This window comes from Burkholderia dolosa (assembly GCF_902499135.1).
GTDB lineage: Bacteria > Pseudomonadota > Gammaproteobacteria > Burkholderiales > Burkholderiaceae > Burkholderia > Burkholderia dolosa.
The window spans coordinates 1-56,506 of record NZ_CABVPR010000031.1 but is presented as its reverse complement, the minus strand read 5'-3'; the positions used below and the strand labels follow the sequence as shown (position 1 = coordinate 56,506).

General features: G+C 65.8%; 53 protein-coding genes (1 of these 53 cut by a window edge). 22 read left to right on the top strand and 31 right to left on the bottom strand.

The window, feature by feature from the left end:
• A protein-coding gene (locus BUB20358_RS15750) for an amidase (protein ID WP_006766115.1) crosses the window boundary here: on the bottom strand, window positions 1–1,459 show its 5' portion. The gene continues 26 nt to the left of window position 1, outside the view; 1,459 of the gene's 1,485 nt are visible here — the first part of the coding sequence; it begins with the start codon at window positions 1,457–1,459; its stop codon lies beyond the left edge, outside the window.
• A 380-nt stretch (window positions 1,460–1,839) separates the two neighbouring features.
• Here BUB20358_RS15750 and BUB20358_RS15745 point away from each other — a divergent pair, with 380 nt between their 5' ends.
• The 3 genes from BUB20358_RS15745 (at window position 1,840) to BUB20358_RS15735 (ending at window position 4,912) form a co-directional block, all read left to right on the top strand.
• Complete coding sequence (locus tag BUB20358_RS15745; protein WP_035974282.1) at window positions 1,840–2,274, top strand: universal stress protein; 435 nt, start codon at window positions 1,840–1,842, stop codon at window positions 2,272–2,274.
• Window positions 2,275–2,926: 652 nt separating this feature from the next.
• On the top strand, window positions 2,927–3,175 hold the full coding sequence (locus BUB20358_RS15740; protein ID WP_006766117.1) for a hypothetical protein: 249 nt from the start codon (window positions 2,927–2,929) through the stop codon (window positions 3,173–3,175).
• Between the two features lie 450 nt (window positions 3,176–3,625).
• Window positions 3,626–4,912, top strand: a complete 1,287-nt coding sequence (locus BUB20358_RS15735; RefSeq protein WP_006766118.1) for an NRAMP family divalent metal transporter — start codon at window positions 3,626–3,628, stop codon at window positions 4,910–4,912.
• Window positions 4,913–5,270: 358 nt separating this feature from the next.
• On the opposite strand, the gene BUB20358_RS15730 is transcribed toward BUB20358_RS15735, so the two are convergent.
• The 14 genes from BUB20358_RS15730 to BUB20358_RS15665 all read right to left on the bottom strand — a co-directional run bounded on the left by BUB20358_RS15730 (window position 5,271) and on the right by BUB20358_RS15665 (window position 18,695).
• Window positions 5,271–6,671 (bottom strand): MFS transporter, encoded by a 1,401-nt coding sequence (locus tag BUB20358_RS15730; RefSeq protein WP_006766119.1) that lies wholly within the window; start codon window positions 6,669–6,671, stop codon window positions 5,271–5,273.
• 27 nt (window positions 6,672–6,698) lie between these two features.
• Window positions 6,699–7,940: an NAD(P)/FAD-dependent oxidoreductase gene (locus tag BUB20358_RS15725; protein ID WP_035974284.1), complete on the bottom strand. Its 1,242-nt coding sequence runs from the start codon at window positions 7,938–7,940 to the stop codon at window positions 6,699–6,701.
• On the bottom strand, window positions 7,937–8,899 hold the full coding sequence (locus tag BUB20358_RS15720; protein ID WP_006766120.1) for a VOC family protein: 963 nt from the start codon (window positions 8,897–8,899) through the stop codon (window positions 7,937–7,939). Before BUB20358_RS15720 ends, BUB20358_RS15725 begins: the two co-directional genes overlap by 4 nt.
• Before the next feature lie 13 nt (window positions 8,900–8,912).
• Window positions 8,913–10,403, bottom strand: a complete 1,491-nt coding sequence (locus BUB20358_RS15715) for an aldehyde dehydrogenase (protein WP_035974286.1) — start codon at window positions 10,401–10,403, stop codon at window positions 8,913–8,915.
• Window positions 10,404–10,494: 91 nt separating this feature from the next.
• Window positions 10,495–11,322 (bottom strand): aspartate dehydrogenase, encoded by an 828-nt coding sequence (locus BUB20358_RS15710; protein WP_006766122.1) that lies wholly within the window; start codon window positions 11,320–11,322, stop codon window positions 10,495–10,497.
• Window positions 11,315–12,982, bottom strand: a complete 1,668-nt coding sequence (locus tag BUB20358_RS15705; RefSeq protein WP_035974287.1) for a thiamine pyrophosphate-binding protein — start codon at window positions 12,980–12,982, stop codon at window positions 11,315–11,317. The genes BUB20358_RS15710 and BUB20358_RS15705 overlap by 8 nt, the downstream gene beginning before the upstream one ends.
• Entirely contained in the window at window positions 12,975–13,772 is a 798-nt protein-coding gene (locus BUB20358_RS15700) for an SDR family oxidoreductase (protein WP_035974289.1), read from the bottom strand. The genes BUB20358_RS15705 and BUB20358_RS15700 overlap by 8 nt, the downstream gene beginning before the upstream one ends.
• 79 nt (window positions 13,773–13,851) lie before the next feature.
• Window positions 13,852–14,709: an IclR family transcriptional regulator gene (locus BUB20358_RS15695; protein WP_006766123.1), complete on the bottom strand. Its 858-nt coding sequence runs from the start codon at window positions 14,707–14,709 to the stop codon at window positions 13,852–13,854.
• The gene (locus BUB20358_RS15690) at window positions 14,706–15,596 is read right to left on the bottom strand and encodes an alpha/beta fold hydrolase (RefSeq protein ID WP_006766124.1); all 891 of its coding nucleotides are present in this window, start codon (window positions 15,594–15,596) and stop codon (window positions 14,706–14,708) included. Before BUB20358_RS15690 ends, BUB20358_RS15695 begins: the two co-directional genes overlap by 4 nt.
• 18 nt (window positions 15,597–15,614) lie before the next feature.
• A complete protein-coding gene (locus BUB20358_RS15685; protein ID WP_035975316.1) occupies window positions 15,615–16,142 on the bottom strand; it encodes a cupin domain-containing protein in 528 nt (175 codons plus the stop codon).
• A 27-nt stretch (window positions 16,143–16,169) separates the two neighbouring features.
• Window positions 16,170–16,940 (bottom strand): SDR family oxidoreductase, encoded by a 771-nt coding sequence (locus BUB20358_RS15680; protein WP_035975317.1) that lies wholly within the window; start codon window positions 16,938–16,940, stop codon window positions 16,170–16,172.
• A complete protein-coding gene (locus BUB20358_RS15675) occupies window positions 16,933–18,003 on the bottom strand; it encodes an aromatic ring-hydroxylating dioxygenase subunit alpha (RefSeq protein ID WP_006766127.1) in 1,071 nt (356 codons plus the stop codon). The genes BUB20358_RS15680 and BUB20358_RS15675 overlap by 8 nt, the downstream gene beginning before the upstream one ends.
• Window positions 18,004–18,064: 61 nt before the next feature.
• The gene (locus BUB20358_RS15670; RefSeq protein ID WP_006766128.1) at window positions 18,065–18,376 is read right to left on the bottom strand and encodes a recombinase-like helix-turn-helix domain-containing protein; all 312 of its coding nucleotides are present in this window, start codon (window positions 18,374–18,376) and stop codon (window positions 18,065–18,067) included.
• A gap of 1 nt (window position 18,377) precedes the next feature.
• Window positions 18,378–18,695 carry a non-heme iron oxygenase ferredoxin subunit gene (locus tag BUB20358_RS15665; RefSeq protein ID WP_006766129.1) on the bottom strand — a complete coding sequence of 106 codons (318 nt, stop codon included), beginning with the start codon at window positions 18,693–18,695 and terminating at the stop codon, window positions 18,378–18,380.
• Window positions 18,696–19,139: 444 nt separating this feature from the next.
• Between BUB20358_RS15665 and BUB20358_RS15660 the strand changes: the two genes are divergently transcribed.
• On the top strand, window positions 19,140–20,219 hold the full coding sequence (locus BUB20358_RS15660) for a porin (RefSeq protein WP_035974291.1): 1,080 nt from the start codon (window positions 19,140–19,142) through the stop codon (window positions 20,217–20,219).
• Between the two features lie 135 nt (window positions 20,220–20,354).
• Here the strand turns inward: BUB20358_RS15660 and BUB20358_RS15655 are convergent, their stop codons facing one another.
• The 4 genes from BUB20358_RS15655 to BUB20358_RS15640 all read right to left on the bottom strand — a co-directional run bounded on the left by BUB20358_RS15655 (window position 20,355) and on the right by BUB20358_RS15640 (window position 24,285).
• Window positions 20,355–21,296 (bottom strand): IclR family transcriptional regulator, encoded by a 942-nt coding sequence (locus tag BUB20358_RS15655; RefSeq protein WP_035974292.1) that lies wholly within the window; start codon window positions 21,294–21,296, stop codon window positions 20,355–20,357.
• A gap of 277 nt (window positions 21,297–21,573) precedes the next feature.
• On the bottom strand, window positions 21,574–21,780 hold the full coding sequence (locus BUB20358_RS15650) for a hypothetical protein (RefSeq protein WP_006766132.1): 207 nt from the start codon (window positions 21,778–21,780) through the stop codon (window positions 21,574–21,576).
• Window positions 21,781–22,147: 367 nt separating this feature from the next.
• Window positions 22,148–22,753 (bottom strand): alpha-ketoglutarate-dependent dioxygenase AlkB family protein, encoded by a 606-nt coding sequence (locus tag BUB20358_RS15645; protein WP_035974293.1) that lies wholly within the window; start codon window positions 22,751–22,753, stop codon window positions 22,148–22,150.
• Window positions 22,754–23,136: 383 nt separating this feature from the next.
• On the bottom strand, window positions 23,137–24,285 hold the full coding sequence (locus BUB20358_RS15640) for a metallophosphoesterase (protein ID WP_035975318.1): 1,149 nt from the start codon (window positions 24,283–24,285) through the stop codon (window positions 23,137–23,139).
• 618 nt (window positions 24,286–24,903) lie between these two features.
• Between BUB20358_RS15640 and BUB20358_RS15635 the strand changes: the two genes are divergently transcribed.
• Complete coding sequence (locus tag BUB20358_RS15635; protein ID WP_035974295.1) at window positions 24,904–25,611, top strand: MgtC/SapB family protein; 708 nt, start codon at window positions 24,904–24,906, stop codon at window positions 25,609–25,611.
• A gap of 57 nt (window positions 25,612–25,668) precedes the next feature.
• On the opposite strand, the gene BUB20358_RS15630 is transcribed toward BUB20358_RS15635, so the two are convergent.
• The gene (locus tag BUB20358_RS15630) at window positions 25,669–26,388 is read right to left on the bottom strand and encodes an autoinducer binding domain-containing protein (protein WP_006766136.1); all 720 of its coding nucleotides are present in this window, start codon (window positions 26,386–26,388) and stop codon (window positions 25,669–25,671) included.
• 73 nt (window positions 26,389–26,461) lie between these two features.
• Here BUB20358_RS15630 and BUB20358_RS15625 point away from each other — a divergent pair, with 73 nt between their 5' ends.
• The 3 genes from BUB20358_RS15625 to BUB20358_RS15615 all read left to right on the top strand — a co-directional run bounded on the left by BUB20358_RS15625 (window position 26,462) and on the right by BUB20358_RS15615 (window position 28,548).
• Entirely contained in the window at window positions 26,462–26,905 is a 444-nt protein-coding gene (locus BUB20358_RS15625; protein ID WP_035974297.1) for a DUF4902 domain-containing protein, read from the top strand.
• 208 nt (window positions 26,906–27,113) lie between these two features.
• A complete protein-coding gene (locus tag BUB20358_RS15620) occupies window positions 27,114–27,722 on the top strand; it encodes an acyl-homoserine-lactone synthase (protein ID WP_006766138.1) in 609 nt (202 codons plus the stop codon).
• A 52-nt stretch (window positions 27,723–27,774) separates the two neighbouring features.
• On the top strand, window positions 27,775–28,548 hold the full coding sequence (locus tag BUB20358_RS15615) for a hypothetical protein (RefSeq protein WP_006766139.1): 774 nt from the start codon (window positions 27,775–27,777) through the stop codon (window positions 28,546–28,548).
• Between the two features lie 502 nt (window positions 28,549–29,050).
• Here the strand turns inward: BUB20358_RS15615 and BUB20358_RS15610 are convergent.
• The gene (locus tag BUB20358_RS15610; protein ID WP_035974300.1) at window positions 29,051–30,529 is read right to left on the bottom strand and encodes a sensor domain-containing diguanylate cyclase; all 1,479 of its coding nucleotides are present in this window, start codon (window positions 30,527–30,529) and stop codon (window positions 29,051–29,053) included.
• A 607-nt stretch (window positions 30,530–31,136) separates the two neighbouring features.
• Here BUB20358_RS15610 and BUB20358_RS15605 point away from each other — a divergent pair.
• A complete protein-coding gene (locus BUB20358_RS15605; protein ID WP_105773972.1) occupies window positions 31,137–32,825 on the top strand; it encodes a peptidoglycan D,D-transpeptidase FtsI family protein in 1,689 nt (562 codons plus the stop codon).
• Between the two features lie 32 nt (window positions 32,826–32,857).
• On the opposite strand, the gene BUB20358_RS15600 is transcribed toward BUB20358_RS15605, so the two are convergent.
• A complete protein-coding gene (locus BUB20358_RS15600) occupies window positions 32,858–33,202 on the bottom strand; it encodes a hypothetical protein (protein WP_123806767.1) in 345 nt (114 codons plus the stop codon).
• A 487-nt stretch (window positions 33,203–33,689) separates the two neighbouring features.
• On the opposite strand from BUB20358_RS15600, the gene BUB20358_RS15595 reads away from it, so the two are divergent.
• A complete protein-coding gene (locus BUB20358_RS15595; RefSeq protein ID WP_035974304.1) occupies window positions 33,690–34,229 on the top strand; it encodes an inclusion body family protein in 540 nt (179 codons plus the stop codon).
• Window positions 34,230–34,500: 271 nt separating this feature from the next.
• Here the strand turns inward: BUB20358_RS15595 and BUB20358_RS15590 are convergent, their stop codons facing one another.
• From BUB20358_RS15590 to BUB20358_RS15580, 3 genes are all read right to left on the bottom strand, one after another.
• Window positions 34,501–34,809, bottom strand: coding sequence for a hypothetical protein (locus BUB20358_RS15590; RefSeq protein ID WP_035974306.1), 309 nt, complete (start codon window positions 34,807–34,809; stop codon window positions 34,501–34,503).
• Window positions 34,810–34,953: 144 nt separating this feature from the next.
• The gene (locus tag BUB20358_RS15585) at window positions 34,954–35,424 is read right to left on the bottom strand and encodes a hypothetical protein (RefSeq protein ID WP_035974307.1); all 471 of its coding nucleotides are present in this window, start codon (window positions 35,422–35,424) and stop codon (window positions 34,954–34,956) included.
• 386 nt (window positions 35,425–35,810) lie between these two features.
• A complete protein-coding gene (locus tag BUB20358_RS15580; protein ID WP_035974309.1) occupies window positions 35,811–36,200 on the bottom strand; it encodes a hypothetical protein in 390 nt (129 codons plus the stop codon).
• A gap of 178 nt (window positions 36,201–36,378) precedes the next feature.
• Here BUB20358_RS15580 and BUB20358_RS15575 point away from each other — a divergent pair, with 178 nt between their 5' ends.
• From BUB20358_RS15575 to BUB20358_RS15550, 6 genes are all read left to right on the top strand, one after another.
• Complete coding sequence (locus tag BUB20358_RS15575; protein ID WP_081293681.1) at window positions 36,379–37,023, top strand: DUF4902 domain-containing protein; 645 nt, start codon at window positions 36,379–36,381, stop codon at window positions 37,021–37,023.
• 435 nt (window positions 37,024–37,458) lie between these two features.
• Window positions 37,459–38,208, top strand: a complete 750-nt coding sequence (locus BUB20358_RS15570) for a class I SAM-dependent methyltransferase (protein ID WP_006766142.1) — start codon at window positions 37,459–37,461, stop codon at window positions 38,206–38,208.
• A gap of 7 nt (window positions 38,209–38,215) precedes the next feature.
• Window positions 38,216–39,412 (top strand): peptidogalycan biosysnthesis protein, encoded by a 1,197-nt coding sequence (locus tag BUB20358_RS15565; protein WP_035974313.1) that lies wholly within the window; start codon window positions 38,216–38,218, stop codon window positions 39,410–39,412.
• Window positions 39,413–39,423: 11 nt separating this feature from the next.
• Window positions 39,424–39,771: a hypothetical protein gene (locus BUB20358_RS15560; RefSeq protein WP_035974315.1), complete on the top strand. Its 348-nt coding sequence runs from the start codon at window positions 39,424–39,426 to the stop codon at window positions 39,769–39,771.
• Between the two features lie 73 nt (window positions 39,772–39,844).
• On the top strand, window positions 39,845–40,399 hold the full coding sequence (locus BUB20358_RS15555; RefSeq protein ID WP_006766145.1) for a pyridoxamine 5'-phosphate oxidase family protein: 555 nt from the start codon (window positions 39,845–39,847) through the stop codon (window positions 40,397–40,399).
• A complete protein-coding gene (locus tag BUB20358_RS15550) occupies window positions 40,396–41,094 on the top strand; it encodes an N-acetylmannosamine-6-phosphate 2-epimerase (RefSeq protein ID WP_006766146.1) in 699 nt (232 codons plus the stop codon). The genes BUB20358_RS15555 and BUB20358_RS15550 overlap by 4 nt, the downstream gene beginning before the upstream one ends.
• A gap of 78 nt (window positions 41,095–41,172) precedes the next feature.
• Here the strand turns inward: BUB20358_RS15550 and BUB20358_RS15545 are convergent, their stop codons facing one another.
• Complete coding sequence (locus tag BUB20358_RS15545; protein ID WP_158380435.1) at window positions 41,173–41,427, bottom strand: fucose-binding lectin II; 255 nt, start codon at window positions 41,425–41,427, stop codon at window positions 41,173–41,175.
• Between the two features lie 748 nt (window positions 41,428–42,175).
• On the opposite strand from BUB20358_RS15545, the gene BUB20358_RS15540 reads away from it, so the two are divergent.
• Both BUB20358_RS15540 and BUB20358_RS15535 read left to right on the top strand, forming a co-directional pair.
• Window positions 42,176–43,231 carry a fucose-binding lectin II gene (locus BUB20358_RS15540; RefSeq protein ID WP_146187091.1) on the top strand — a complete coding sequence of 352 codons (1,056 nt, stop codon included), beginning with the start codon at window positions 42,176–42,178 and terminating at the stop codon, window positions 43,229–43,231.
• A 121-nt stretch (window positions 43,232–43,352) separates the two neighbouring features.
• The gene (locus BUB20358_RS15535) at window positions 43,353–43,712 is read left to right on the top strand and encodes a fucose-binding lectin II (RefSeq protein WP_035974318.1); all 360 of its coding nucleotides are present in this window, start codon (window positions 43,353–43,355) and stop codon (window positions 43,710–43,712) included.
• Between the two features lie 4 nt (window positions 43,713–43,716).
• Here the strand turns inward: BUB20358_RS15535 and BUB20358_RS15530 are convergent, their stop codons facing one another.
• On the bottom strand, window positions 43,717–44,370 hold the full coding sequence (locus tag BUB20358_RS15530; RefSeq protein ID WP_035974320.1) for a response regulator: 654 nt from the start codon (window positions 44,368–44,370) through the stop codon (window positions 43,717–43,719).
• Between the two features lie 293 nt (window positions 44,371–44,663).
• Here BUB20358_RS15530 and BUB20358_RS15525 point away from each other — a divergent pair, with 293 nt between their 5' ends.
• The 3 genes from BUB20358_RS15525 to BUB20358_RS15515 all read left to right on the top strand — a co-directional run bounded on the left by BUB20358_RS15525 (window position 44,664) and on the right by BUB20358_RS15515 (window position 50,474).
• Entirely contained in the window at window positions 44,664–47,927 is a 3,264-nt protein-coding gene (locus BUB20358_RS15525; protein ID WP_052688547.1) for an ATP-binding protein, read from the top strand.
• A 300-nt stretch (window positions 47,928–48,227) separates the two neighbouring features.
• Window positions 48,228–49,085 (top strand): 2-oxoglutarate-dependent dioxygenase, encoded by an 858-nt coding sequence (locus BUB20358_RS15520; protein ID WP_006766150.1) that lies wholly within the window; start codon window positions 48,228–48,230, stop codon window positions 49,083–49,085.
• A 39-nt stretch (window positions 49,086–49,124) separates the two neighbouring features.
• Complete coding sequence (locus tag BUB20358_RS15515) at window positions 49,125–50,474, top strand: GlcNAc-transferase family protein (protein ID WP_006766151.1); 1,350 nt, start codon at window positions 49,125–49,127, stop codon at window positions 50,472–50,474.
• 25 nt (window positions 50,475–50,499) lie between these two features.
• On the opposite strand, the gene BUB20358_RS15510 is transcribed toward BUB20358_RS15515, so the two are convergent.
• The gene (locus BUB20358_RS15510) at window positions 50,500–51,006 is read right to left on the bottom strand and encodes a hypothetical protein (RefSeq protein ID WP_123806766.1); all 507 of its coding nucleotides are present in this window, start codon (window positions 51,004–51,006) and stop codon (window positions 50,500–50,502) included.
• A 952-nt stretch (window positions 51,007–51,958) separates the two neighbouring features.
• On the opposite strand from BUB20358_RS15510, the gene BUB20358_RS15505 reads away from it, so the two are divergent.
• Window positions 51,959–52,417, top strand: a complete 459-nt coding sequence (locus BUB20358_RS15505; protein ID WP_045552240.1) for a hypothetical protein — start codon at window positions 51,959–51,961, stop codon at window positions 52,415–52,417.
• A 1,059-nt stretch (window positions 52,418–53,476) separates the two neighbouring features.
• Here the strand turns inward: BUB20358_RS15505 and BUB20358_RS15500 are convergent.
• From BUB20358_RS15500 to BUB20358_RS15490, 3 genes are all read right to left on the bottom strand, one after another.
• Window positions 53,477–54,070 carry an acyl-homoserine-lactone synthase gene (locus BUB20358_RS15500; protein ID WP_006766153.1) on the bottom strand — a complete coding sequence of 198 codons (594 nt, stop codon included), beginning with the start codon at window positions 54,068–54,070 and terminating at the stop codon, window positions 53,477–53,479.
• A 295-nt stretch (window positions 54,071–54,365) separates the two neighbouring features.
• Window positions 54,366–55,094 (bottom strand): helix-turn-helix transcriptional regulator, encoded by a 729-nt coding sequence (locus BUB20358_RS15495; RefSeq protein WP_035974328.1) that lies wholly within the window; start codon window positions 55,092–55,094, stop codon window positions 54,366–54,368.
• 676 nt (window positions 55,095–55,770) lie between these two features.
• The coding region (locus BUB20358_RS15490) for an IS3 family transposase (RefSeq protein WP_174905085.1) at window positions 55,771–56,506 on the bottom strand (736 nt) is incomplete at its 5' end.

The following is a 56,506-nucleotide window of genomic DNA, read 5'->3' as shown; positions in this document are numbered from 1 at the left end:
TGCCGACCCAGTCGGCCGCGCGCTCGTAACCGCGCGCGAGCTGCAGCACGGCGAGATCGGCGCGAGGACGGCCGATCAGCTGCATCCCCATCGGCAGCCCCGCGTCGTTGAAGCCGACCGGCACGCTGATCACCGGGCAGCCGGCGAGCGTCCACGGCACGACCGTTTCCATCCAGCGGTGATACGTGTCCATTGCGCGGCCGGCGATTTCGCTCGGCCAGCGCTGCTCGACGTCGAACGGAAACACCTGCGCGGTCGGCGCGGCGATGAAGTCGTAGCGATCGAAGAAGCGCAGCACGGCCTGATGCCACGCGGTACGCTGCGCAGTCGCGTCGAAGACCTCCGCACCGTGCATCGCGAGCAGCCCTTCGACCTCGTAGATCGCCTCCGGCTTCAGCAGCGCGCGCCGCGCCGGGTCGCGATAGTGCGCGAGCAGGCCGCCGCCGGACAGCAAGTGCCGCAGCGCGAGCCACAGTTGCCAGATGCGCTCGGGCGGAAACGCAGGCAGCGCGGCGTCGACGTCGCAGCCGATCTCGCGCAGCGTCGCGAGCCCCTGTTCGCACAGCGCGAGCACGCCGGGCTCGGTCGCGAGGTAGCCGTTCCAGTCGCCGACCCACGCGATGCGCGTGCCGCGCAGGTCCTTGTCGAGCGGCTGTGTGAACACGGCCGGATCGTCGGCGAGCGACAGCGGATCGTTGCGATCGTAGCCGGCCTGGATCGCGAGCAGCTGTGCGACGTCGCCGACCGTGCGGCCCATCGGCCCTTCGATGCCGAGCTGCTGGATGAATACGTCGACGGCGGGCCAGCGCGGCACGCGTCCCTGCGACGGCCGGAACCCGTAGACGTTGCAGAACGCGGCCGGATTGCGCAGCGAGCCGCCGAAGTCGCTGCCGTCCGCGACCGGCAGCATCCGGGCGGCGAGCGCCGCGGCCGTACCGCCGCTGCTGCCGCCCGCGCTTTTCGTCAGGTCGTACGGATTGCGCGTCGCGCCGTAGACCTCATTGAACGTGTGCGAGCCGAGGCCGAACTCCGGCGTATTGGTCTTGCCGATGAAGATCGCGCCCGCGGCGCGCATCCGCGCGACGCCGACCGAATCGGCCAGCGGCACGTTGTCGCGAAAGATCGGCGAGCCGAAGGTCGTCACGAGCCCTTTCGTCATCGCGAGATCCTTCGGCGCCTGCGGGATCCCGTGCAGCCAGCCGTGATAGTCGCCGCGGGCGAGCGCCGCGTCCTTTTCCGCCGCCTCGGCCAGCAGCGTGTCGCGCTCGCGCAGCGCGACGATCGCGTTCACCGCGCCGTTCACGCACTCGATGTGGTCGAGATAGGCGTGCATCGTTTCGACGCACGACACGGCCTTCGTGCGGATCGCCGACGCAAGCTCGCCTGCCGACAGGCGCACGATCGGATCGACGGGAATGGAGGCGGGAGCGAGAAGCGACGGGGAGGCGCCGTGCGGCATGCGAGGTCTCCTGAAATCGGGATGGGAAGCGGACCGTATCCGGTCGGCGAATCGGCGCGGCGCGGCGTCGCGATGTACGCCGGCCGCCGCTGCGCGACGCTCTACTCTACGCGACGCGCGCGGGACGACTTCCGATATTTTCGGCGCGTATTCATCGAGGATCGGACTGAATCGGCGCGGCGGTCAGTCGATCGTCGTGCCGCGCAGCGGCCGATCGATGAAATCGTTTATGCGCATAAACTTAAATTTCTTATATTTCCAATAAGCGCAATACGATCGCCAGGCATTGACGAAATTTTTACGCGACCGCGCGGACTCTTTAGACCGCTCGCTGCAATGCCGCACTACGCTGGAGACCTGTCGATCCTGGAGCGCCGTCGATGCGCAAGCTGCTGGTTCCGGTCGGTCATTCTGTCCGCTCGCTTCACGCGGTTCGTCATGCTGCCTTTCTGTACCGCGAACGGTGCGCGTCGGCAGTCGTGCTCGTCAACGTACAGCCGCCGCTCGAAGCCACCCGGCTCGAAGCGTTTCATCCGCTGTCGCGACTTCGTTCGATCGAGGAACAGTTTGCGCGCGACGACCTCGCGGGCGCGGAGCGGATTCTGCGGGAAGCCGGCGTCCGGTACAGCATCGTGCGGAAGGTCGGGCCGGTGGCTGCGTCGATCGCAGCCGTCGCCGCCGAAACGGGCTGCGATGAAATCGTGGTCGTGGCGCCGAAGCGCGATCCGCTTCACGCGATGACGTCGATGTTCAGGCGCAGCGTGCTCGACAGCCTGATGCGCATCTCGAACGTGCCGATCACGGCCGTGCGATGATCGTCGCGGCGCGCCGATTCCGGAAGCGCGCGGGCTTCGCACAGACGCCGACTCGCTGCGTCGCGAACGGCACACCGGTGCGCGCCGCGCCGACGCAGATCGTGCCCGAAGTTGCTCAACAGGCCGGCTGCGATCGGCGGTCCAGTCGCGCGATGCGCGCAAACCGCGCAGCAGCGAGCGATTCAGTGCTTACTTGATGGCCTTGCGCCAGAACACGAGATACGTCGCCGCGGACGACGCGACGAGCAGCACCGCCCACAACGGCGCGAGACTGATCAGGACGGAAGTGACGTTCAGCATCTTGGATTCCTCACTGTTTCGATAGCGGCGTTCGACCTCTTGCTGCTTTGCGCGGCGCCGGCGCCGGTGCCTGGCGCCGGCTTCCCGCCGCGTTCCGATCGAACCTGTACCGATGCTATCGCCGCGGATCGCGGCACGACCGTCGTACAGTGCTCGCGCTCTGACCTTCGTCAAACTCATATCGATCTTTCGCCGGTTCGGTAAGCGACCGTTCGCTACCGCATCCGACGCGAACGCCGCACCGAACGCGATCGCGCCGACCTGCCGTCATTTCTTCAGACGTTCACCGGGGAAGCCCCAAGTGCTTCGTCGAACGTGTCCGCGTTACGCTTGCGCGACGAGGAGACGAACCATGAGACGAGCCGTACACATCGCTTTCGTCGCGCTGCTCGCGTATCTGATCGGCGACCGCGCGGTTCTGCATGCGCAAGGCCGCGACGCCAGCCCGCTCGCCTGCGAGCAGCGCGCGGAGCAGGTCAAGGACGACGCGCTCGGCCGCGGCTTCGGCCCCGCAGCGGCCGGCAGCCAGCGCGAAGCGTTCATGTCGGGCTGCCTGATCACGGGGCGCGTCGCGCAGGACGTCGCGACCGCGGCGCGCTGACACGCGGGTGCGAGGTCCGCAAATCGATCGGAAAGCGATTCGGTTTCCGCCGATCTGCGTCGAACGACTGATTACCGCGACGCCAGGGATCGAGCGTGCATTCATCGACATACGCATGGCGTTGCGGTGCCGAGCCGTGCCGTACGGCGCAGTGCGATGCGGCGACCAACCGACAAACGAACGACTCCCGCTCGTAGTCGTCGGTCGTGAAACGCCCGCCTCGCGATAGTGGAGAACTCGCGCCGCGGAATACCGCTACACCGAGCAATGCCGGCCGCCGCACGCCGACGATCACCCGCTTGCCTGCTCCCCGATATCCCGGCGATCGCGAAGGCCCTCTTTCGCAGCACGCCGCGCGCGCAGCACATTGCCCGACTGGCCGCGCGCTCGTACTTCCGTCCGGGCACGCGAATTGCGCATCGCTTGCGTCCCTCCCGGGAGGCCGCAACGATGAACGACAACGAACTTCTCGAGCCGACGGGGCATAAGCCGACTGCAACGACGTGGCTCCGGCGTCTCGGTCCGGGCCTCGTGACCGGCGCCGCGGACGACGACCCGTCCGGAATCGGCACGTATTCACAAGCGGGCGCGCAATTCGGCTTCCAGCTGCTGTGGGTGCTGCTGCTCACGTATCCGCTGATGACGGCCATCCAGCTCGTGAGCGCGCGAATCGGCCGCGTGACCGGCAAGGGCCTCGCGTCGAACATGCGCAAGCACTATCCGCGATGGCTGCTCTATGCGACGGTCGTGCTGCTGCTCGCCGCGAACGTGATCAACATCGCGGCCGACCTGTCCGCGATGGGCGCCGCGGTCAACCTGCTGCTGCCCGGCCCTCAGCAGCTGTACGTCGTCTGCCTGGGCGGCGTATCGGCCGCGCTGCAGATCTTCGTTCCGTACGAACGGTACGCGAATCTGCTCAAATGGACCGCGCTCGTGCTGCTCGCGTATGTCGCAGTGGCGCTGATCCTGCCGATTCCGTGGGCGGAAGTCGGCCGCGCGGTCGTGCGGCCGCATATCTTGCTCACGTCCGCTTACCTGACCACGATCACGGCCGTGCTCGGCACGACCATCAGCCCTTACCTGTTCTTCTGGCAGGCGTCGCAGGAAGTCGAAGAGCTGCGCGCGGAGCCGGCCGACCAGCCGCTGCGACGCGTGCCGCGCCAGGCGCCCGCGCAGCTGCGCCGGATCAGCTTCGATACGTGGGTCGGGATGGGCGTATCGAACGCGATCGGATTCTTCATCGTGCTGACGGCCGCCGCGACGCTTCATCTGCATCACATCGACGTCAAGACGTCGGCCGATGCCGCACGCGCGCTGGAGCCGCTCGCCGGGCACTTCGCGTACGTGCTGTTCGCGCTCGGCATCGTCGGCACCGGGCTGCTCGCATTGCCGGTGCTTGCCGGTTCGGCCGCGTATGCGGCGGCCGGCACGTTCCGCTGGCGCAACAGCCTCGCGCTGCAGCCGAGCGTCGCGCGCGAATTCTATGCGGTGATTGCGTTCGCAATCGTCGGCGGCGTGGCGATCACGTTCATGCATTTCGATCCGATCCGCGCGCTGTACTGGAGCGCGGTGATCAACGGCGTCACCGCAGCGCCGATCATGATCGTGATGATGCTGATGGCGCGGAACCGGCGGATCATGGGCGAATTCACGATCAAAGGCCCGCTCGCGTGGGGCGGGTGGCTCGCGACGCTGGCGATGGTGGCGGCCGCGGCCGGCGTTTTCGTGCCGGGATAAGAACGATACGCGCGTGGATGCAACGCGATCGTCGAAGTACAAGACGTCCGCGCCGTGCCGATCGCCGTCGCTCCGCGCGCATCAGCTAGGCGTCGAGCGCTTCGAGCGCCTTGCGGTTCATTCCGATCCCGACGAAACGAACGATGGCGTCCGCAATCGGCGACATCGAACGCAGAGAGACGTCCGCGCCTCTCCCGACCGCCGCCACTCCATCCACATCGCGTAAGCGTCGACACTTCAAGCACCTTGCCGTTCGTCTCGATCCCGACGAAACGAACGACGGCGTCCGCAATCGGCGGCATCGAAAGCAGAGAAACGTCCACGCCCTTCCCGACCACGGCCGCCCCATCCACGCCGCCTAAGCCTCGAGCGCCTCCAGCACCTTGCCCTTCGTCTCGATCCCGACGAAATGAACGGTGACGGCCGCAATCAGCGGCACCGCACCGAGCAGGTAGAACGCCGGACTCAGATCGCCGCCGACGATCGCGTGCGGCACGACCATCGGCGCGACGAACGACGCGATCTTCAGCCATGCGCTGCCAAGCCCGCAGCCCGACGCGCGAATACTGGTCGGATATTGCTCCGGCGTATACACATATGCGGTGATGAATCCCGAAGCCATCAGCCCGAGCGACAGCGAGCAGAACAGCGCGACCACATACACCGACGACGCGTGATAGATGCCGGCGAGCGCGAGCGACAGCGCGCACAGCACGAACGACCACACGATCACCGGCTTGCGGCCGAGCCGGTCGACGAGCAGTGCGGACGCGAGCGAACCGAGCACGCCCATCACCGAGCCGATCACCGCGAGATTCAGCGCGAGCTGCAGCGGTGCGTGATAGAAGTTCTTGTAGATCGTCGGCAGCCACGTCGACAGTCCGTACTGGATGAACCCGCAGGTCGCCCACAACGTCGCGACCGCGAGCGTGCGCTTCCGGTACGCGGCGCTGAACAGATCGACCATCCTGCGCTTCGGATGCTGACGCACCATCTCGTCGAACGCGGCCGTCTGCGTGACCGGCGGCAGCGCGCCGCGCACCGACGATTCGAACGCGCCGACCGCGTGCGCGGCATCGGCGAGCCGCCCGCGCGACGCGAGCCAGCGCGGCGATTCCGGCACCAGATGCGTGAGCACGAGCGCGAGGATCAGCGGCAGCCCGCCGACGAAATACATGATCTCCCACCCGAAGCGCGGCACGAGCCACGCACCGAGCGCCATCGACACGAGCAGCCCGATCGGAAACACGATCTCGTACAGCAGCACGAAGCGGCCGCGGCCATGCGCACGCGTGATCTCGTTGATGTACGTCGCGGCGACCGGCAGCTCGCCGCCGAGACCGAGCCCCTGCAGGATCCGCAGCAGCACGAACACCTCGAACGTCGGCGCGAAACCGCATGCGAGGCTCGTGATGCCGATCACCGCCGAGCTCCATGCGATCGCCTTCACGCGGCCGTGCTTCTCCGCGAGCGCCGGGAACAGGAACGCGCCGATCAGCTGCCCGATCGCGCCGGACGCGATCAGCATGCCGATCTGCGTCGGCGACAGCCCCCATTTGTGAATCAGCAGCGGCAGCGTCGCGGCGATCGTGATCACGTCGAAGCCGTCGAAGAACGTCGCGGTGCCGATCAGCACGCGCGCACGAATCTGCATCGAATTGGCCGGAAGCCGCTCGAGCCGCGCGATGATCGCGCCGGGCGTGGAGGCGGCAGCTTCGATCGTGGCGCGACCGGCCACGACGTTGTCGAAAGTGCTCATGCGGGGTGTCTCCTGGTCTGCCGCCGGTCAGGCAAGCGCTTGGGTCGTGTCTGCGAGGGCTTCCGTATTCACCGCCCGGCCCTGGTTCATCCACTTGCGCGCGAGCTTCAGCTCACGCGCGTTGTTGACGGCGACGACACCTCTCACGTGTCCGTCGCCCACGAAAAACAGCGTCGCGCGTCGCGCGGCGAGATCGCCGCGCACGACGAGCTGCGCATCGGCCGGCAGATCGCCGAGGATCTGCAGGTTCACGTCGTATTGATCGGACCAGAACCACGGAATCTCCGCATACGGCGCGCGTACGCCAAGCACCGCCTTCGCGGCCGCGATCGCCTGGTTCTGCGCGTTGGCCCACGACTCGAGCCGCACGCGCCGCTTCAGCCAGCCGTTGTGATGATTCGCGACGTCGCCGCACGCGAAGATCGCGGGGTCGCTGGTCGCACCGTATTCGTCGACGACGATGCCGTCGTCGACCGCAAGCCCCGCATCGCTCGCGAGCGACGCGTTCAGCGCGAGGCCGATGCCGGCCACCGCGAAATCGGCGTCGATCGTCGTGCCGTCCGCGAGCGTCGCGCGCACTTTCGACGCATCGGCCGGCTGCGCGTCGAGCGACGCGAGCGCCACGCCGAGCCGCACGTCGACGCCGTTCGTGCGATGCAGATCGAGCAGGAAATCCGACACGATCTGCGGCACCGACCGGCCGCACAGCCGCGGCGCGCCTTCGACGACGATCGCGTCGACGCCGAGCTTGCGCGCGGTCGCCGCGACTTCGAGGCCGATCCAGCCGCCGCCGATCACGAGCACGCGGCGGCTCGCGCGCAGCTTCTCGCCGAGCGCGGCGGCGTCGTCGAGCGTGCGCAGGTAATGCAGGTTCGGCGTGTTCACGAGCGCGTCCGGCAGCCGGCGCGATGCGCCGCCGGTCGCGATCACGAGCCGGTCGTAGACGATCTCGCGGCCGCTCGCGGTCTTCACGACGCGGCGGGCGCGGTCGATCGACGTCGCGCGTTCCGGCTGCCACGCTTCGACGTTCAGCGCGTCGAATTCGTCGACGCGCAGGATGCGCACGGTATCGACGTCGGCGTCGCCGGCGAGCACCGCCTTCGACAGCGGCGGGCGCTCGTACGGCAGATGCGGCTCGTCGGCGATCATCACGAGCCGGCCCGCGTAGCCTTCCGCGCGCAGCGTCTTCAGCACCCAGCCGGCCGCCTGGCCGCCGCCGATCACGACGACCGTGTGCGGCGCGGCGTGTGCGTGCGTGTCGTCGGTCATGATTTGCGCTCCGTCATGAACTTGCCTTCGGGCGCGTCCGCGTTCTTCTGCCGACGCGTGTTGCCGTCGAGGCCGCCGTCGACTGCCCATTCGGCGAACACGGTCGGGCCGGGCTCGAACTCGCGCGGCTGCCAGTCGGGCGTGAGCACGTCCTCGTCCGCGTAGTACTCGATCAGCCCGCCGGCCGGATTGCGGAAGTACCAGAAGTACGCGGACGACACCGGATGACGGCCGGGGCCGAGCTGCGTCTGCCATCCGCAGCGGTCGATGTGCATGCCGCCGCCGAACACTTCGTGGATGTCGCGCACGGTGAACGCGACGTGATTCAGCCCGCGCTTCGCCGTCGGCAGCGCGAGCAGGAACAGGTCGTGGTGGCCGCCGTGCGGCGCGCAGCGCATGAACGCGCCGCGGCCCGGATAGCGGTCCGACGTCTCGAAGCCGAGCAGGTCGTGATAGAAGCGTTCCTGCGCGTCGAGGCAGTTCGTGAAGAACACGACGTGCCCGACTTCGACCGGCTCCGCACGCGCATAGACGGGGCTCGGCCGATCGACGCGCAGCGTCTTGCCCCACACGTTCGACGGCGAGCCGGTCACGTCGAGCGCGCGCTTGCGCGTGACTTCGATGCGGATCGCCATCCCGTTCGGATCGATGCAGCCGATCGCGGTGTCGTTCGCGTAATAGCCGGGCTGACCGGCGAGCCGGTCGCGCAGCACGTCGAGTTCGGGCTGCGTCGCGACGCCCCACGTGACCTCGCGCAGCGTCGGCCCCGCTTCGAACGCCGGCGGCAGCGCCGGATCGTCGGCGTTCACGACGAGCACGGTGCAACCGTTCATCGTTTCGAACCGCGCATGCGTGTCGTCGTGCGCGACTTCGTTCAAGCCCCAGTCGGCGAAGAAGCGCCGGCACGTCGCGAGGTCGTCGACGCCGTACGTGATCTGTTCGATACCCAGGATGGTCATTGCGTGATCCCCTTCAGTTCGCCCACGGCAGCGGCGCGTCGTTCAAGCCCCAGTACAGGCTCTTCTGCTGCATGTATTCGCGGATGCCGAGCCGCCCCTTCTCGCGTCCCATCCCGCTCTCCTTCCAGCCCGAGAACGGCGTCGAGATCGAGAACAGCTTGTACGTGTTGATCCATACCGTGCCGGCTTCGAGCGCGCGCGCGATGCGCCATGCGCGCTTGTAGTCGCGCGTCCAGATGCCGGCGGCGAGCCCGAACACGCTGTCGTTCGCCTGCGCGATCAGCGACGCTTCGTCGTCGAACGGCATCGCGACGAGCACCGGCCCGAAGATCTCTTCCTGACAGATGCGCGCGCTGTTCGGCAAGCCTTCGAGAATCGTCGGCCGATAGAAGAAGCCGTCGTCGAGCCCGTCGCCGGTCGGCCGTTCGCCGCCGCACAGCAGGCGGCCGCCTTCATCGAGCCCGAGCGCGACGTAGCGTTCCACCGACTCGCGGTGCTTCGCGGTGATCAGCGGCCCCATCTGCGTGTCGGGCCGCGCCGGATCGCCGATGCGCAGCTTGCGTGCGCCGTCGACGAGCCGCTTCATGAACGCGTCGTACACCGAGCGCTGCACGAACAGCCGCGAGCCGGCGATGCACGCTTCGCCCGACGAGCCGAAGATCCCGTACAGCACGCCGTTGACCGCGTGATCGAGATCGGCGTCCTCGAACACGATCGTCGGCGACTTGCCGCCGAGCTCGAGCGACACGGGCATCAGCTTGTCCGCCGCGATCCGCGCGATGCCGCGGCCGACTTCGGTGCCGCCGGTAAACGACACCTTCTTCACGAGCGGATGCCGCACGAGCACGTCGCCGATCACCGAGCCCTTGCCGGGCAGCACGCTCAGCACGCCCTTCGGCACGCCGGCCTCTTCGCAGATGCGCGCGAGCGCGAGCGACGCGAGCGGCGTGACTTCGGCCGGCTTCAGCACGACCGCGTTGCCCGCCGCGAGCGCGGGCGCGAGCTTCTGCGCGTCGGACGCGATCGGCGAATTCCACGGCGTGATCGCCGCGACCACGCCGATCGGCTCGTACACGCTCATCGTCAGATAATCGCCGCGCGACGGCGTCAGCTCCTCGTCGAGCGTTTCTGCGCACGCCGCGTAATAGCGGAACGTATTCGCGGCGCTCGCGACCAGCGCGCGCGTCTCGCCGATCGGCTTGCCGTTGTCGCGGCGCTGCAGTTGCGCGAGCGCCTCGTGACGCTGCGCGATCAGATCGGCGATGCGGTACAGCACGAGCGCGCGCTGATGCGGCTTCAGCGCGGCCCAGTCGGCGCGGCGCCACGCGGCGTCGGCCGCGACGATCGCGTCGACCGCGTCTTCGGCGCTCGCGGTCGACACTTCGAGGTTCAGCGTCTGGTCGGCCGGATAGCGGCTCGCATAAGGAGTGCCGCGGCCACGCCGCCACTCGCCGCCGATCAGGATGTCGCCGTTGGGCACGACGCTCGTATCGAATGGAGTCATTTCACCAATTCCACAAAACCGTTGCATGCGCACCGGATTCGGTGCGACGCGGACAAGTCGTTCAATCGTTTCGATCGCATCGATCGGTTCGTCAGATCACGCAGCGCGCCGCGCGGTTGCGCAGCGCGCGAATCGCGCTGAACGCGGTCAATGCGGACGTCTTCGGGTTGTCCGGCAGCGGCTTGCCGCTCATCTCGAGCGACATCTCGCCGAACGCACCGCGCGCGGTGATCCGGTGCACGTTGCGCGCGACCGCCGGATCGGCGATCAGGCGCACGTGCGTCGCGTCGAGCCCGAGGCCCGCGAGCGCGACCGTCGCCGCGACGTTCGCATTCTTCGGATACAGCCGCGCGGCATCGCGCGCGGTGCCTTCGAAGATCACTTTTTCGTCGGTCATCGCGCGCAGGTCGCACAGTTGCTCGGCCGGCGTGCCGAGCCAGCCGAGCGGCGGCTTGCGGCCCACGTACAGCACTTCGTCGAGCCCGCCCTGCTTCGCGGACGCCAGCGCGTCGATCCCGCCGATCGCGCCGGACAGCAGCGTCAGCGTCGCATCGCCTTCGTCGGCGGCGTGCGCGAGCGCGTCGAGCAATGCGAGATCGGACAGCGCGCCGATCGACGCGACGGCGCAGTCGGTACCGGCCTTCAGCAGCGGCACGACGTGATCGACGAGCGCGCTGTGCCCCGCGCATTCGAGCGCGAATTCCGGACGGCAGGCCAGCGCGTCGACCGACGACACGACGTCGACCGCGCCGCCCAGCTCGCATTGCACGGCCGCGCGCTGATGCGCGGGGACGATCACGTGCGCGACGCGCAGCGATGCGTCGTGCTCGACCGCGCGATACACGGCCGCGCCGATCGCGCCGAAGCCGATCATCGCGACGTCGACCGGCGCGTGCTGCTGTCTGTGCGCGTCACGCATACTGGCGCTCCTCCGGCGCTTCCTTCTTCACCGGCGGGCCCGCGAACGCGGAAGCGAACGAGCCGACCGACAGCATGTCGACTTCGACGAGCACCGGCCCCTGCTTCGCGAGCCCTTCGCGCACGATGCGTTCGGCCTGGTCGAGCGACGTGATCCGGTAGTGCGTGAGGCCGAGGCTCGCGCAGAACTGCGCGAAGTCCGGCTGGTGCAGATCGACGAAGCAGCGGCGGCCGCCGTAGTGCGCGTCCTGGATGTTGCGGATCACGCCGTAGCACTGATCGTTCATCAGCACGATCATCACGTTCGCGTTTTCCTGCACGGCCGTCGCGAGCTCGCCGACGTTGACCATCAGCCCGCCGTCGCCGACGAGGCAGACCGTCTTCGCGGCGGCACCCGCAAGCGCCGCGCCGATCCCCATCTGCATCCCCTGCCCGATGCCGCCGCCGAGCGCATGCACGCCCGCGCGCGGCTCGAAGATCTTCAGCAGCCGGTTGCCCCACGTGCTGTTCGAGATGGTCACGTCGCGCACCCAGTTGTAGTCGCGGCCGACGGCGGCCTGCAGCGTGTCGACGAGCTGCTTGTACGGCCCGAGCCCCTTCGACACGTCGGCGACGGCCTGCTCGCGCGCCGCCGCGAGATCGAGCGCGAATTGCGGATCGACCGACAGGCGCCCTTCGAGGCGATCGGCCAGCTCGGCCAGCACGCGCTTCGAATCGCCGTGCACGAACAGCGCGTTGCGGTAGCCGCGGTTGTCGGCGAGTGCATCCGCGTCGATCCGGAACAGCGGCTGCGGCAGCGCGAGCTTGTACTTCAGCGTCTCGTTGCCGCGCAACCGCGAGGCGACCACGACGAGCGCGTCGCAGGTCTGGTAGAACGCCTCGACCGACGCATGCACGTTGAACGCACCGAGCGTCGCCGGATGATCCTCGGGCAGCACGCCGCGTCCCTGCACGCTGGTCACGACGCCGAAGCCGAGCTTCACGAGGCGCTCGACTTCGGCGCGCGCATGCCGCGCGCCGCCGCCGAGCCACAGCAGCGGGCGGCGCTTGCCGGCCAGCGCGTCGGCGAGCTTCGCGACGCGCGCGACGTCGTGCTCGCGCACCGCGACGTGCGCGGGCGCGAGATCGTCGGGCCATTCGATTTCGGCGGCCTGGATGTCGATCGGAATCTCGACCGACACCGGGCCGGTCGGCGCGGTCTGCGCGACGCGCACCGCTTCGCGGATCGTCGGCAGCACCGTCTCGACGGTGCGCACGCGGAACGCGGCCTTCGAGATCGCGTCGAGCATCGTCAGCTGGTCCGGCGCCTCGTGGATGTACGCGAGATCGCGATCGAGGTACGGCGTCTCGATCTGCCCGGTGATATGCAGCAGCGCGGTGCCGGCCGTCAGCGCCTCGACCATCGCGCCGGCCGCGTTGCCGGCCGCCGTGCCGGTGCTCGTGAACGCGACGCCGAGCCCGCCCGACACGCGCGCGAGGCCGTCCGCCATGTTCACCGCGCCGGCTTCGCCGCGTGCGCCGACGTACCGGATGTTGCCGCGCGAATGGATCGCATCGAGGATCGGCATGTTGTGGATCGAGATGACACCGAAGGCGGTCTTCACGCCACACTGCTCGAGAAAGGCGGCGATCAGCTCGCCGACCGTGGTTTTTTTAGACATGGCGTGCAAAGCCTCCAGAAACGTCGATATGGCTGCCCGTCGTGTAGGACGACAGATGCGTTGCGAGATAGAACAGTGCCCAGGCGGCCTCGTCGGGCCGGCCGAAGCGATTCAGCGGAATGTGCTTGTTGCGGGCGAGCGCGCCGGTCCAGTCGTCCCAGCTTTCGCCGGGCTGCGCCTGTGCTTCGTAGCGGCGACGCCACTGGCCCGACTCGACGATGCCGATCAGGATCGAGTTCACGCGGATGCGCTGCGGCGCGAGTTCGGTCGCGAGCGACTTCACGAGGCTCAGCACGCCCGCGCGCGCGGACGACGTCGCGACCATGTGCGGCTCCGGCTGCAGCGCGAGCAGCGAATTCACGCAGGTGATCGTCGGTGCGGGCGCGCCGCGCAGCATCGGCAGGAACGCGCGCGTCGGCCGGATGATGCTGAAGTACTTCAGTTCGAGCTCGTCGCGCCACGCGTCGTCGGTCGTGTCGGCGAACGTCGATACGCGGCCCTGGCCCGCGTTGTTGACCAGCATGTCGGTGCGGCCGAAGCGCGCGGACACCGCCTGCGCGAACGCGGCGACGTCGGTTTCGTCGAGCACGTTGCAGCGCACGGCGAGCAGCGGCGCGCGCGGATACTTGTCGGCAAGCAGCGCTTCGGCGCGCGCGAGGCGCTCGCCGTCGCGGCCGCAGATCGCGACCGACGCGCCGGCCTGCAGGAACCGTTCGGCCGTCGCGAGGCCGATGCCGGACGAACCGCCGGTCACGACCGCGACCTGTCCGGCGAGATCGATCTCGATCATGTCGTCGCTCCTCGCCGGGCCGGTCCGATGGAATTGCCTGCCCGTTCGGGCGGCAGCGCGCAAAGCAAGCGTGCGGGTGTCATTTCAGTCCCAAAGCCTTCATGAACGTGTGCTCGTCATCCGAGCGGTAATTGAGCCGCCGCGACAGTTCCGCCGCCGCGCGCCGCACCTTGTCGATCAGTCCGTCCGCGATCAGCGTCGCGTCGATTTCGGGGCGCGGCACCGTCACCGTGATGCACGCGACGATCTTCTGCGTGTCGTTGCGCACCGGCGCCGTGACGACCGAGATCCCGCGCTCGAACGACGAATTGCTGATCCCGTAGCCGCGCCGTGCGTCTTCGCGGATCGCTTCGTACAGCGCATCGACCGTCTCCGGCGTCGCGCTCGTCATCCGGTTCAGCGTGCGCTCCGGATACAGCGCGTACAGCTCCTGCAGCGACAGGTCGCCCATCAGCACGTGACCGTGCGTCGTCGCATGCGCGGGCAGCCGCGTGCCGACGTTCACGCGGATCGAGCTGAACACCGGCGCCTGGCTTTGCGCCTTCGCGACGAACACGACGTCGCGGCCGTCGCGGATCACGATGTGCGTCGTGAAGCCGGTCGCGTCGCGCAGGCTCTCGATCACGGGCAGCCCGAGATCGGTCAGCTCGAGCGAGCTCAGATACTCGAAGCCGAGCCGCAGCACCGCGATGCCGAGCCGGTAGTTCCGGTCCTTGTCCGCGCGCTCGAGAAAGCCGAGCGATTCGAGCGTCTGCAGCAGGCGAAACACCGTCGTGCGCGGAATACCGAGCCGCTTCGACAGCTCCGGCGCGCCGAGCACCGGCTCGCGCGGCGAAAACTCCGCGAGAATCCGCAGCCCGCGCTCGAGCCCCGGCACGACGTAGCCGGCATCGGCCTTCGCGTCGTCGGCTGCCTGGCGTTGCAGCGGCGCGCTCATGCGGGCCTCCGCTGCGTGTCGCACGATCGGCAGAACGCGTCGATCAGCGCGGAATAGATGGCCGGCGCTTCGACGTAACCGGCGTGGCCGGCCTGCGGAACCACCTGCAGTTCGACGCCGAGCGCCGCCGCGATCCGTTCGCATGCAGCGGGCGGCGTGATCGCGTCGTTTGCACCGACGGCCACCGCCGCATGACCGGCGAAACCGGCGACGTCGGCCGCCAGATCGGCGTTCGCGAGCAGATGCGTCGCCTGCGCGTAGCCGTCCGGCACGATGCGCGCCATGTTCCAGCGCACCCATGCACGCGCATCGTCGCTCGCGAAGCCGGACAGCATATTGCCGCTGCGCTGCTCGGCGAGCCCGGCCGGGCCGAGCGCCGCGAGCATCGCGAGCCGCGCGTCGCGGCGCGCGTTGCGCGTATCGGCGCTCGCGCTGCCGTAGCCGCCCGCCGGCGAGATCAGCAGCAACCCGGCGATTCGCGCCGGCATCGCGCTCACCATGCCGCCCGCGACGATCGCGCCGAGCGAATGGCCGACCACCACGCAGCGCTCGATGCCGAGCGCGTCAAGCCACGCATCCAGCGCGGCCGCGTAATCGGCGGCGACCGGCGATGCCGCGCGCACCGGCGTCGATGCGCCGTAGCCGGGCGCGTCCCACGCGAGCACGCGGCGCACCGCGCCGAGCGCATCGAGCTGACGCACCCACGATGCGGCGCCCGAGCCGATTCCGTGCAGCAGCACGACGGGCAGCGCACGGTCCGCTTGCTGCGCGCCGGCCTCGCGATAGCCGATCGTGCCGGCCGCACCGGCCGCGCAGCGCTGCTCCGGAAACTGCTCGAGCAGCGCGGCGAAAGCCGCTGCGCGTTCGCGCTTTTCGATGACGGTCATTGCTTCATCCGCCCCGTGTCAACGCTTGATCTTCGCGAGCGGCGAATCGGGCGGATACGTCGGCGTGATCGGCTTCGGCGAGCCGAGCATCACGCACATCAGCGCGTCTTCCTCGCCGATGTTGATTTCGGTCCGATAGACGCCCGGCGGCACCGAGATCAGGTCGCGTTCGCCGAGGATCGCCTCCCACGTCTCGCCGTCGCGCTCGCAGATCACCTTCATCTTGCCGCGCAGCACGAAGAAGATTTCCTCGACGTCGACATGGATGTGGCTCGGGCCGACGTTGCCGGCCGGAATCACCATCGTCGAGAACGTGAAGTTGCCGGCCGGCACCGTGTTCGCGTCCTTCGCGACGCCCGTGCCGCCGGTGCCGACGTAGCGCATCTGCGCGCGGCGATACTTCGGGTCGTAGTCGGCCTGGAACTTCAGCGCGTCCCAGTCGTAGCGCCGCGTCGCATAGCGTGCGACGCGCCCTTCCATCCATTCGCCGAACGTTGCGCCTTCCGGCTGATCCCACGATTTGCGTTCGATATCGGCGTCCGCCATCGTCATCTCCTCAAAGGGTGAAAACCATCAATTCATTACGAAGCCGCCGTTCACCGGCAGCAGCTGCCCCGTGACGAAACGCGCGGCGTCCGACAGCAGGAACAGCACCGGGCCCGTCACGTCGTCGGGCACCTGTGCGCGCGCGAGCGCGCGGCCCTGCAGGTAGTACGCATGGCGCTCGGCCGGCACGTACGCCGTCGCCTCGACTTCGGTCAGGCCCGGCGCGATCGCGTTCACCGTCACGCCGTATGCGCCGAACTCGCGCGCCTGCACATGCGTCATCGCGATCACCGCGCCCTTGCTCGCGACGTAGGCGAGCAGCTTCGGCGCGCCCCACAATGCGGTGTCCGATGCGAGGTTCACGATCGCGCCGCGCCCGGACTTCGCGAGGTGCGGCAGCGCCGCATTGCTGACGAGCCACACGCCGCGCACGTTCACGTTCATCACCGCGTCCCACGTCGCGACGTCGAGCTCCGTCGACAACTTGCCGCCCGAGTTCGTGATCGCCGCGTTGTTGATCAGCGCGTCGACGCCGCCGAGCACCGCGGTACTCTGCGCGACGAACGCGTCGACGCTCGCCGGATCGGCGAGATCGAGCGCGAAGAAGCGCGCGACATGGCCCGCTTGCGTGAGCTGCGCGGCCAGTGCGCGGCCCTCGTCGACGAGCACGTCGCCGAACGCGACCTCCGCGCCCGCCTGGACGAGCGCCTTCACGAACGCCGCGCCGAGGCCGCGTGCGCCGCCCGTGACGAGCACGCGGCGCCCGACCAACGACACGACCGGTGCGTGCTCAACCATTCGCGCGCTCCGCCGCGGCGTGTGCCGCACGGTGCGCATCGAGCGCGGACAGGTGCTCCTGCGCGCGCTGGCGCAGCATCCGGCGCACGCGCGTGATCCCGACGTCGTGCTGGTACAGGTATTCGTGATCGCGCGCATTCGGCGCGAGACTTTCGAGGACGTAGCGGTCCTGCTCGAGCACGTCCCAGTGCAGGCCCTCGAGGCGGTTGCGGTACATGAAGCGCCACACGTCGCGCTGCCAGCCGCTGACCTTGCGCGTGCGCCAGAAGTAGACCTGGCAATGGTCGCCGTCGACCGGCGTCGCGAAGCCGACGATCCCGAAGTTGCCGCCCGGCCCGAACTTCTGCTTGTACGGAATCGCGAGACGCATCCACAGGCAGCCGGTCTCGCCGAGCTCGACCCAGTCGAAGTTCACGTCGCGCTGGCCGATCTTCTCGAACATCAGCCCCGTTTCGGTTTTGCGCACGCGCATGTCGGCCTGCTTGTCGCCTTCGGCCATCGAATGCGACGTCGCGTGCAGATACGCGCCGTGCATCGGATCCATCACGTTGTCGATCGCGTACTGGTAATTGCACTTCCAGTTCGATACGCACAGGAAGTGCGCGTATTCGTCGGCGACCAATTCTTCCGGCAGGTTCAGCGGCGCGGGCTCGGCATGCGCGTCGTCGCCGAACCACAGAAAGATCGCGCCGGCCTTTTCGTCGACCGGATACGACTTCACGCACTTCGTACCTTCGAGCGGACAGTTCGAGACCGCCGGCACCTTGTTCACCGTGCCGCCGCCGTCGACTTCGATCCCGTGATACCAGCACGCGATGTTGCCGCCGAGATTCCAGCCGAGCGACAGACGCGCGCCGCGATGCGGGCAGCGATCCTCGAGCGCGTGGACCTTTCCTGCGTGATCGCGCCACAGCACGATCTGTTCGGACAAGCGCGTGATGCCGACCGGCGCGTTCGATACCTGCCAGCTCGGTGCGACGGGATACCAGTAGTTCTTGATCCCGCGATCGAGATAGTCGCGGACCGGGTCGTGTGCGGATGCGGATTGTGCGGGAGACGTCATCGATGGGCTCCGGATACGGATGCGATTGGCTGCGGGGCGGCGTGCGCAGTGGTCGGCGCGGTCATTCGGCGAGCGACGCCATTTCGGCGCAGAAGCGCTCGGCGGTCCACGGCGCGCCGTCCGGCGTGCGGAAGCCGATGCGGTTCAGGCCCGCGACGACGTCGTCGAGCTCGGTCGCGCCGGCTTCGAACACGCGCTCGAGCGCGTCGCCGAGATCGTTCTCGTATTGGGTCGGCTCGGCCTTGCGGTTCTGCCAGATCAGGTTCTCGACCTGGCCGGGGATCTCGATCTGTCCTTTGCCGGCCACGTTGTTCGGCTGCGGCGCCACCCACGGCTTCAGGAACGGATTGAAGTTGACGGTCGCTTCTTTCATGTCATTCCACCTTGATCTGGATTTCCTCGCCGGCAAGACGCACCGCGTACTGCTTCAGCGCACGTCCGCCCGGCCCTTTCAGGCATTCGCCGGTCCGGATGTCGAACACGGCCTCGTGCAGCGGGCATTCGACCGTGCCTTCGTCGACGAAGCCCTGCGTCAGCAGCGCGTACGCATGCGGACAGACGTTCTCGAGCGCATATACGTCGTCGCCGACGCGATAGATCCCGATCTCGACGCCGTCGGCCCGCTTGAACTCGATCGGCGTGTCTTCGGACAGCGCACCGGCGTGACCGGCGCAAACCCATTGTTCGGACATCTCAACCCTTCCTTCTGATCGACTCTCGATTCGCCCCGGATTTGTTCCATATCCGGAACATCAGTTTATGGATGGTGATTATAGAAGTGCGCTTCGGCGAAAAAAACAAAAAGCCGCATGTCCTAGGGAAAACACCGACCGACCGTCGAGCGAATCGTTTCGCGAATACGCTCATGTGCCGTTTTTCTTTTTTTCATGCGGCCTTACAGCCATTTTCGAGAAACATCACAGTGGAATCCGCGCCGGCGGCGGCTGCCATCCGGCCCGAAAAATTTATTTTTGATCGCGCTGGTGACGCCCCTATACTGCATTCCATAAAAGGCACATTGTTTCTTATATGGAACATCAAAGATACCATGAAGGCGACGGACGATGCGCAACGGCAGGCTGGCCGCGCGTGCCGCCACGACGCGTTTTCATCAGGTTGGAGAGTCAGGAGATCAAATGGTCAAGCATGCGGTAGCAGCAGCAGTCATCGGGATGAGCGCCGCGTCGGGCGCATCGGCGCAGAGCAGCGTGACGCTGTACGGCAGCCTCGACGCGGGCATCGCGTACGTGAACAACGTCGGCGGCCACGCGAAATGGGCGATGATCCAGGGCAACACGCAGCCCGATCGCTGGGGCTTGAAGGGCAAGGAGGATCTCGGCGGCGGGCTGTCGGCGATCTTCCAGCTCGAGAACGGCTTCTATACGAACAACGGCCAGTTCGCGACCGCGAATACGATCTGGAACCGCGCGGCGTTCGTCGGTCTCGGCTCGGACCGCTACGGCACGCTGACGCTCGGTCGTCAGACGCCGCTGTCGTTCGACTATCTCGATCCGCTCAGCACCGCGTATCTCGCGCTGAGCTGGTATGCGTTCCATCCCGGCAATATCGACGGGCTCGCGGCGACCGGCAACGTGCCGTACAACAACGCGGTCAAGTATCGTTCGCCGTCGTTCGCCGGCCTGTCGGCCGCCGCGACGATCGCGTTGGGCAATACGACGAACTTCTCGACCGGCAAGTCGGTCGGCGTCGCGCTGAACTATGCGAACGGACCGTTCAAGGCGTCGGCCGTCTATTCGAACGAGCACGACCGCTCGATCCTGATCGGCCAGACCGGCATCGCGTCGTTCCAGGGGCAGAACACCGCGAACGGCTACGTGGCGAACAAGGTCGAGAACATCGGCGCCGGCGCGTCGTACCAGTTCGGCGACTTCCTCGTACACGGTCTGTACACGCGTACGAAGATGCAGTCGAACGGCTATTCGGACACGTTCCAGAGCTATGACGCAGGCGTGAACTACCGCAGCAGCGCGTTCAACACGATCGCGGGCGGCGCGGCGACGACGACGCTCGCAGGCCGCCGCTGGACGCAGTTCGAAATCGGCGACATCTATGCGCTGTCGAAGCGCACGCAGCTGTATGCGAACGTGCTGTACGAGCACGCATCGGGCGGCGCGAAGGCCGCGTTCTTCACGGCCGGCGCGTCGAGCACCGCGAATCAGGTGATCGTGCTGACCGGCATTCATCACTCGTTCTGAACGCGGCGGCCTTCGGGCCGCTGCATGCGGAAGCGGCACGCGCAAACGAAAAGAGCGGCCCGCGGGCCGCCCTTGCGTGGAAAGAAGCGATGCGAAGCCGCGCGATGCGGGCCGCCGGATTCACCGGCTGATCGCTCAGAACATTGCAACCTTGTGCCGCGCGTGCGCGAACGTCGGGTCGCTTTCGAGCGGCCGATAGTTCAGCCGCTGCGACAGGTCGACCGCCGCGCCGCACACGGCTTCGACCAGGCGCTCCTTCTCGCCGGCGTCGCCGATCTCCGAGCGCGGCACCGTCGCGGTGATCGCCGCGACGATCGATCCCGAATGGTCGCGCACGGGCGCGGTGACGGCCGAGATGCCGGTCTCGAACGCAGCCTCGCTGACCGCATAGCCAAGCCGCGCATAGTGACGCACGCGTTCGTACAACTCGTCGACGGTCGCCGGCGTGCGCTCGGTGAACTGCTCGAGCCGCTTCTCCGGATAGAGCTGGCGCAACGCGTCGCGCGTGAGGTCGCCCATCAGCACGTGGCCGTGCACCGTCGCATGCGCGGGCAGCCGCGTACCGACGTGCACCTTCACCGAGCCGAACATCGACGCGTTGCTCTGCGCCTTCGCGACGAACACGACGTCGCGCTGATCGCGGATCAGCAGATGCGTGGACAGCCCCGTCGTATCGCGCAGCCGTTCGAGCACGGGCGTGCCGAGGTCGGTCAGCTCGAGCGAGTTCAGGTATTCGAAGCCGAGACGCAGCACGCCGACGCCGAGCCGGAAATAACGGTCGCCGTTCACGCGTTCGAGAAAGCCGAGCGCCTCGAGCGTCTGCAGCAGGCGGAACGTCGTCGTGCGCGGAATGCCGATGCGCTTCGACAGTTCGGGTGCGCCGAGCACCGGCTCGCGCGCGGAGAATTCGGCGAGGATCCGCAGCCCGCGTTCGAGGCCCGGCACGAGGTACGACGACGCGCCGCCGGACGCTTCGTCGTCGCCCGCGGCCTGCTTCGACGCGTCGTGTTCGGCGTCGGCCGCCGTCGCGCGCGATGCGCTTGCGCGGCGCGCATGCTGTTTCGATGCGCCGCTCATCGTAGGTTGGGTCCTGTGCACATGGACGAAAGGGAATCGTTCACGAGGTGTCGCGATGGGTGATTATGAAATGCCGGTCCGGCCGTATCAACACGGTGCACCGCAGAGCGCGACGCGGTTCGCAGGATATCAGCGATAGCCCGGGCTGCCCACCGCGAGCGCGGGCGACGTGCGCGCCGGTGCCGGCTCGGCGGGCCGGCTGCGCACGGGAGAAGGGATAACGGAAAAGGTCGAAAGCGGACGCGCTTTCCGGTCCGACGCAGTCGCGGCTACGCGGTTACGCGGTCACGGCCGCGTCGTATTCGGCGCGGGCCCGCTCGCCGGCCGCATACGCGTCGGCCTCGCCGCGAAAACCTTCGCGGCTGAACGCGACGACCTTCACGCCGACGCCCGCCGACCGCTTGACCGTCAGCGCCCATTGCCATCCGCCGTCTTGCTCGAAGACGTGCAGCGAAGGTTCGAGGGAAGGATCCGGTACGGTCACGCGTCGTGCTCCTGCCCCATCCGCGTCGCGACGGCAACGCGCGGGGCATGTCAAAAAAGAGTGCGCCGGCTCGCGGCGCTCTCCGGCTATTCGTCAGTGTAGTCAACCGATGTTGCGACGCACCATCAGGGCTTTCACCTGCCTATCGGAACCGACAGGTCGATGAATCGACCGGCGATCCTTGCTGCGCATACGTTAGCGCCCTGTCCCCATCGACTGCCACGCGCTCGTGCGGCAACGCGCCGCATGGAAATTCCGCCGCCGGCCGGCGCCGTTCGTCTATGACTCGGGCGAGCGACTGCCGCGTCACAGGAAAATACGACAAAAGCGCGCGGCTTGCGCGGAACGATGTCAAGCAGGTCACGCGCTAGCGGCGCGCGGGTTCCGGCATCACGTAGCGGAACGTCAGATTCACGCGCTCGCCGCGCACCGAAGGGGCCTTCGGCACGCGGTGCTGCCATTCGCCCTGGGTGCGTCCGCGCATCACGAGCAGGCTGCCGTGCGTCAGGCGATACGCATGGGTAACGCCGGTCGCGCGATGGCGCAGATCGAACACGCGCATCGCGCCGAGACTCACCGACGCAATCACCGGCGCGTCGCCGAGTTCCGGTTCGTTGTCCGCATGCCAGCCGAGGCTGTCCTGGCCGTTGCGGTAGCGATTGAGCAGCACACTGTTGAACCGCGTGCCGCACGTCGTCTCGACCGCGCGCTTCAGTTCCAGGACCGCGGGCGTCCAGCGCGCGGGCTCGTTGCGGATCCCCGAGTACACGTAGACGGCATCGGGCTCGCCCTGCCACGCGGTAAGCCGCGGCAGCGGAATGCGTCCGCGCGGCGTGCGGATCGTGTCCTGCCGCCACGCGACTTCGTCGATCAGCGCGGCCAGCACGCGGTCGGCATCGGACGGCGCGAGCCAGTGCGGATACCAGTCGACGTCGGGCACGGGCGAGTCGGCGAACAGATCGGCGGTCGACATGTCAGGAAGAAGCGAGCGATGAACGGCGGGTGCAATGCATGTCTGCATACTAGCCAACGGCGCGGCGTATCGCCATGCGATGTCATTCCGGGCGGCTGCGGTTCGTTGCGGATTGGTTCCGGGACCGGCGAGCGCGGCATGCCGGACGCACGCGGACATTCGGCGATGCGGCGCGATGCCGGCGCTCGGCGGAACGACGGCGTCGATGTGGGTTCCTTCGGACGCTCGCGGAGTTCGCGCCGAGTTCGTCGCGAATCGCGGCCGCTTGTCTGCGCGCATGCATGCGCGGAACGGCCAGCGTTGGCTGGCTTCGCTGCCTTTGCCGCTTTTGCCGCCTTCGCCGCCTTCAACGCCTTCACGCATCACTCATCCCGCAACAAACGCTACCCCGCGCGCGTCAACCGGATCAGCGTGATCTCGGACGGCACGCCGAAGCGGTTCGGCGGCCCCCAGTAACCGGTGCCGCGGCTCGTATAGAGCCACAGATTGCCGAAGCGGGTCAGCCCGCCGATCACCGGCTGCTGCAGCCGCACGAACGGCGGCCACGGCAGGAACTGCCCGCCGTGCGTGTGGCCGGACAGCTGCACGGTAAACCCGGCGCGGCTCGCCGCTTCCGCGCTGCGCGGCTGATGCGCGAGCAGGATCTTCGTGCCGACGTCGCGCGGCGCGCCGGCCAGCGCCTGCGCGGGATCGCTGCGATGAGCGGGATCGAACCCGCCCGCCGTGAAATCGGTCACGCCCGCCAGCACTGCGCGCGCGCCGTCGTGCTCGATCAGCACGTGCTCGTTCAGCAGCACGGTGAGGCCGATGCGCCGGAATTCGTCGATCCACGCATGCGCGCCCGCGTAGTACTCGTGGTTGCCGGTCACGAGGAAGCTGCCGTGCCGCGACTGCATGCGGCCGAGCGGCGCCGTGTGCTCGCGCAGCCGTGCGACCGACCCGTCAACCACGTCGCCGGTCACGACGACGAGGTCGGCATCGAGCCCGTTCACGACACGCACGATCCGTTCGACATAAGGCCGCTTGATCGTCGGCCCGACGTGAATGTCGGACAGTTGCACGATCTTCAGCCCGTCGAGCGCGGCCGGCAGCCCGTCCACCGGAATCGACACGCGCTTGACGGCCGCCGTGCGCCGCGCGCCGACGAAGCCGATCGCGGTGACGAGCACCGCCCCGATCACGACGCCGAGCGCCGTGTCCGACGCGGCGCTGCCCCACGCGCCCGCGTGCCCAAGATGCCGCCACGACGCCAGCCCGAGCGACACGAAGTCGCGCAGCAGCGTCAGCGCGAGCAACGACGAGAAGAACCCCATCGCGATCGAGCCGACCCAGCCGAACAGCGTCGCGGCCCAGCCTTCATCGAAGCGGCGCGAGAACATGCCGACCGGAATCAGCACGCAGAAGCTCGCGAGCACGAGCGCGGCGATCGTGCGCACGGCCGGCGACCCGAACGCGTCGGGAATGATCCGCAGCCCGACGTACAGATGAAACAGCACACCGATTGCAATGAACCGGACAAAGAAACTTCGCATGGAACGCTCATCCTCGTAGCGGCACCGCTTTGCGACGCGCATCGCACGGGGCATGACGCGATGCCCGCTCATGCTCCGCGCCGCGCTTCGCAGCGTACGCACGATGGTACACAGATCCGCGTCGCGGCGACCGGTCGCACCCACCGACGAAGCACCGCGCACTCGCGCGCAAGCGTGCCGCGCGGTCCGGTTCCATCGACCTCCGGTCGTGACGCCCGACAGCCGAAAGCGCACCAGGCCGGACAGCACGCAACGCGAGCGATCGCGGCACGACGCCATCGACGACGGATGCGATCGCCTGCTGTGTGCGCTGACGACCGCGGTAGGATTGATTGACGCCCGCGCGCGCCGCCCACTAGAATGCCGGCCATTCTTCCTTCAGGAACCATCGTGGACAGTTGCAGCACCCCGTCGCGTGCGCCGCTTGCCGCCTGAACGAACGCCTGCCCGTCGCCCTTCCCCGCCCCGGCTCGCGTTCCGCGAGCGCGCCCGCCTCCCGTTTCATACCGCATCACGCCTCCGCGCGGTACAGTACCGCGCGATGACGGCCATCGTGTCGCGTCGGCATTGCGCCGCCGCGGCGCGCCCCGCATGCGCCCCTTGCACGGCAGGACAACCATGACTTTCGATTTCGCACTTCGTCTCTTCACCGCGTTCGCGTGCGGCGTCGCGATCGGCCTCGAACGCCAGATGCGCCAGCGCACGGCGGGCCTGCGCACGATCACGCTCGTCGCGAGCGGCGCATGCCTGTTCGTCACGCTCGGCGTGCTGACCGGCAACGGCGTCGCCGGCGTCACGCAGATCGCCGCATACGTCGTGTCCGGCGTCGGCTTCCTCGGCGGCGGCGTGATCATGCGCGACAAGGGCTCGATCCAGGGCATCAACACGGCCGCGACGCTGTGGTGCTCGGCCGCCGTCGGCGTGCTGTCGGGCGCCGGTCACTTCGTGCCGGCGCTCGCCGGCACCGGCGTCGTGCTGCTCACGAACACGGTGCTGCGCGGCGTCAGCCAGGCGATCAACGCGCAGCCCGTGTCCAATGCCGACCTGGTGCGCGAATATCAGATCACCGTGATCTGCCTGACCGCCGACGAGGTACACATCCGGACGCTGCTGTCGAACTCGATGTACGCGAAGCCGCTGTCGTTCCAGAGCCTGACGAGCGAGGACGTGGCCGACGACCCGGACCGGCTGAAGGTGACCGCGACGTTGAAGCTGCATCCGAAGGATCAGCCGAAGCTCGAACAGATCGCGAGCCGGATCAGCATGGAGAAGAGCGTTTCCAGCGTGAGCTGGACCGCGAAGGAAGCGGAGCCGCTGATGGAGTGAACGGCGACGACGGAAAAGCGCTTGCCGGCACCGCGCGGTGCCGGCCGCTCCGCCGCATTACGGCGTATCGATGAGTCCGGCCGAAATCGCCTTGACGACCGCCTGTACCTTGTTCGTCGCGCCCAGCTTCTCGAGGATGTTGTTCACGTGGAAGTTCACCGTGCGCTCCGAGATGCTGAGTATCTGACCGATCTCGCACGCGGTCTTGCCTTCGGCGGTCCAGCACAGCACCTCGCGCTCGCGCGCGGTCAGCGTGACGCTCGCCTCGGGCGACAGTTTCGGCACCATGAAACGGCTCATCAGCGAATGCGACAGGTTCGCGAGCCAGTTTGTCTGCAGCGTCAGCATGTTGATCTCGGCGGGCGTGAGCCGATCCGCGCGACGCGCGATGCTCAATAGCCCGAACGCGCCGCGGGCTGCCCAGCTCGACTGCGCGACGCCCACCGACAGCCCGAATTCGCGCGCGTCCCGCCACAGCGGCGACGAGTCGGCGCCGTCGACGTCCGGCCACACGATCATGTTGGTGCTGAGTGCGCCGTCGCGCACCGTCGAATCGATGTCGATGTAGTTCTTCGCCTGGTAATGCGCCATCCAGCCGTCCGGATAGGTATCGAAGATCGCGACCGCCGGCTTCGACACGGGCAGCGGCACGCGAATGCCGTAACAGCAGTATTCGAAACCGAGGCGCTTGGAATAGGCGGCGATCCGCTGGAAGAGCTGCTGCTCGTCTTCGGCGGCACTGAATTGGTGGTAGGCGTCCTGCCAGCGCAGTTCCATTCGTTCTCCGACAACTTCACGCTGTCATACTTGTCAGGTGCCAGCCCCGGTTCGAGGCTGGTACATTCCGCGCATGACTTCTCCTATGCTGCACCCGGTCCGCGATCCGTCTCCGGACGGCTACGTGCGTCTGTCCGAAAGCGCACTGGCCGCCCTTGCGCTCGACCATGTCGCGAGCGGCGTCGACTCGTCGCTGCTCGCCGAATTGCGCGACAACGCGATCGACGCGCGTCTGGCCGGCTATACCGAATGGGAACGCCCGGCCGCTGCCGGCGTCGCGTATCTGACCGTCGGCTGGGACTGGTATCTCGAACGCGCAACCGGCACGTTCGTGATCGCGGGCGGCGACGTCCGCAGCAACGTGATGGTCGTCGATGCAACCGGCGCCGACATCGGCATGTTCCGCACCGCTACCGCACTCGCCGCGCGGCTCGCGCAGTACGACTGGGCTGCGGCCGTCGCGTCGGCCGTCCTACGATGCAACGACGCTCATGATGCCGGTCCCACGCTCCAGTAACAACCGCACGCGCTTTCCTCTGACGTTTCCGTAGTGCTGGCGGTCTTTATAAGCAAAAGCCGGCCGCTTTTCAATCCCACAGATCAAGAAATCGTTACCCCGTCCTAAACGGCGACGTCGCATACGCACCCTGTAAGAGTTACCAGTTACCGCCCCCTCGGGACGCGCGCTGTAATGCACGCATACCAAAGCACACACCGAGGAACCCATGCAGACCTTCGTTCACGAGGAAGGGCGGTTGCCGTACGAACTTGCAGCGGATTTGGGGCGCTATCGGCGCCGCGTATTCGTCGAACAGCTCGGTTGGGCCCTTCCGTCGGCGAACGAAGCGTTCGAACGGGACCAGTTCGATCGCGACGACACCGTCTACGTGATGGCGCGAAACGCGGCCGGCGAAATGTGCGGATGCGCGCGCCTGCTGCCGACCACGCAGCCGTATCTGCTGGAGTCGCTGTTCGCCGACCTCGTCGCGCAGGACGTGCCGCTGCCCAAATCGGCCGCCGTCTGGGAGCTGTCGCGGTTCGCAGCGACGGCCGACGAAAACGGGCCGGGCAACGCCGAATGGGCGGTGCGCCCGATGCTCGCGGCGGTCGTCGAATGCGCGGCGCAGCTCGGCGCGCGGCAGCTGATCGGCGTGACGTTCGCGAGCATGGAACGGCTGTTCCGCCGGATCGGCGTGCACGCACACCGTGCAGGCCCGCCGAAGCAGGTGGACGGACGTCTGGTCGTCGCTTGCTGGATCGACATCGATCCGCAAACGTTTGCTGCACTTGGAATCGAGCCGGGCCCCGCCGCCCGGCAAGCTATCGCCGCCTGAGCCGGAACACGCGTCATCCGTCCGGGCGGCATCGTAACGAAGGAGAACCTACGTGGACCAGTCTCAGGTCTTTCGCGCGATGATGCCCGGGTTGACGAGCGCCGACGGCGCGCGGATCGCGGTCGCCTACCCGTCGTTTCCCGATCCGCTGCCGCTCGTGCGGCTCGACCGCAGCGGGCTTGTATTCCGTGCACCCGGCCCTGCGCCGCTCGTCTGCGGGCTGCCGCGAACAGCGACGCTGCTCGTCGCGGACGAACCGCTCTGCTCGCTGCGCGTCGTGATCCGCGACGTCGCCGCGCTCGGCGACGGCCGGCACGACCTGACGATGCAGCCGTCCGGCGCCGCGGGCGACGAACTGCTGTGGCACGCGCTTCGCGAGCGCGAGCCGTATCGGCAGATCCGGCATCCGCTCGCGCCGGTCGATACCGCCGATACGGTGGCCGAGCACCGCACCGACGGGCGTGCGGCTGCGGCGGACACCGGCGCGCGCCCGTCCCGCCACGCGGCTTTCCGGCTGCAGTGCCGCAGCGACGCGCTGTTCTTCGCGGACTGGCTCGAATATCACTTCGACGAACTGCGTGCGCTGTCGCAGCAGCACGGACCGCAAATGCAGCTCAAGCAGCTGCAGCGGAAGGTGGCCGACGACGAGGTCGATGTGCGTTTCGTCTACGACATCGACGGGCATGCGACGCGCCATGCGCTGACCGACTGTGCACGCGCGACCTGTGCGTGGATCGAGACGGAGATGCGCGACAAGTACGCGCTGTCCGTCGCACAGGAGCGCTTCGGCGGGTTTGCCGCGCATGCGCGGGCGGCCGGCTCGTAAATGACGGGACGATACGATGCAGCCGGAAAGCGGAAGATTGGTTCGCCTCCGACGGCACGGCGAATGGGCCCCTGACGGGCGCACGCCGGCCGCCGATCGGCGTTCCGGAAGTGCGTTGCATCGATACAACGGGATATCGGCAGCGTATTGCACGACTCCGGGTTTTCCCTTAAATTGACGCTTGTCTCCTCCATGTCTCCAAACATGGCTTTGGCCCGCTCCAGCAGCGGGCTTTTTTATTGGAGTCGCCGGTTACAAGGGTCGATGCGTCGGCGGCCGACTGCGTCGATCCTTCACTTCAATTCCGGCGCGCCGGACAGTTGCCGGACGCCGAAAAATCCATACGCGCGTGCGGCGACTGTGCGCTGCCGTCAGGCCGGTCAAGCCGTCCGCGTGCGAAGCGGCGCCGTAGCCGATCTTCGAAAACATTCCGCTTGCCAGCACCGTGGCGCCGCCCCGCAGGGTCGGCTCGTGCGCGCGACAGTCGCAAACCCGAGCTTCATCAATCCGCGGCCTGAAAGGCGGCGACCTTGTTGCGGCCTGTCGCCTTCGCGTAGTAAAGCGCCTCGTCGGCCGCCTTGATCACCGCGCCGGCCTCGCCCTCCTGTTCCGGCGTCCAGCTCGCGAGGCCAATGCTGGCGGTCACGCGCCCGTATTCGCTACCGGCGTGCTCGAGCGCCAACTCGTCGATGGCCGCGCGGATCCGCTCGGCGATCCGCGCAGCATCGGTCTGCGGCGTGTCGGGAAGTAGCACGACGAACTCCTCGCCGCCGTAGCGCGCTGCCGTATCGACCGGCTGCCGGATGTTGTCGCCGATGCACCGCGCGACGGCCGCCAGCGCGTCGTCCCCCGCCTGATGTCCATACGTGTCGTTGTAAGCCTTGAAGCGATCGACGTCGACGAACAGCAGCGAGAAAACCGAACGCGCGCGGCGCGCGCGCCGCCACTCGCGGTCCAGCACCTCGCCGAAGCTGCGGCGATTGTTGAGCCCCGTCAGACCGTCGGTCCGCGCGAGCAGCACGAGCTCGGACTCCGCTCGGATCCGCCGCCGCAGTTGCGCGCCGAGCATCACCGACACCGCGATGAACGCGGCACCGAACGCGGCGATCAGCGCGCCGATCGTCGCCGCGCGGCGCCGCCACGCCGCGTAGATGTCCTGCTCGGCTTCCGCGACCATGATGATCAGCGGCAGCTTCGGCAGGTGCTTGAAGTAGTACAGCCGGCGCACGCCGTCGATCGACGACGTTTCCACGAACGTGCCTTCCGGCGCCGTCTGGAATCGCCGGAACGTGGCGGCCTTGCTGATGTCGCGGCCGATGTTGCGCACATCGTACGGCTGGCGCATTACCACGATGCCGTCGTTGCCGATCAGCGAGATCGAACCGTGCTGCCCCAACGACAGGCCGGCAAACAGCTGGTGGAAATATTCGAGGTTGACGGCAATGAGCGCGATGCCGGCAAACGAGCCGTCCGGATTCGAAATCCGCCGCGACAGCGCGATGCTGGGCGTCCCGCCGCGCAGCCGCGACGCGAACGGATCGCTGACGTAAAGGCCGACGTCAGGATGGTCGCGGTGGACGGTGAAGTACTTGCGGTCGGCGAAATTTCCATGGCGCGGCACGTCGTTGGCGGAGTCCAGCACGATGTTGCCGTCGGCATCGAGCACCAGCTGCGAGCCGAGAAACCGCGCGGTCATCGCGTGGTCGAACAGCACGTCGCGCCGCAGCGCCGGCGTCGCCGCCATCACGTCGGGCCGTTGCAAGCCCTGGATGACGGCCTGCAACGACAAGTCGTAGAGCTCGAAATTGCGCTCGATGTCGCGCTCGGCCATCAGGCCGACATTACGCGACGTTTCGCGCGCGCGATCGAGCGCATCGTGGCGGCTCTGGAACAGCTGCAATACGCACAGGCCCATCAGCGCGCAAGCGACCACGATGCCGATCGTCACAATCAGGTAAGGGGCTGCCGTTCGGGCGTGCATCGTCTCCTCGTCGCAAACGCAAATGGGCTGCGCCCGTCGCCGGACGCGGTTTGCGCATACTAAATCGAACACGCGCATTTGCAAGCGGCGCCGGACGCGCGGCCACGCGAATCCGTGCATTTTCCCGTCGGGTTCTTCCGCCGATCGATATCGACCGGCGAACCGACATCTTGACTTCACAAACGGTCGTTCCGGCCCGAGGTGAACATCGACCGATCGACGCCGGCCAGCGTCGCGCCATTTGCCGCAGCGACAAAGCATTGCCCCATGACACGCACCTAGCGCATCCCGGCTGCGCAGCGACGTCTGCACAAGACATCGACCGACGCGATGTTCCGACGCACGCGCGATGCAGTTTGGGCGTCAGCCCATATCGCCGATCGTGCCGCTCCGCGATCATCGCTCCGGTCGACGTCGCGCCGCCCCGGCGTTGTCCACGTGCCGCTCGCGCCGACACGCCCGCACCGGAGTAGAACATGGTTTCGCACGACATTCACGACGACCGCCGCGCAACATCGAATCGGCGCCACCGGCCACGAAGTGCCGTCGAGCCGCGCGCCCCGCACTGATACGCATGTACCGCGTCGAACGCACTGTCAGGACACGGATGCGTCGCTCGAAGCTGGTCAGTGCGGCGCTGACGTTCGCCTTGTTCTCGCTCGCCGTGAGGGCGATGTGGGTACAAGGGATCAACGACGCCTTTTATCGGCGCGAAGGCGCCCGCCGGCAGGTCGCGGATCTCACCGTCCCGGCTTCCCGAGGCAACGTCGTCGATCTGCACGGTCGCCTGCTCGCGACCAGCGTGCCGACCCGTTCGTTATGGATCGACGCATTCGACGCGACATCGCGCCCGTCGCAACGGCAGATCGACTCGCTCGCGCATCTCGTGGGCGTCGATCCGACGCAGATTGCACGCATCTACGCGTCGAACCGGCGCTTCGCGTACGTGCGCCGCAACGTTCCGCGCGACGTCGCCGCCCGCGCGCTGAGCCTTCGTCTGCCCGGCCTGTTCGCGCACGACGATTACCGTCGCAGTTATCCGGAAGGTCGCCTCGCATCCAACGTGATCGGCTTCGCCGGCATCGACGGGGCCGGCCGGGAGGGGATCGAATACGCGGCCGACCACGCACTCGCGGGAACCGACGGCAACAGGCAAGTGTTGCACGACGAGCTCGGCAACATCATCGACAACCTCGCGACGGTTTCGCCGCATGACGGGCGCGACGTCCGCCTGTCGATCGACCTGCCGATCCAGTACGCGGCAGCGACGGCGCTCGAGCAAACCGTGAAACGGTTCGATGCGGCATCCGGCTCCGCGATCGTGCTCGATGCGCAGACGGGCGGCATTCTCGCGATGGCGAACTGGCCGAACTACGATCCGAACCGGATCGACGAACGTCACGGCGCGGCGGTGCGGAACCGCGCCGTGACCGACGCATTCGAGCCCGGCTCCGTGCTGAAGCCGCTGACGATCGCGCTCGCTTTGCAGCAGGGAAAGGTGTCGCGTCGTTCCATCGTGACGACGGGCGGCGGCACACTGCGGCTGGACGGCGTAACGATCCACGACGATGCCGATTTCGGCACGCTGACGGTGGCGGGCGTCATCCAGAAATCGAGCAACGTCGGCACGACGAAGATCGCGCTGATGATGCAGCCGCGCGACATGTGGCGCAACCTTCGCGCAGTCGGCTTCGGCACACGTCCGGACGCCGGCCTGCCCGGCGAAGCGGCCGGCACGCTGCGTCCGTGGCGCGATTGGCGCCGGGTCGACCAAGCGACCATCTCGTACGGCTATGGACTTTCAGCGTCGCTGCTGCAGCTCGCGCAAGCCTATACGGTGTTCGCGGACGACGGCTGCGTCGTGCCGGCCACGATCTTCGGCTCCGACGAGCGGCGCGTCGTCGCACGGCGCGTCTACTCGGCTCGCGTCGCGCGCGAAGTGCGCGCGATGATGCAGACGGTCGCGGCGACCGGCGGCACCGCGCCGCTCGCCGCCGTGCCCGGCTATAGCGTTGCAGGCAAGACCGGCACCGCGTATCGGTGGACCGCGCACGGCTACGACAAGCACGCGTATCGCGCGTCTTTCGTCGGGATCGTGCCGGCGAGCCGGCCGCGGGCCGTCATCGCGGTCTCCATCGATCAGCCGCGCGCGGGCTCGCACTTCGGCGGCGCAGTCGCCGGGCCGGTGTTCGCGAGCATCGCAGCGCGAACGATGCAACTGCTCGCCGTCCCGCCCGATTCGCTCGCAGCGCCTACGTCGGACGCGCGCGCCGATGCGCGTGCTTCGCGGCCGTAAGCGATCGATGTCGATGCAGACGTCCGACACAATCAATGGTCGTTTGCGTCGCCGCGAGATGCGCCGGTCCGTCTGCATACCGCGCACGTCTGTTCGCGCGGGCGCGCGGGCGGCAAATAGCCCGCGCCGCCGGACAGCTGCGGCACCGCGCGAACGATGGGCCGCGCGACGCCACCGATCGCGATATAGGCGTCCATCAGCGCGCGCGCCTCGTCCGCTTCGCGCCGCAGACGCATGATCCACGCGGCAACATCGACGTCACGCTGTTCCGTCATACGGCCCGCTTCGACTGCCGGTCTCGTAGTCACTGCCATCTCGTATCCCCGCCTCTCTTTCTTGTTCCTCGTTTCGCGTGTCGTCGTCGCGTACTGCGTCACGCATCTACCACCGTCCGGCGCTCACCGTCGCTGCGCAAATCCGGACGCCGACGACATCGGCGCAGCAGCGCGATCGATGTACGAACCGACGACAGAAAAACCTCGATCGGCGGCCTCTGCTGCGACGCATTCTGTTGACGTTCATCGATTCACCTGTGGGCATCGCTTTGCAGTCGACGGGATGGAATTTTTTCGGTTCGCATCCGTTCGCGTCCGTGACGTTTGAATGACATTACTGCGCAACGGACGCGCAGCCAACCTATCAGTCCCTTTAGTGCGTATGGCTGCCGCGCGTCGACACGCGATGCAACGCCGTACGACGCCACGATCACGCCGATGGATGCACGTGACGGATAGCGTGCCGGATTCGCCGACACGCAAAACCTAACGGAACATATAGGTGTGCAAGCCCGGCTCCGCGGTTCATATTGGCGCAGCGATGCTCATGTCGCGAACCGCTACTACACCTTAGGAACAGGAGGCTTTTATGTCGTCGTCGCAACAAATCAACGTGATGGTCGTCATCGATACGGACCAGGCTCTCATCGACCTCAAAAATCGGGTCAGCACGGATCCGAACAACCCGATCAGCCTGGGCCACGACTGCGAGTACATGATCGTCACCGGCTCGCGCGGCAACGTAACGGGGCAAGGCAGCTGGAATCTCGGTTTCTCGGCGAACGTCGGCGACACCGTCTGCTTCCGCGGCCGTTCGGTCTACGACAACTCGGACGCGGCCATCGTGATCTACAACATCGTTCCGCTCGGCGGCCAGCCGCAGGTGTTCAACCCGTTCCACCCGGAAGTCGTGCAACGCAGCGGCGCGGCGATGCCGGATGCCAACACGGAAAACGGCATCCCGGCGACGCATCAACCGGCATCGTTTACGAGCCTCAGCGCGACCGTGCGCAACAAGGGCACGGAGGCCTACCGCGTGTACTTCGGCTTGTACCTGCTCGACGACAAGGGCGAGACGCAAAACCTGAAGAGCTACTGCTGCTGGGATCCGACGGTCACGGTGGCGTAAGCGCGTCGCCGCCGCACATCGATGCGGCGGCCGTGCCGGTGCGGACGGCGGCTTCCGCACCGGATCGATCGGTCGCACGAAACGGCGCGGTCGATTGCTGCGCTCGGCGATTCGACAACGCCGTCGCGTCGGATGGTCGGCCGCGCCGCGCGAGATTCGAGTCAAGCGGGCATTGCGAGCCGAAAATCGCTAGATCGATCGACGGCAGTTCGTCATCGGCATCTTCCGGACCGCCGATGCGGGAGACGTCGTTCCAGCACGGCGCTGATCGTTACGTACGCTTTCGGACCGGATACGAGGACGGGTGGACGAGTACGACGTTCGCTGCCGCCGGCAACATCACGACGGACGTCGCCCGCGTAACCGCGTCGATCTCCTCTTCCGACATCGGCTTCGAAACACGACGGCCGCTCCATACTTCCGCACATATCGGACGCGGGTCGTTCGGATCGCGCGCGTCCCACGACACCTCGAGCGAGTCGCCCGACGGGAACTCGAGCACCACGGAATTCGCGGCAAGCGGCACCAGTCGACCCGATGCGTCCTCGATATACGCTTTGATCTGCTTCGTGTCGGTCATGATCGACTCCATCGAATGTGAGATCGCAGCACCGCGTCGGGCGGTTTCGCGATCGTGCGCAAGTACGACCGGCGTTCGTCGTATTCGTCTACTTCCGTATCGGACTGCGTCGATACGTCCGACGCGTCGATTCACGTCCGGCCGTCATCGAATATAGCTGTCCAACAACGGCCAGTAGTGCCAGGCCGCCAGCGCGCCGATCGCAATGACGGTCGCCGCGATCCATACCGGCCAGATCCGACGCGTCGCCCGCGGGACCTCCGTCAGGACGGCATCGTCCGAGCTCGCCGTCGTGTCGGCCGCGGCGTGCTCCGCGAGCGCAAGCGGCTCCGGTCGTGCGCGCATCGTTTCGATTTCCTCGATAAGCGCGGCGAGCCGCTCCGCTTTCGTCTGCGCGACCTCTTTCTCGGTCCGGGCATGCACGAGCCGCGCGGACAGCGCGTCGATCTCGTCGTCGAGCCGGCGCGCATCGCGCGTCACCGTCTCGAGCATGTCGGCCAGCTCGTCATGGCTGTCGTCAACAGCGGGAATGTGCGCGGAGTCGTCACCGCCGCGCTGCTCCCAGCCTTTCAGGAGCGGCAACCGGTATTCAACCTGTGCGTAGGGATCGGTCATCGGTCTCGCCTCGAATCTGTATCGTCGTCGTCCGGTGCCGTGCGCGGCGCCGATGATGCACGAGCATCGCTTCTCCCGACATACGTCACTCATGCGCGATCGCCCGTACCGCGCGACGAAGGCGCCGTGCTTCATCGCGAACGCCCTTGCCGGTTTGCGGCGACGACAATCGATGACTGCGATTTTCCCGATCGAAACCGGCGAGCGATATGGGCCGATTCTCAAATCACGACGAGCCTGTGCCACAAGGGACGACGCGTCGCGGTCGACGATCCGGCGACGTCGAGATCCGCGAGGCCTTTTCAAACCGGACGTTACAGCGTTTGCTCCGCGATCGAACCTGAACGAACCTATAGGTAGCGGGAAACGCGTAACGCCGTACGCTGTCAACCAGTCGCCCCGATGCTCGTAGCGGAAGCGGATGAATGTACGGAACCGTCGTCCGATACCGGCGAATGCGAGAAGCCGCCCGCCATTGCGAAGCCGAGCACGATGCCGGCAACCAGGCCCGCGAACCTGCCGCGGCGTGCGGCCGCCAATTTGTCGCTGTCGAACAGGAGCCTGCGCGTTCGCGGCGCGATCGCGCGTCGCAGCAGCGGCGCGGCGGCCAACATCGCGCAAGCGAAACAGCCGGTGAGAACGAGCTTCGGCAGCGGCGGCAGGAACCGCAACCATCCCGCCGTCCCGGACCAATCGACCACCGCGCCTGCGATCCACGAGCCGACCAGAACGCACGCAAGCGCATTGACGGCGAATCGATCGAAGTGGCGTTTCATGGGGATAGCTTGCAGGGTCGTGGATTCTTTCGTGAGGTCTCGCAGCACGATGCGGCGATAACCCGGGAAACGACGCACAGAAGTGTGAACGCGTCGGTACGGTTACGCGATAGGCGATCTCGCAAATTGCACCGAAACGGTCGTTGAGCGCGCTGCGTCGCTCTTCGTTCTCTTCTTGATGCCGCGCGTTTCTTCTTCTCGCAGTCGCGTATTCCGCTGTTTTTGGCCGATAGGCGGAATCCGCATTCATCTCGTCGGGAGTTTGGGAATTCGCCCATTTCATCGGGCAACCCCGGCTGTCAATAATGAAACCGAGTCGGCGCTGCCGGCAGCGTCCATCGGCAACGCTGCGTCGTCTTCCGGCAATCGGTCGACGATACGTTTCGGTTCGGAGGCACGAATGAACGGTCTTTCCTTTGACGGCTATGTCCGCTTGCCGATGCAGGCGCTGGCCGAACTTCATCTCCAGCATCAGCATTCGGATATCGACGCCGAAGTGCTGCGCGAACTCAAGAACGATCGTATCGATGCGATCGTCGCCGGGCACACCGAATGGCAAAACCTGTGCTATCTCGGGTATCTCCGGATTTCGGTGGGCTGGGACTGGTATCTCGACCACACGTCGGACACGCTCGAGATCGCGCACGGCGCCCTTTACACGAACATCATGTGCGTCGACGCATACGGCCGAGACATCGGCACCGAGCGCACCGAAGCGCTGCTCGCGTTTCGGTTGAGAGCGCTCAACTGGTCGCGTACCGTTGCACGCGCAACGTTTGGCGAAATACCGGGCAGCGGCCCGACATCGTGCGCGTTGCACTGAGCGCGGCCGTTCGCGTCGTCGCGCGGGTCGATCGCAAGAAGCGAACATCGTGTTTCTTCAATCGAACGTGCATGGCGCCAGGGACAGGAAACGGTCATTACGCGTGCCCCGCAGACGATGTACGGGATAACGACGACACCGACGCAACCGTCTTCGTGAACCGACCCCTCGACTACGCGCGACCGCGGAAAGTTGCATCACGCGTCGCGCCCTAATTCAAGCATTTCAAATGATAGGGACCCCGATACGACTATTGCGCGCAACCCGTGCGCGGGCCCGCATCACGCATCTGCGCAACGCGCGTTGCCGTTCGCCGCTCAATGCGCGTCGCGGTTGTTTTCACTAGTTCTTCGGACACGTCACCTATACGACCTTTCAGGTTTTTTGCGTCGACAGCGGTGATGTAATGGCCGCTCATTTCATAGGAGACCTGCAATGACGCAGATTCATGAGAGCCAGTTCGACGACCTCGCGAACCTTTACGAGGACATGTCGTCATGGCCGTTTAGACGAGACATCGAGATCCCGAGCGTGATGCAACTGCTTGGCGGAGTACAGGGACTCGACGTGCTCGATTTCGGATGCGGTTCGGCGTTCTATTCGCGCATGCTGAAAGCGCGCGGCGCACGACGCGTGGTCGGCTACGACGAAGCCGGCGGCATGCTGCGATACGCGCAGCGACGCGAAGAGAAGGAGCGGCTCGGCATCGAATTCACGACCGCGCTCACGCCGAACTTCGATCGTCAGTTCGATCTCGTGCTGGCCGTGTACGTTCTGCCGTATGCGTCGACCGAGCAGATGCTGCACGCGATGTGCGCGCGGATCGGCAAACTGCTGCGCCCCGGCGGCCGTCTCGTCACGCTGCCGATCCATCCTGCGTACGAACCGCGGCCGGAATACTACGAGCCGTATGGTTTCCGCCTGCGCGCGGCGAACGACGATCCGTACACCGAAGGCGGTGAAGTGTGCCTCGAACTGTGCCGCCAGCACTACGAGGCAAACGTTTCCGCATGGTACTGGTCGGTCGCCGCGTTCGAACGCGCGCTGAAGGCTGCGGGCTTCGCCTCCGTAGACTGGAAAGACCCGGTGCCGCCCGGCATGCAAAGCGTCGACACCGCACCGGAAGAACTGAAGGCCTACCTTCGGAAACCGCACTCCATTCTGATGGATTGCCGCCTTGCATGAGGTCGATATGCTCGTCGCTGAAATCGGCAACCTCGAACTCGCGCGCGGTGGACAAACCGGCGACCTCGCGCTGCGAGCCGAAGCGCTGGCGTCCACTGCCGACGTCGACAGGCATCAATGGGACGCCCTCGTTTCGGACCATGATTTCTTCAACAGCTGGGGATGGCTCGCGTCGCTCGATCACGCACTCGGCGATACACCGCTGCTGACCGTGCGCGGGCCCACCGGCCTGCTGGCCGGCTGCGCGCTATGGGACGGCGAACGCACGTCCGGCCTCTTCTGCGCCGCCGAACTGTTCGCGAACATCCCGGGCCCGTGGGAGCGCGATTTTCTGTGGCTCGGCGGACGACGGTCGACGCACAACGAGATCGCATGCGTATCGGGGCATCGAAAGGCCGCGGCGCTGAAGCACCTCCTCCATGCGGCCGTCGATCGCGCCGCGGCACAAGATCGCGCAGGCATCGTGGTGCCTTATGTGCCGCTGCCGACCGCGCTGGAACTCGTCGGCAGTCTGCCCAATGCAGCGTTGGTGCTCCACACGGCGGAGGCCGCGACGCCGGTCCCGCACGGCGGACTGCATGAAATGATAGCCAGTTGGAGGACTCACGACCGCGTCTCCGCTAACGCCGAGATCGCCGCTTTCGAACGCAAAGGAAACCATATCGAATGGCGGCCGATCGACGACGAACTGGAGGCCGTCGCTGCCCATCTGATCGCACAAAATCGCGAGCGTCACGGTAGCGCGCCGAGCAACGAATGGATGCGCCGAATGCTGGCCGGCCAGCGGAAATCGGGCGTCATCGACTCGGCGATCGCGGCGGTCGCCATGCGTGGCGACGAAGTCGTCGGCCTCACGCTCTTCTACCGCTTCGGCCGGTCCTTGCATGCGCGCTACTTCGGGTCGAACTATGCGATCGCCGACAAGGACTTCCGATATTTCTGCCTCTGCTATTACGCGCCGCTCGACTACGCGGCAGCGCAAGGGTTCAGCGAAGTGCGGCTATCGATCGCCGCGCTGCAGGCAAAGGCGAAACGCGGCGCGCAACTGGAGCCGCTCGCCGCCGTGGTCGCGCTGAGCGACGGATCGCGGCTGAACCAGGACGCCGTCACGCTTCACAACCACACGCTCGTTCAGGAATTTCGTCGGGAGTTTCAAAGCCATCTCAGCCCCGAATGGAACCTGTTCGACGTCGAAACTTATTGAAGGAGATTGAAATGCTTCATCTGGTGTATGTCCTCAAACCCACGACGAAAGCGCGCCGCGACATGAAGGCGTTCTGGAACTGGCTGAGCGAGCGCGAAGCATGGTTCTACGGCGGTCTGGACATGGCCGTCGACCCGCGCTGGTACGTGCGTACGATCGGCCAGGACGTCCATTCGCTCGAGCATTCGATCTCGTTCGAAGACGAGGCTGCGTGGGGCGCGTATCGATCCGCCGTTTCCGCACGATCGCACGATCCCGCATGGGAGCAGCGTCGCGTCGAGCAAGACGACTGGTGGGAGATCCTCGAGGCCCGCCTGCTGAACGACGCGCCGGTTCGCCGCACGACGAGCGCGGCGTAACGACGACGCGTGCAGTCCGGCCGGCGCTGCTTCGCATCCGCCGGCCGGACTGCCGCTGCAACCGGAAATACCGATGTCCGATACAGAAAACGCATTCCGCCGCGCGGCATTCCTGCTGGGATCCGCGCGATTCACGACGCTCGCCACCGTATCGCCGGCCGGCGAGCCGTGGGCGTCGACGGTCAACTACGTGCCGATGGAAGACGCGTCGATCCACGTCGTTTGGTACTCGATGCGCGACGCACGTCATTCGCGCAATATCGAATCGAACGCGCGCGCCACCGCATCGATCTTCCGGACGGATCTGACGCACGAGTCGCCGCTCGGCCTCGACGGCCTGCAGTTGGAAGGAACGTGCCGCGCCATCCCGGCAGACGAGTTGGCGGTTTTCCACGAGCACTACTACGCGCGCAACTTCGTCGACGACGCCGCCCGACACGAATGGATGCTTCCGCTCGACGACTTTCGCGGCGACGGCAAGCGGCGCTTTTACGAGCTGACCGTCGAGCGGTTATGGCTGCTCGATATCGATCGATGGCTGATCGACAAACACGATCAGCGCGTCGCCGTCCCGTCGCTCGCGTCGGTCGCCGACGCGCTTCGTCGTACCGGAGGGCAAGTGAAATGACGTTGCTCGCACGCATAAAAGGCGGTCTCGTCGTGTCGTGCCAGGCGCTGCCCGGCGAACCGCTGCACGGAAGCGACCATATGTGCGCGATGGCGCGTGCCGCGGCAGAAGGCGGCGCGGCCGGCGTACTGGCAAACGGAGGCGACGATATCGCACGAATTCGCGCGTGCGTCGAGCTTCCGCTGATCGGCGTCGTGACGCGCGGGTATGCCGGCTCGGATATCGCGCTGACCGCAACGATGACCGAGATCGACGAGATCGTGGCCGCAGGCGCGCAAATGGCGGGGCTCGATGCGACCGATCGGCGCCGGCCCGACGACGACACGCTCGACGCATTCTTCTCGCGCATTCGCGAGCGGTATCCGTCGCTGCTGCTGATGGCCGAGATCGCGACGGTCGCCGAAGCAATCCGTGCGCAGGAAATCGGCTTCGACTGCATTTCGAGTGCTGCATACGGCTATACGCCGGATACGGCGGGACGACGTCTGTCCGACCACGACTTCGCTCACTTCAGTGCGTTGAGGGCCGCCACCACACGATGTCCGCTCGTTGCGGAAGGCGGCATCGGCCAGCCCGCACATGCGGCGCGCGTGCTCGAGCTCGGCGCAGACGTCGTCGTGGTAGGGAGTGCGATCACGCGTCCGCAGTCGATCACCGCCACTTATCGGCAAGCGATGATTTCCGTGTCCCGGTAATCGCGCAACAATATGCGTCGGCGCCGGGTTGCGTTCCGGCGCCAGCGCATTCGCGCGGCGATCGACGCCGCGCCTCTCTTATTTGATCGGCCAGTTGAGGAAGACCACGCAGTCGTTGTAGTGGCCATTCGCATCCGGTACGCCGACGATCCCCCAGTTCAGGTTCGAGTCGATACTGGATTGCGTCGACTTGATCGGCGTGAGCTTGCCGTTCGACGTGACGGTAATGCGGACGTTGCCCGAGCCGGACGCCTGCTGCGTCGTGCCCATCACGCTGTCGCCGGTCTGATCGCCGGCGGTCGCCTGATGCACGTGCGCCACGTGGACGGGCATCGGAAACCGGACAGCGCACGGCCATCGCCCGCTCGGCTCGAGCGCCAATGGTCGTGTAGCGGGAAGTGCGTCGCGCCGACACGCACCGGGACGTCGCCTATCGGCAAATACGCCGCCGCCCATCCATGGATTTCACGATCGCTGGAATACTTGCGCATACGGTGCCGGCAAGCTTTCCGCGATGAGCAATTCTCTGCGAAAGGCGCGCGCGGCCGACACACGCAACCACACGCATGAGCGATTCGCGAGCGCCGGCCGCCGTCGACCGACGACGCGCCTGCTCGACAGATGCACTGGTCGGCTCGCACGGAGAAACTGTCCTCAGCGGTTTCTCGTTTCGTCCCCTGGCGTTCAGCTCCAACGCCGGGGGATTTTTTTGTCGCGCGATCGCGCCGCGTGCGTGTGCCGAGCGCCGGCATCGTGCTTGATGCCCGTCGTTCGCCATCCATCAAGCGCGCGGTCACGTCGCGCGCGCCGCGTCTCCTATAAGAAGCGATAGGTACGCACACACCCACCCCGCCTGTAGGCTGCATATGGCTGAGTCGACACGCTGTTTCGACGCGAACGCCTTCACGGGCCTTATATCGCACGATTCAGCGCTGCCACGACGAGCGGCGCCCGTCATCGTGCAACGCATTGCCCGGTGCGGACCGAACAGTCGAGCGAGACGGTACGCGTCGGCGTCGGCGGATGCCGCGCTCGAGCCGGCAACCCGTGCGGCATCGCGCGAATCGACGGCGCGATCCCGATGATTGCGAACGCGGGTCAGTTGGCTTGTCGAATCTGGACGATCGGTCGAACAGATCACCTCACGAAGAGAGAGAACATGGGAAATCCTATCAACTACGGCGACAGCGTATGGGTCGTGGACATGAGCATCGGCAACGGTTCGAACACGTACCTGCAAAGCGATGCGTCGATTACAGGAGGCACGACGAGCCTGTGGCAAATCGAGAGCTACAACGGCGAATCGGGGCAGGTATCGACGAGCAAGGGCATGCTGCTGAAGACGACGTCGGGCTATTTGTACGCGACTGAAAGTCAGCAAGTCACGATCGCGCCGTTCCAGGTCGCCGATCCCGGCTTCATATGGGTACCGATCGTCGTGAGCGGCGGCGACGGCCTGTCGACCGACTCGCAGTTTCGCCTCCAGGCAGGCAATTCCAAAGCCGGCGAAGGCCAATATCTGTTCCTGACCCACGGCACGGGGCGGCCCGCCTCCCTGAAATCCGATTCCGCCAACGGTGCGACAAGCGACATCTGGGTGTTCAAGGTGGCATCCGCCGCACCCGGTCCGAGCCCGACGCCGAGTCCCAATCCGACGCCGAGTCCCAGCCCGACGCCCACCCCCAATCCGACGCCGAGTCCCGGCCCGACGCCTAGCCCGCATCCGACACCGAGCCCCGGCCCGACGCCGACTCCGAGCCCTACCCCGGATCCGAACAAGGGCGAGCACCCGTTCCACGTGCCGGCCGGAACGCAGTTCGCCGTTACGGTGCTGCTGAATTCGAAAGTCGAGCAGACGATCGCGGTCTACCTCGATGACGATGCGCAGCCGGCCTATCAGATCACGGGCACGGGAAGCGGCGACGTCAATCAGGGTACGGTCGTGCTGACCGCGAAGGCGCAAGGCAAGGTCACGCTGAAAGCGTCGGCCGGCGGCAAGACGTCGTTGTTCCACGCGGGCCAGAAAGACATACCGACGAAGCGGTCCTACATCGGCGTGATTGCGATCTACAACGGCGCCGATGGCGACAACGCCTACGACGACGCGCTGGTCTTCTTCAATTGGCCGCTGCGCTGAGTCCAGCGACGCGCCGGACGCCGCGCGAAGCGCGCGCGGCGTTCCGCGCGTGCCGGCGTCGCCCGGTAGCCGTCCGATAACTCGCCGCGGTGCAAGTCAACAACGTTTCAGGAGGCTTTTCATGTCTGCTTCGAATACGCAAATCTCTCTTCAGCCGAACACGCGCTACGGCGCAACCGTCCTCGTCAACTCGCCGGTCGTCCAGACCGTCACGCTTCATATCGACGGCGGCAACGCCAACGGTCAGCAATTCGTCGGCAGCGCCGCGAGCGTCACGAGCAATCTCGGAACCTACGTTTTCTCCACCGGTGCGTCGGGCAAGGTCACGCTCGACGTCACGAGCGACGGCGCGAGTTCGTCGATCAGCGTGCGCGACATGTTGAGTTCGCTCGGCTGTGTCGTCGCCGGTGCGTCGGGGAAAAACGATACGCACCAGCTCTTCAACGATGCGCTGGTCGTATTCAACGGTCCGCTGAAATAAACGACTAAATGATGCCGAGGTCCCGCGCAGCGCGCGCCAGTTCGACGTCGTTGCGCACCGCGAGCTTGCGCATCGCTGCGTTCTTCTGATTGCTGATCGTCTTCGGGCTCCGGCACACGCGCTCGGCAATCTCGGCGATCGAATGACCGGCACAGATCAGGCGAACGACTTCGAGCTCGCGGGGCGACAACGTGTCGACGCCGGTCGTCTGGCGAGTACGGCTGCTGAAGACGTTCGCGAGAATTTCCGTCGCGATCGACGGCGGAATATAGGTTTCGCCGCCGTGTACGCGTCGAATCGCATCCGCGAGCACCGCGAAATCCGCCTTGGACTTGCCGATGAACCCGGCGGCTCCACCCGCCAGCGCCGCCGACACGATATGCGTCGCCGAGTGCGAGCTCAGAAAGAGGACGCGCGTATCGGGAACGAGCTGGATCAGGCGGCGCAGCAGATTGAGGCCGTCCGCCTCCTTGTCGTCCTCGAACTCGTAGTCGCATACGAGCACGTCGATCGGCTCTTCCCTCACCTTCTCAAGCAGCGTCTTGATGTTGTCTGCCAGAAACGACACCTCGATATCGGGCGCATCCATCAAGATGCCTTTTATCCCGACGAGAACGATCGGGTGATCGTCCGCCACAGCAACCCGAATCCTTTTCATGGCTCCTCGCACCGATATGCCAGCGTGTTGAACGACGAAGACGCGTCTTCCGCCGATCGCTCAGTGTCCATTATTTACCTTTTCGCCACTAGCGGAATAGGCGAGCCCTATACTTTTCTATAGGCGATTTCCCAATCGACGAGGCGCGATGTTCCCGCTGCGGTACACTCGTCGCGCATCGCGCCCGGTGAAGGACGACTGTCGCCGGCATCGCGCGCCTACGCTCATCACCGAGGTCAAACGTGTCCGGACGGCAACGATCGCTCGCCCAAACTGCACGCTTTCACCGCCGCGTGCTCTATGGATTCGCCGTCCTTCTGTCGGCGACGATCGGCGGCGGCGCCACGCTGTTCGTCGGCAGCGCGGTGACGCGCTTCTTCGAAGCCCGTCAGAACACGCTCGTGCGCAACCAGGAACACGCGCAGGCCGAAGTGGTGCGTCTGTCGTCGCGATTGATGAACATGGCGGACCTCTACGAGGGAAACTGGGCTTTTCACAATCAGGAAGCGATTCCGCTCGACCGCTATCGACAGGCGCTGCGCGACCATCACGGCATCGTGACGACGGGCTCCGACCTGGCAGTCACGCCGTTCCTGCTCGTCGGGACGCAGCCGGACGCCGACGATCGCGGTCGACTGAGCACGATGCTTCACATCGTACGCCGCATTTCTGCCGACCCGGTGTTCGATATTCGCCGCGGCGTCACGGTGTCCGGATTCGTCTACTCGTCGGACCGCACGATACTGGCCGCCGCGCCGGTCACGGCGCCGTTCCTGACGCCCGACGATCTCGAGCAGGACGCGCGCACGTTCATCCACGCGAACGCCGACCCCATCGAGGATCGGCTGCAATCGCAATCGGAAGCGCAACTGCGGAAAAGCCGGCCGCTATGGATCGCGCTCGAAGATCCGGTGCGGCAGCGGGCGCTCGCCGAAATCGTCGTGCCGATCTTCCATGGCCGCGAGCGTGTCGCCACGATCGTCGGCCGGGTGCCGCGAGACCAGTTTCTCCACTACTTTCTCGACGCGTCGCGTCCCGAGGGCTTCTTTGTGCTGGCCGGCAAGCATTTTCTGCCGCTCGGCGCCGGCCCGACGTCGGCACGCGACGCCGCACTGCTCGCCGCGGTACAGGCGCAGGCGCCGCGGCTTCAGGCCGTCGCAACCGGCACGACGCTGCTCCGGGACGGGCTGACGTTCATCGTCGCGCAGCGCATCGCGGGCCCCGACTGGCTTGCCGTCTATGCGTTCGACTGGACGGACGTCGTGGGCGGCATGCGCGGCGAAATCGCCGCTGCCGTATTGCTCTGCATCGGCGCACTCGCGCTGCTGTGGACCGGCGTCGGATATTTCGACCGACGCGTCGCGCAACCCTTCGAACGCGACGCGAAGAAGCTCGTCGAGGCCGAGGAGTTCAACCGGTCGATCATCGACACGGCGCCGGTCGGCATCGCCGTGTTCGACCCCGAGCGCCGCAGCGTGATCCTCGAAAATGCGGTCGCCCGGCACCTGTTCGGCGATGCGGGCCCGCACGTCGAGTTTTACGAGGCCGTCGCGCGCGCGCGCGAACAGAGCATGGCCGTTTCGTCCGATCGAGCCAATACCGGCCACAGCTTCTTCGAGATTCCGTGGAAGACGGCCAGCGGCGAAATGTACATCGGCGCCGCGTCGTCGGCCACGCGTTTCGGCGGGCGCGATGCGCTGCTGTTCGGACTCGTCGACATCACGGAGCGCAAGACGACGGAGGCCATGCTGATCGATGCGCGCCGCGCCGCCGATCGCGCGAACCGCGAGAAATCCATCTTTCTCGCGATCATGAGCCACGAGATCCGGACACCGCTGCACGGCGCCACGGGCCATCTCGAGCTCCTGTCGAACACGTCGCTCGACGCCGGCCAGCGCGAACGAGTGGGGTTGATTCGCCGCTCGTTCGATTCGCTGCTGTCGCTGATCAACGACCTGCTCGACACCACGCGCATCGAAGCGAACGCGCTGACGGTCAACGCATTGCCGATCTACGTGAACCGTATCGCCGAATACTGCGCTCAGCATTTCGCGCCGACGATTCTCGCTCACAACGTCGCGCTGCACTGCTATACGGACCCCGCGCTCGATCGGCTGCTCGAAGGCGACGATCAACGGCTGATGCAGATTCTGCAGAACCTGGTCAGCAACGCGGCGAAGTTTACGCAGCACGGGACGATATCCGTTTCGACGACGCTGCTCGACCGGCACGACGACCGCCTGTGGGTGCGCATCGAGGTCGCCGATACGGGCATCGGCATCCCGTCGGCGCTGCAGGCGATGGTATTCAAGCCGCTGGTCCAAGCCGATGCGTCGATCAGCCGCCGCTTCGGCGGAACGGGCCTCGGGCTGTTCCTGTGCCGCAATCTCGCGGAATTGATGGGCGGCCGGATCACGCTGCAAAGCGAGCCGAACGTCGGCAGCACGTTCGGTATCGAAGTGCCGTTGCGTATGCTGGAGTCGGCGGACGAAGCGCCGCCGGCGCCGCTGCGCGACATCTCGGTGGCCGTCGCGGCCGACGATGCACGGCTCGTCGCGATGTGGTCGGGCAGGCTCGAACACTGGGGCGCACGCGTGTGCGCGGCGCCGAGCGCAACGCGTCCCGACATACTGATCGCCGGCCCCGACCCTCGCGTGCCGCCGGCCGCCGCATCGACGCAACCGCTGCGCGGCACGATCCGCGTCGCCCATGACGGGCCGCTCACGCCGGAGCGAAACGGCACGATCATCAACGTGTCGCTGTATTCGACCGATGCGCTGCTCGCCGCGCTGCTCACGCTTGCGGAACGACAGGCGGCCGACTCCGACGCGGCCGCCTCGTCGCAGCCGAACGGCGGCGAGTCGCTCGACGTGCTCGTTGCGGAGGACGACCCCGTGAACCGCGTGCTGATCGCCGACCAGCTTCGCACGTTGGGCTATACGTCGGTTCGCATCGCGAAAGACGGCCGGGAAGCGCTCGATCTTTGGTGCGAGCGCGAAGCCGACATCGTACTGACCGACGTCGGCATGCCGTACCTCGACGGTGCGGGATTGCTCGACGAGATCCGCAAGCGCCGGCCGAACGCGTTCGTCGTCGCGACGACGGCAGCCGGCTCGAGCGATCTGTCGCCGGAAACGGCGCGCCGGTTCACGCACGTGCTGCGCAAGCCGGTCCTGCTCGCCCAACTTCGCGACGTGCTGACGAAAGCGCCCGCCGTTGCGCGCGTTCCGGACGAGTCGCGCCGCCAGGCAGACACCGGTGACCGACCGCCTCGCAGCAGCGCGCTCGATGCGGCGCTGCAGCAAGCGTTCGCGCAAAGCTGGCCGCACGAGCGCGACGGAATCAGGGAAACGTTCGCGCAGCGCGATCGCGACCGCAGCCGACGGCGATTGCATCGGCTGCAGGGCGCGCTGCTCGCGGTCGGCCTCGACGCCGAGGCTGCGCATTGCGTCGCGCTGCAGACGCTCTGCATCGACGGCGCGTGGGCGCAGGCAAACGACGAATTCGACCGTCTGTGCGCCGTCCTCGATGCGTTTGCGTGCCGAGCCGACGGCTGAAGCGCCGGCGCGTCGGCTGCCTCGCCGGCGAAACGCTCCGCGCGTTCGACCGCGAGGCCAGACGGCGTTACCGGCCGCCGTGCGCATCGCGCGTGCGGCAACTCGCCGCGTCATCCATAACGGCTGCACGCATTGCAATGCCGCGGCGCGGCACGTGCGCCGGCTCTGCACGGTCTGACTGCACATCGCCGGCGCGTATCGCGTCAAGGTGCCGCCTCCGCGCGTACTCCAAGTTCTTATAGGTTTCCCGGCTCGTTGTTCGTGCAATGATCGTGCAGCGCAGTCGATACGGAGGCACCTGTGTTGTTGGACGAATCTTGGCGAACCTGGGTAATACACAACAAGAGCCGGGGTTGCACGCCCGAATCGATGATCGAGATGATGGTCGATGCAGGCTTCGGTTCCGATGAAGCCAAAGTCGCGCTGGAAACCACCGTCGCCGATCACGGCGACATGCGAGGCGTCGAAGCGGCGATGCCGGTGCGCAAGTACGGCGAGTATCAGTACGACGCGTGTCCAATCGCGGTCGGGAATGTCATCGACGCCGCGGATCGCCGCATCCCGGTACTGATCCGATGCGAGCGCCCGCAAATCGTCGTCTTCGGCAACGTCCTCGACCAGGACGAGTGCGACGAGATGATCCAGCGATCGATGCACAAGCTCGAACAATCCACGACGGTCAATGCCGAAACGGGTACGCAGGAGGTGATTCGTCATCGAACGAGCCACGGCACGTGGTTCCAGAATGGCGAAGACGCGCTGATCCGTCGAATCGAAACCCGTCTGGCCGCACTGATGAACTGTCCGGTCGAAAACGGCGAGGGATTGCAGGTGCTGCGCTATACGCCGGGCGGCGAATACCGTTCGCACTATGACTACTTCCAGCCGACGGCGGCCGGATCGCTCACCCACGTTCGAACCGGCGGGCAGCGTGTCGCGACGTTGATCGTCTACCTGAACGACGTGCCGTCCGGCGGAGAAACGGTGTTTCCCGAGGCCGGCATTTCAGTGGTGCCCCGCCGCGGCGACGCCGTCTACTTCCGCTACATGAATCGCCTGCGCCAGCTCGATCCCGCCACGCTGCATGCCGGCGCGCCCGTACGCGACGGCGAAAAATGGATCATGACGAAGTGGGTACGGGAGCGCCCGTACGTCTGACCGACCGTCTTCAATCTTCGAACCGGAATCCGCTATCCCATGAGTCACGACATCTTCGTCCAGATCGCCAGTTATCGCGATCCGCAACTGATCCCCACGTTGATCGATCTGATCGAACAATCGCGGCGTCCGGAGGCGCTGCGCATCGTCGTCTGCTGGCAGCATGCGCCGGACGAGACGATCGACGAATTCCTGCGGCACGGATTTGCGTTGTACAGCGTTGAAACGGCTGCCGGCTTCACGCTGCGCGTGCTGGGTCTGAACGGCGCCACGGTGGAATTGATCGACGTCCCGCATTTCAGGTCGCAAGGCGTCTGCTGGGCGCGCAACCTCATTCAGCAGTGTTACCGCAACGAAACGTACACGCTGCAGCTCGACTCGCATCATCGCTTCGTCAAGGACTGGGACGCATTGCTCGTCGACATGATCGAGAGCTTGCGCGCCGAGAGCCCGAAGCCCGTCCTCACCACTTACCCGCCCGACTTCGATCCGCACGACGATCCGGCCAGCAGGATCATGTGGCCGACCGTGATGACGTTCGAGCGATTCACGTGGGAAGGCTTCCCGATGCTGAATACGCGGTATATCGCCGACTCGGAACGCGCGCGGCCCGTACGCGGCCGGTTCTACGCGGCCGGATTCGCGTTTGCCGACGGATCGTTCGCGGTCGATGTGCAGCACGATCCGAACTACTTCTTTTACGGCGAAGAAATGTCGATCGCGGTGCGGGCGTACACGTACGGCTACGACTTCTACCATCCGAACGTGCTGATTCTGTGGCACGAGTACGCGCGCCCGGATCGTCGACCGAAGATCTGGGGCGACCACAATGACGAAGCGAAGCGCGACGGTCATGTGGAAAGGGGATGGTGGGACCGCGCGCAGGAAAGCCGCAAGCGGTTTCTATCTCTGTTCGGGATGGCCGGCGGCGAGCACATCGATCCCGGCCGCTACGGATTCGGCAACGTCCGTAGCGTGACCGACTACGAGCGCTATGCCGGCATCAGCTTCGCGCATCGCGGCGTACATCGCGCGGCACTGGAAGGGACTGCGCCCGTCGCCGACAACCGGCACACGCTGCCGGAAAGCGAATGGCTCGAATCGCTGCAACGCTCCAACGACATTCGCATCTGTCTGCACCAAAGCGATCTGCGCCATTGCGAAACCGCCGCTTCGGCGCGCTTGCGCGTGTTCGACCAGAACGATGCCGAACTGAACGTTCACGCGATATCGGGCGATGCACTGAGAAACAGCGTCGCGTCCGGCTGGTTCGAGCACTTGTGGCCGTTCATGTGCAGCATCGATCGCGTCCCGCTCCGCTATACGCTCGAGTTGTTGAGCGATCGTGAGGCGCCGCTCGCCACGGTCGAACGACGAATCGCGGCGTAGTGCGGCCACGTCGCACGGAAACGGCTCAGACCGACGGCAAGTCGAACCATTCGGTAGCCGTTTCGTGCACGATGCGCACGCGGCCCGACACGACGTTGACGATGCAGTCCGGGCCGAACACCGTCAAAAGATGCCGGAGCATGATGTCGCGTTCGCGCAGTGCATTGATGCTCGCGGACTGAGCTTCCGTGATTCCGCCGCAGAGCGGCTGCGCCCATGCGGGCAGCTCTTGAGCGCCGATGCCGCCACCGCGGCGGTCGCGGTCGCGGTCGCGTGCGGCGTCGTCGGCTCTGGTCGGCCCGGCCTTGCGCCTGCGCAGCCGCTTCGGAAGGTGCCTGACGATGCGCGACACTTCCTCCTGCATGCATCGATTTCGGATCGACTGGTTGTCCATACCGCTCTCTCCCTCGCGCCGCTTCACGAGACCTATTGTGGCCGATAACCTTGAGACATCAATGAGAATCGGCCCATTTTCACGCGGGCGCGCAATGGGCGACGCGCCGTCGTTCTGCGCGCACCATGGCCGTTCCAAACGACCGCGCGTACAACGTTCCTCGGCGCGCTTTGCGACGGCAAAAACGCTCGCCCTCATTCTTTGCTGTGTTTCAACGGATACCTTACCTATCGCTTCATATAGTGTCGCGTCGTCGATGTATCGCGCAGAATTGCCGTTACAGGAAATCGACCGGCGGCCGGCAATCGATCAGGGATCTTTAGCATCGTCGCCGTTGCCGCCGTGCATCAAGACGAATTCACGAAGCCGAACATCATGCAGGTGACAGTCATCGCGGCGTCCATGGACGGTATGCAGGCTTGCGGCACTTCAACGTTCCGCCGCTTTTACCGTGACCTCGGATGGCGGGACGATTCGCGGGTGGGCCCGCCCCGCCCGCTCTTTTATTTCGCGATTACCGGCAATCGTGCAGCTCCACGCCGGAAGTCCTTCGGCGGCGATCGACGCGCCGCTTTCTCGAGTGCTCTCCCTTGGCCTCCTCGTGCCGCCAAGGGACTTTGCGAGCAATACCCCTGCTCGCCTTTTTCTTCCATGTCCGGCGCGCGCTCGTGCCGGACGCTGCCGCTCTTCCGATTCTCGAGGAGCCGGCGGCTTCGCTTCACGCTCCCGGTGATCTCGGGGCGCCGCTGAAAAGCCAGGTCTCCAGGCGTTGCCGGTGCGGCGGTCGTGCAATGCGACCGCGCACCGGATTTTTTTCGAACGGGTCACGTATATCGGATCCGCGACGGCGCATCGATTGCGTGCTCGCCGTGCCGAATCAAAGCGCGATGATCGTTGCGTGGCCGTCGATCTGTTCACGCTTCTCGCATCTGCGCACGCAAGCAAAGCGACTCGGCATGCACAACTATCCATTCCTTGAGTAGCGGCGCCTGCGTACATCGCCAACACTTGAGACGGGTGGTTATTGTCCGCTGCAGCTTCCACTCGCCGCAGCGCTACCCGTTCGTGCTACCTACCTGGGAGAAAATCGATGAGCTTACCGAAAAGCGGTTACTACGCTGTGCAGGCCTCAACCCCGAGGAAATGGCTGAAAGTACAAAGCGACGGGAAACTCGCCGCGACCGAGGACACGCAGCAGACGGCATCGCCGCTGCTGCTCGAGCCGCTGGACGTTTCGGCTGTGCACCCGACGTTTGCGCTGAAATTCCACGCGCCGGGCGCTTCTGGGCGCGGCGTCTGGTTGAGCAGAGTCCTGATCGGCTCCAACAACTACATCGTCGCCGTAAAGGAGGAAATCGACCCGTTCTGCCACTTCGCCTACTACGAAATCGACGGAAATCTCTGCGGCGTGGCCGCGGACACGGGCCTTTTCTGGCACGTCGATAGCAATGACCGGTCAACGGTCAAGCCGGACGCGTCGAGCTATCAGACCGACAAGAGCTGTCACTTCTCGTTGTTCGCGTTGCCGGATCAACCCGATCGTTCGTAGACGACTTGCAACAGCGGTTTGAAGTGCCGGCGCCCTTTCGAGCGGCGCCGGTCTGATCGCTTCCGGTAGCGAAGCCGTCCATGGTGTCGGCAGCCGCCCGCGCATGCGCATCGCGCTGCGTGTCTGCGCCGTACTGCGTTGCTCGACAAAGGCTAACGTCGATGCCCCGGCGCGACTCGTCAACGCTTCGAGCCGCGCGATATGCCAGCGATATCGCCGGTACATGCCGCCATCGATACGATTTGCCGTCGCGTATCGCAGCGCCGCGAAGCGCGGAGTCCCACGCGGTCACGCTCGACGTCAGTACGCCACCCATTCCGCAGATGCAGCCCGCAACGCTGCCAGTCGGGTTGACAGGCGCGACCTGCCGCCGGGAAGCGAAAGCGCAACTTACCGAGCAAGGCGGAGTGCCTCCGTATTGCTTCGCGCTCGTCAGCCCAGCTGACGCCGTCGAGCTTTCCGACAATGGCGCGCCGCAATGGCTGACTGTCGGCCGGACAGCAACGCGCTGATCGGGACGATCGATGCAGCAGTACTCGGTCTTCGATATGCGCTCGATGTGACGTGCAGCAATCACCCCGGCACGGCGAGCGCCGCCAAACGCTTCGAACCGATGCTTGACGCACCCTTGCGGTGCATGTCGAGCAGTTCGATTGCGCCCGCAACCGAAACAACATGTCGCGAATATCAGCTCGAGATGAAAGGCTAACGTGGCGCCACGACGTTCCCGTTGCTCGGTTCACCGTCCGCGGTCGGCGGCAAGGGCAAGTATCCGAAGAGGTTGTCGGCCGACAACGACGAACCGTCGTATGAAACGCTTCAGGAGTTCCTGTTCCTGCCGCAGATGTTCACGTTCAATGTGAGCGCCGCTGACGGGATCGGCGCTCCAGTGACGTCCGACGAACGCCTGTGGATGGCGATCCGGCATCCATCGCGACGCAGTAGCCCAGCATGCGACAAAAAGCCGCGCCAGCTTCCGCCGGCGCGGCTTCTCTCCGCTTCCCCTCCCCTGTCTCTCGCTCGCCCGGCAGCTCCGCGCCACCGACGGCCGCCGAGCGGTCACGCAGCGACGAGCATCTCGCCGAACAGCGCCGTATGAGTCTGTTCGCCGAGCACGACCGTCAGCGCAACGGCGTTCTCCTTGCCCACGCGAACCGGCGGGCCGAAACGATGGATTTCGATTCCGGTACGACGCAGCAGACGCTCGACCGCGGTCGTCGTCACGGTCACGTACTGGCGCAAGCCGCGGCGCTCGCCAAACGCGATGATCTCGCGGATGGCCTCCATCGCGAAATCGGTGAAGCCGAACGCGCTTTCGTTACCGCTCGAATCCAGTGCGAAACGGCTCAACTCCCAGACGTCCGGTGCCTGCGGCGCGTCCTGACCATGCAGCAATTGAGGAAATGTGTCCTTCAGCATGTACGGCCCTTCCGTCGGAAGCAGACGCCAACAGCCGCGCACTTGTTCGCTCTCGTCGCGAATCAGCATGTAGTGAGGCGACAGACCGTCATAAGCGTCGACCTCCAGGTCGCCGAACCGATTCACCTCCCAGCCCATTCGATCGCTAAAGACACGGGCGCGAAAGCGGTACATATCGACGAGGTCGCTCATTTCCCAGTCACGTTGGGGCGCAATACGAATCGTAGGAACCATACCTGTTCTCCACTCGATAATTAAGATAACGAGCGTAACGATAGGCAAAGCCCAAATTTTTCCAAACTATAGATTCATATAGGAAGAGGCGCCAATTAATCCCTCCCCATTCATTTTCATCATAAAATCCCCATATTGCTTCCGCGATAAGTGGTACGCCATCACTAACAAAACGGCAGCAATTACCGCATCACATACCGCATGGACGGGTGATGGCGAAGCAAATGCGCGATGGAAAGGTAAACGGCCCCGGGGGCGGGCCTGAATCAGTGGGGTCCGATATCGTCAGCGGCAATCAGGCCATATCGAGCAAGCCCATCCGTGCAGCCTTGTACACGAGAGCCGCTCGGGACGTAACGCCGAATTTATTGCGGAGGTTGGTCATGTGGAAATTGATGGTCGCTTCGGAACACGTAAGGATTTTCGACATTTCCCAAATCGATTTCCCGCATGCCATCCATTTCAGGCACTCTTTTTCTCGACGAGTCACTTTCGGCACGACGGACGCGACGTGAGACACGAGAAACGCCTGCGCACTTTCGAATGCCGCATCTCTCAGCATGCCGAGCATTGGCAGGCGCTCCGACAGACCTTGCCAGACACCGGTGCCCGGGGCGTCGGACGTTGCAAAACCAAGCATGCCGGTCTCGTGCTGAGGCCCGTGTATGGGGAAAATAATACCGCTCCTGAGTCCATGACTCGCCGCGCCGTCGTAAAGCTCGCGCTCGCAATCGGTCGCGAACGTTTTCTCATGCCAGATGAGCGGCCGCGACTGGCCAAAAATATGCTTGACGGTCGGGTCAATCGCCGCAAGCCCCTGCTTATCGTACGTTTCTCGCCATTCCTTCGGATAGTTGCTCTTCAGAAAGATGTCCTTGAAGCCAAGCCCCGGGCGGGGCAGGATGGCAAACAAGGTGTAGTCAAACCCGTGCTGGGCGCCGATTTCCGTCAAGGCGTCGGCCCATGCGTCTTCACCGCCTGCGTTTGACAACGTAGGCGCGGGTTCAAGAAGGTCGCTGATCATATCGTCCCCGTTTTAAACCACGAGACGCGGCGTTGGACTTACGCCGCTGTCTCGCTTGCATGCATATCGTAGTACGTAAAACGTTTGCGCGCTGGTGCGCAGATGCGTGCATAAACGTATATTGACGGTACTTCTTAAACCTTGCAAGCATCCGTTAGGACTGGGAATGAGGGTCTGGATAGCCGCGGACAGTCGCCATCGTCCTGCGTGCGGCCGGCTTCTGCCATGATCTCTCGCGATCCGGCGACTAACTTGAATTTTGGCCGGTGCGCGGCGTCGGGTCCGGCGCCGCGTACAGCGGCGGGCAGGCGTAAAACTTGCGCTGCGAGCAGCGGCCGAAGCGATCAAGCCCAATTTTGGGGCAGGGTTTTCCCCGGCTCAACGCGGCAATGAAGTCCGTGTCGCCACGATGATTCCAAGTCGCCGGATTCAAACTGCCGAAAGAGGGACATGCAATTTTGACCGGTTTTAGTATCCGCCCACGCCGACGCAGCGATCGTGTTCTTCGACGATTACCACAAGTTTTCTAGGGGTATTTTTACCATATCCGAATACGTTCGTCTTGCCGAAATTCGCCTGCTTTTAATCGGTGTCGGCACATATTTTTGACACAATTTCTTTGCTGCAGCGTACTGAAACTTTGATTTTATTTACCTGGGTAAGCGCGAAGCTGACCTTACCCCGCCGAGTACACCATTCGTAATTTAGTGGGCTCGCCGGTTTTCGGTTGATGCAGTTGCCGGAATTGGTCCGGCGCCAGTTGCCCCAAGGCGCTATGCGGGCGCACCGAGTTGTAGTCCGTGCGCCGCGCTTCGATTCGCATGCGTGCATCGTCGAGACTGACGAACGCGTGCTGGTTCAAACATTCTTCGCGCAGTCGGCCGTTGAAGCTTTCGATGTGCGCGTTTTCCACCGGCTTGCCTGGACGGATGAACTGCAGCTTGACGCCATGTTCGTGCGCCCAGGCATCGAGCGCCTTGCTGACGAACTCCGGCCCGTTATCCACCTGAATCAGGTTGGGACACCGCCCTCGTTGCCGCAATTGCTCGAGCACACGCGCCACGCGTACACCCGTTAGCGAGAAGTCGACCTCGATATGCGGGCACTCGCGGTTCCACGCGTCGATGATCGTCAACATGCGTATGCGTCGGCCATGCACCAGCGCATCAGCAACAAAGTCCATCGCCCAGCTTTCGTCTGCGCCGCTGGGCGTCGGCATGACCACGCGTAGATGACTCGGGCGTTTCTTTCGACGTTTCAGGCGAAGCGATAGGCCTTCTGCGCGGTACAGCCGCTCAGTGCGCTTGTGGTTCTGGACCAAGCCCTCCCGGCGTAGCAAGACATGCAGGCGGGGTGAGCCAAACCGTGGCCGCTCCTGTGCCAGCTCGCGCAGCCGTTGCCGCACTTCGTAG

What these genes read in the sequence shown, in the direction of transcription:
- BUB20358_RS15575 (WP_081293681.1), top strand. Translation starts at nt 36,379, where the DNA reads ATGCCGCGCGTTTCTTCTTCTCGCAGTCGCGTATTCCGCTGTTTTTGG.
- BUB20358_RS15700 (WP_035974289.1), bottom strand. Translation starts at nt 13,772, where the DNA reads ATGATCGAGATCGATCTCGCCGGACAGGTCGCGGTCGTGACCGGCGGT.
- BUB20358_RS15660 (WP_035974291.1), top strand. Translation starts at nt 19,140, where the DNA reads ATGGTCAAGCATGCGGTAGCAGCAGCAGTCATCGGGATGAGCGCCGCG.
- BUB20358_RS15625 (WP_035974297.1), top strand. Translation starts at nt 26,462, where the DNA reads ATGACTTCTCCTATGCTGCACCCGGTCCGCGATCCGTCTCCGGACGGC.
- BUB20358_RS15705 (WP_035974287.1), bottom strand. Translation starts at nt 12,982, where the DNA reads ATGTCTAAAAAAACCACGGTCGGCGAGCTGATCGCCGCCTTTCTCGAG.
- BUB20358_RS15565 (WP_035974313.1), top strand. Translation starts at nt 38,216, where the DNA reads ATGCTCGTCGCTGAAATCGGCAACCTCGAACTCGCGCGCGGTGGACAA.
- BUB20358_RS15610 (WP_035974300.1), bottom strand. Translation starts at nt 30,529, where the DNA reads ATGCACGCCCGAACGGCAGCCCCTTACCTGATTGTGACGATCGGCATC.
- BUB20358_RS15620 (WP_006766138.1), top strand. Translation starts at nt 27,114, where the DNA reads ATGCAGACCTTCGTTCACGAGGAAGGGCGGTTGCCGTACGAACTTGCA.
- BUB20358_RS15680 (WP_035975317.1), bottom strand. Translation starts at nt 16,940, where the DNA reads ATGGTTGAGCACGCACCGGTCGTGTCGTTGGTCGGGCGCCGCGTGCTC.
- BUB20358_RS15675 (WP_006766127.1), bottom strand. Translation starts at nt 18,003, where the DNA reads ATGACGTCTCCCGCACAATCCGCATCCGCACACGACCCGGTCCGCGAC.
- BUB20358_RS15710 (WP_006766122.1), bottom strand. Translation starts at nt 11,322, where the DNA reads ATGCGTGACGCGCACAGACAGCAGCACGCGCCGGTCGACGTCGCGATG.
- BUB20358_RS15715 (WP_035974286.1), bottom strand. Translation starts at nt 10,403, where the DNA reads ATGACTCCATTCGATACGAGCGTCGTGCCCAACGGCGACATCCTGATC.
- BUB20358_RS15740 (WP_006766117.1), top strand. Translation starts at nt 2,927, where the DNA reads ATGAGACGAGCCGTACACATCGCTTTCGTCGCGCTGCTCGCGTATCTG.
- BUB20358_RS15500 (WP_006766153.1), bottom strand. Translation starts at nt 54,070, where the DNA reads ATGGTTCCTACGATTCGTATTGCGCCCCAACGTGACTGGGAAATGAGC.
- BUB20358_RS15550 (WP_006766146.1), top strand. Translation starts at nt 40,396, where the DNA reads ATGACGTTGCTCGCACGCATAAAAGGCGGTCTCGTCGTGTCGTGCCAG.
- BUB20358_RS15535 (WP_035974318.1), top strand. Translation starts at nt 43,353, where the DNA reads ATGTCTGCTTCGAATACGCAAATCTCTCTTCAGCCGAACACGCGCTAC.
- BUB20358_RS15645 (WP_035974293.1), bottom strand. Translation starts at nt 22,753, where the DNA reads ATGTCGACCGCCGATCTGTTCGCCGACTCGCCCGTGCCCGACGTCGAC.
- BUB20358_RS15655 (WP_035974292.1), bottom strand. Translation starts at nt 21,296, where the DNA reads ATGAGCGGCGCATCGAAACAGCATGCGCGCCGCGCAAGCGCATCGCGC.
- BUB20358_RS15745 (WP_035974282.1), top strand. Translation starts at nt 1,840, where the DNA reads ATGCGCAAGCTGCTGGTTCCGGTCGGTCATTCTGTCCGCTCGCTTCAC.
- BUB20358_RS15505 (WP_045552240.1), top strand. Translation starts at nt 51,959, where the DNA reads ATGAGCTTACCGAAAAGCGGTTACTACGCTGTGCAGGCCTCAACCCCG.
- BUB20358_RS15570 (WP_006766142.1), top strand. Translation starts at nt 37,459, where the DNA reads ATGACGCAGATTCATGAGAGCCAGTTCGACGACCTCGCGAACCTTTAC.
- BUB20358_RS15665 (WP_006766129.1), bottom strand. Translation starts at nt 18,695, where the DNA reads ATGTCCGAACAATGGGTTTGCGCCGGTCACGCCGGTGCGCTGTCCGAA.
- BUB20358_RS15545 (WP_158380435.1), bottom strand. Translation starts at nt 41,427, where the DNA reads ATGCCCGTCCACGTGGCGCACGTGCATCAGGCGACCGCCGGCGATCAG.
- BUB20358_RS15685 (WP_035975316.1), bottom strand. Translation starts at nt 16,142, where the DNA reads ATGGCGGACGCCGATATCGAACGCAAATCGTGGGATCAGCCGGAAGGC.
- BUB20358_RS15590 (WP_035974306.1), bottom strand. Translation starts at nt 34,809, where the DNA reads ATGACCGACACGAAGCAGATCAAAGCGTATATCGAGGACGCATCGGGT.
- BUB20358_RS15605 (WP_105773972.1), top strand. Translation starts at nt 31,137, where the DNA reads ATGCGTCGCTCGAAGCTGGTCAGTGCGGCGCTGACGTTCGCCTTGTTC.
- BUB20358_RS15640 (WP_035975318.1), bottom strand. Translation starts at nt 24,285, where the DNA reads ATGCGAAGTTTCTTTGTCCGGTTCATTGCAATCGGTGTGCTGTTTCAT.
- BUB20358_RS15735 (WP_006766118.1), top strand. Translation starts at nt 3,626, where the DNA reads ATGAACGACAACGAACTTCTCGAGCCGACGGGGCATAAGCCGACTGCA.
- BUB20358_RS15690 (WP_006766124.1), bottom strand. Translation starts at nt 15,596, where the DNA reads ATGACCGTCATCGAAAAGCGCGAACGCGCAGCGGCTTTCGCCGCGCTG.
- BUB20358_RS15530 (WP_035974320.1), bottom strand. Translation starts at nt 44,370, where the DNA reads ATGAAAAGGATTCGGGTTGCTGTGGCGGACGATCACCCGATCGTTCTC.
- BUB20358_RS15540 (WP_146187091.1), top strand. Translation starts at nt 42,176, where the DNA reads ATGATTGCGAACGCGGGTCAGTTGGCTTGTCGAATCTGGACGATCGGT.
- BUB20358_RS15495 (WP_035974328.1), bottom strand. Translation starts at nt 55,094, where the DNA reads ATGATCAGCGACCTTCTTGAACCCGCGCCTACGTTGTCAAACGCAGGC.
- BUB20358_RS15725 (WP_035974284.1), bottom strand. Translation starts at nt 7,940, where the DNA reads ATGACCGACGACACGCACGCACACGCCGCGCCGCACACGGTCGTCGTG.
- BUB20358_RS15695 (WP_006766123.1), bottom strand. Translation starts at nt 14,709, where the DNA reads ATGAGCGCGCCGCTGCAACGCCAGGCAGCCGACGACGCGAAGGCCGAT.
- BUB20358_RS15635 (WP_035974295.1), top strand. Translation starts at nt 24,904, where the DNA reads ATGACTTTCGATTTCGCACTTCGTCTCTTCACCGCGTTCGCGTGCGGC.
- BUB20358_RS15515 (WP_006766151.1), top strand. Translation starts at nt 49,125, where the DNA reads ATGAGTCACGACATCTTCGTCCAGATCGCCAGTTATCGCGATCCGCAA.
- BUB20358_RS15595 (WP_035974304.1), top strand. Translation starts at nt 33,690, where the DNA reads ATGTCGTCGTCGCAACAAATCAACGTGATGGTCGTCATCGATACGGAC.
- BUB20358_RS15720 (WP_006766120.1), bottom strand. Translation starts at nt 8,899, where the DNA reads ATGACCATCCTGGGTATCGAACAGATCACGTACGGCGTCGACGACCTC.
- BUB20358_RS15585 (WP_035974307.1), bottom strand. Translation starts at nt 35,424, where the DNA reads ATGACCGATCCCTACGCACAGGTTGAATACCGGTTGCCGCTCCTGAAA.
- BUB20358_RS15580 (WP_035974309.1), bottom strand. Translation starts at nt 36,200, where the DNA reads ATGAAACGCCACTTCGATCGATTCGCCGTCAATGCGCTTGCGTGCGTT.
- BUB20358_RS15630 (WP_006766136.1), bottom strand. Translation starts at nt 26,388, where the DNA reads ATGGAACTGCGCTGGCAGGACGCCTACCACCAATTCAGTGCCGCCGAA.
- BUB20358_RS15730 (WP_006766119.1), bottom strand. Translation starts at nt 6,671, where the DNA reads ATGAGCACTTTCGACAACGTCGTGGCCGGTCGCGCCACGATCGAAGCT.
- BUB20358_RS15560 (WP_035974315.1), top strand. Translation starts at nt 39,424, where the DNA reads ATGCTTCATCTGGTGTATGTCCTCAAACCCACGACGAAAGCGCGCCGC.
- BUB20358_RS15555 (WP_006766145.1), top strand. Translation starts at nt 39,845, where the DNA reads ATGTCCGATACAGAAAACGCATTCCGCCGCGCGGCATTCCTGCTGGGA.
- BUB20358_RS15670 (WP_006766128.1), bottom strand. Translation starts at nt 18,376, where the DNA reads ATGAAAGAAGCGACCGTCAACTTCAATCCGTTCCTGAAGCCGTGGGTG.